53 protein-coding genes and 1 tRNA gene (2 of these 54 only partly in view) are annotated in these 55900 nt (G+C 69.9%); 14 read left to right on the top strand and 40 right to left on the bottom strand.

The features are described from left to right. The 7 genes from BR39_RS0122405 to BR39_RS0122375 form a co-directional block, all read right to left on the bottom strand. Nucleotides 1-753, bottom strand: partial view of a HAMP domain-containing protein gene (locus BR39_RS0122405; protein WP_029916367.1) — the beginning only. The gene continues 4806 nt to the left of window position 1, outside the view; 753 of the gene's 5559 nt are visible here — the first part of the coding sequence; its start codon is at nt 751-753; the stop codon falls past the left edge of the window. A 192-nt stretch (nt 754-945) separates the two neighbouring features. Continuing rightward, complete coding sequence (locus BR39_RS0122400; protein ID WP_029916365.1) at nt 946-1401, bottom strand: hypothetical protein; 456 nt, start codon at nt 1399-1401, stop codon at nt 946-948. Nucleotides 1402-1405: 4 nt separating this feature from the next. Continuing rightward, a complete protein-coding gene (locus BR39_RS0122395; RefSeq protein WP_029916363.1) occupies nt 1406-2170 on the bottom strand; it encodes an ABC transporter ATP-binding protein in 765 nt (254 codons plus the stop codon). Next, on the bottom strand, nt 2167-2973 hold the full coding sequence (locus BR39_RS0122390) for an ABC transporter permease (RefSeq protein WP_029916361.1): 807 nt from the start codon (nt 2971-2973) through the stop codon (nt 2167-2169). The genes BR39_RS0122395 and BR39_RS0122390 overlap by 4 nt, the downstream gene beginning before the upstream one ends. 1 nt (nt 2974) lies before the next feature. Beyond that, complete coding sequence (mlaD, locus tag BR39_RS0122385) at nt 2975-3490, bottom strand: outer membrane lipid asymmetry maintenance protein MlaD (RefSeq protein ID WP_029916359.1); 516 nt, start codon at nt 3488-3490, stop codon at nt 2975-2977. A gap of 18 nt (nt 3491-3508) precedes the next feature. Next, complete coding sequence (locus BR39_RS0122380) at nt 3509-4156, bottom strand: phospholipid-binding protein MlaC (protein WP_029916357.1); 648 nt, start codon at nt 4154-4156, stop codon at nt 3509-3511. Nucleotides 4157-4173: 17 nt separating this feature from the next. Further along, nucleotides 4174-5067 (bottom strand): VacJ family lipoprotein, encoded by an 894-nt coding sequence (locus BR39_RS0122375; protein ID WP_029916355.1) that lies wholly within the window; start codon nt 5065-5067, stop codon nt 4174-4176. A 295-nt stretch (nt 5068-5362) separates the two neighbouring features. On the opposite strand from BR39_RS0122375, the gene BR39_RS0122365 reads away from it, so the two are divergent. Then, nucleotides 5363-6055 carry a hypothetical protein gene (locus tag BR39_RS0122365; protein ID WP_029916353.1) on the top strand — a complete coding sequence of 231 codons (693 nt, stop codon included), beginning with the start codon at nt 5363-5365 and terminating at the stop codon, nt 6053-6055. Nucleotides 6056-6062: 7 nt separating this feature from the next. On the opposite strand, the gene BR39_RS0122360 is transcribed toward BR39_RS0122365, so the two are convergent. The 14 genes from BR39_RS0122360 to BR39_RS0122295 form a co-directional block, all read right to left on the bottom strand. Beyond that, on the bottom strand, nt 6063-6668 hold the full coding sequence (locus tag BR39_RS0122360) for a hypothetical protein (RefSeq protein WP_029916351.1): 606 nt from the start codon (nt 6666-6668) through the stop codon (nt 6063-6065). Nucleotides 6669-6677: 9 nt separating this feature from the next. Then, nucleotides 6678-7655 (bottom strand): hypothetical protein, encoded by a 978-nt coding sequence (locus BR39_RS0122355; RefSeq protein ID WP_029916349.1) that lies wholly within the window; start codon nt 7653-7655, stop codon nt 6678-6680. 87 nt (nt 7656-7742) lie between these two features. After that, the gene (locus BR39_RS0122350) at nt 7743-8807 is read right to left on the bottom strand and encodes a PASTA domain-containing protein (protein WP_029916341.1); all 1065 of its coding nucleotides are present in this window, start codon (nt 8805-8807) and stop codon (nt 7743-7745) included. Between the two features lie 75 nt (nt 8808-8882). Then, nucleotides 8883-10262: a PASTA domain-containing protein gene (locus tag BR39_RS26280; RefSeq protein ID WP_081916956.1), complete on the bottom strand. Its 1380-nt coding sequence runs from the start codon at nt 10260-10262 to the stop codon at nt 8883-8885. A gap of 24 nt (nt 10263-10286) precedes the next feature. Then, complete coding sequence (locus tag BR39_RS0122340; protein WP_029916336.1) at nt 10287-10829, bottom strand: hypothetical protein; 543 nt, start codon at nt 10827-10829, stop codon at nt 10287-10289. Between the two features lie 2 nt (nt 10830-10831). Next, complete coding sequence (locus tag BR39_RS0122335; protein ID WP_029916334.1) at nt 10832-13363, bottom strand: baseplate J/gp47 family protein; 2532 nt, start codon at nt 13361-13363, stop codon at nt 10832-10834. Beyond that, entirely contained in the window at nt 13363-13800 is a 438-nt protein-coding gene (locus BR39_RS0122330) for a GPW/gp25 family protein (RefSeq protein WP_029916332.1), read from the bottom strand. Before BR39_RS0122330 ends, BR39_RS0122335 begins: the two co-directional genes overlap by 1 nt. 2 nt (nt 13801-13802) lie before the next feature. Further along, on the bottom strand, nt 13803-14147 hold the full coding sequence (locus tag BR39_RS0122325) for a hypothetical protein (protein ID WP_029916329.1): 345 nt from the start codon (nt 14145-14147) through the stop codon (nt 13803-13805). A gap of 2 nt (nt 14148-14149) precedes the next feature. Beyond that, nucleotides 14150-15664, bottom strand: coding sequence for a phage baseplate assembly protein V (locus BR39_RS0122320; RefSeq protein WP_029916327.1), 1515 nt, complete (start codon nt 15662-15664; stop codon nt 14150-14152). Beyond that, on the bottom strand, nt 15661-16437 hold the full coding sequence (locus tag BR39_RS0122315) for a hypothetical protein (protein ID WP_029916324.1): 777 nt from the start codon (nt 16435-16437) through the stop codon (nt 15661-15663). The genes BR39_RS0122320 and BR39_RS0122315 overlap by 4 nt, the downstream gene beginning before the upstream one ends. Then, complete coding sequence (locus BR39_RS26635; protein WP_156035869.1) at nt 16425-17888, bottom strand: hypothetical protein; 1464 nt, start codon at nt 17886-17888, stop codon at nt 16425-16427. Before BR39_RS26635 ends, BR39_RS0122315 begins: the two co-directional genes overlap by 13 nt. Nucleotides 17889-18011: 123 nt before the next feature. Next, entirely contained in the window at nt 18012-18479 is a 468-nt protein-coding gene (locus BR39_RS0122305) for a phage tail protein (RefSeq protein WP_029916321.1), read from the bottom strand. A gap of 25 nt (nt 18480-18504) precedes the next feature. Next, on the bottom strand, nt 18505-19722 hold the full coding sequence (locus BR39_RS0122300) for a phage tail sheath C-terminal domain-containing protein (protein ID WP_029916320.1): 1218 nt from the start codon (nt 19720-19722) through the stop codon (nt 18505-18507). Between the two features lies 1 nt (nt 19723). Beyond that, nucleotides 19724-20407 (bottom strand): carboxypeptidase-like regulatory domain-containing protein, encoded by a 684-nt coding sequence (locus BR39_RS0122295; protein ID WP_029916319.1) that lies wholly within the window; start codon nt 20405-20407, stop codon nt 19724-19726. A gap of 562 nt (nt 20408-20969) precedes the next feature. On the opposite strand from BR39_RS0122295, the gene BR39_RS25950 reads away from it, so the two are divergent. From BR39_RS25950 to BR39_RS25945, 3 genes are read left to right on the top strand one after another with little or no spacing between them, the layout of a single operon-like run. Next, nucleotides 20970-22682, top strand: coding sequence for a tetratricopeptide repeat protein (locus BR39_RS25950; RefSeq protein ID WP_051696030.1), 1713 nt, complete (start codon nt 20970-20972; stop codon nt 22680-22682). Further along, the gene (locus BR39_RS0122285) at nt 22682-23416 is read left to right on the top strand and encodes a hypothetical protein (RefSeq protein ID WP_029916317.1); all 735 of its coding nucleotides are present in this window, start codon (nt 22682-22684) and stop codon (nt 23414-23416) included. The genes BR39_RS25950 and BR39_RS0122285 overlap by 1 nt, the downstream gene beginning before the upstream one ends. 10 nt (nt 23417-23426) lie before the next feature. Next, on the top strand, nt 23427-24461 hold the full coding sequence (locus BR39_RS25945; protein WP_051696028.1) for a class I SAM-dependent methyltransferase: 1035 nt from the start codon (nt 23427-23429) through the stop codon (nt 24459-24461). 7 nt (nt 24462-24468) lie between these two features. Here the strand turns inward: BR39_RS25945 and BR39_RS0122275 are convergent, their stop codons facing one another. The 10 genes from BR39_RS0122275 to BR39_RS0122230 form a co-directional block, all read right to left on the bottom strand. Continuing rightward, a complete protein-coding gene (locus BR39_RS0122275) occupies nt 24469-25536 on the bottom strand; it encodes a class I SAM-dependent methyltransferase (protein ID WP_029916312.1) in 1068 nt (355 codons plus the stop codon). After that, the gene (locus BR39_RS0122270) at nt 25533-26465 is read right to left on the bottom strand and encodes a hypothetical protein (RefSeq protein WP_029916311.1); all 933 of its coding nucleotides are present in this window, start codon (nt 26463-26465) and stop codon (nt 25533-25535) included. Before BR39_RS0122270 ends, BR39_RS0122275 begins: the two co-directional genes overlap by 4 nt. A 5-nt stretch (nt 26466-26470) precedes the next feature. Beyond that, a complete protein-coding gene (locus tag BR39_RS0122265; RefSeq protein ID WP_029916309.1) occupies nt 26471-27031 on the bottom strand; it encodes a GNAT family N-acetyltransferase in 561 nt (186 codons plus the stop codon). Beyond that, a complete protein-coding gene (locus tag BR39_RS0122260) occupies nt 27015-27932 on the bottom strand; it encodes a hypothetical protein (protein ID WP_029916308.1) in 918 nt (305 codons plus the stop codon). The genes BR39_RS0122265 and BR39_RS0122260 overlap by 17 nt, the downstream gene beginning before the upstream one ends. Beyond that, nucleotides 27929-28981 carry a hypothetical protein gene (locus BR39_RS0122255; RefSeq protein WP_029916306.1) on the bottom strand — a complete coding sequence of 351 codons (1053 nt, stop codon included), beginning with the start codon at nt 28979-28981 and terminating at the stop codon, nt 27929-27931. The genes BR39_RS0122260 and BR39_RS0122255 overlap by 4 nt, the downstream gene beginning before the upstream one ends. Then, a complete protein-coding gene (locus tag BR39_RS0122250; RefSeq protein WP_029916303.1) occupies nt 28978-29739 on the bottom strand; it encodes an SDR family NAD(P)-dependent oxidoreductase in 762 nt (253 codons plus the stop codon). The genes BR39_RS0122255 and BR39_RS0122250 overlap by 4 nt, the downstream gene beginning before the upstream one ends. After that, nucleotides 29740-30819, bottom strand: a complete 1080-nt coding sequence (locus BR39_RS0122245) for a DegT/DnrJ/EryC1/StrS aminotransferase family protein (RefSeq protein ID WP_051696026.1) — start codon at nt 30817-30819, stop codon at nt 29740-29742. It abuts the gene before it with no gap. Between the two features lie 350 nt (nt 30820-31169). Continuing rightward, nucleotides 31170-32525: a hypothetical protein gene (locus tag BR39_RS0122240; RefSeq protein ID WP_051696024.1), complete on the bottom strand. Its 1356-nt coding sequence runs from the start codon at nt 32523-32525 to the stop codon at nt 31170-31172. Between the two features lie 82 nt (nt 32526-32607). Then, on the bottom strand, nt 32608-35673 hold the full coding sequence (locus tag BR39_RS0122235; RefSeq protein ID WP_051696022.1) for a TonB-dependent receptor domain-containing protein: 3066 nt from the start codon (nt 35671-35673) through the stop codon (nt 32608-32610). 48 nt (nt 35674-35721) lie between these two features. Next, nucleotides 35722-37047, bottom strand: coding sequence for a dicarboxylate/amino acid:cation symporter (locus BR39_RS0122230; RefSeq protein ID WP_029916295.1), 1326 nt, complete (start codon nt 37045-37047; stop codon nt 35722-35724). A 242-nt stretch (nt 37048-37289) separates the two neighbouring features. Between BR39_RS0122230 and BR39_RS0122225 the strand changes: the two genes are divergently transcribed. Then, entirely contained in the window at nt 37290-39125 is a 1836-nt protein-coding gene (locus BR39_RS0122225; RefSeq protein ID WP_029916293.1) for an ATP-binding protein, read from the top strand. Beyond that, nucleotides 39126-40475 (top strand): sigma-54 dependent transcriptional regulator, encoded by a 1350-nt coding sequence (locus BR39_RS0122220; protein WP_029916291.1) that lies wholly within the window; start codon nt 39126-39128, stop codon nt 40473-40475. It begins immediately after the preceding gene. 14 nt (nt 40476-40489) lie between these two features. On the opposite strand, the gene BR39_RS0122215 is transcribed toward BR39_RS0122220, so the two are convergent. Beyond that, nucleotides 40490-40580: transfer RNA gene (locus tag BR39_RS0122215), tRNA-Ser, on the bottom strand. 132 nt (nt 40581-40712) lie between these two features. Between BR39_RS0122215 and BR39_RS0122210 the strand changes: the two genes are divergently transcribed. Genes BR39_RS0122210 through BR39_RS0122195 form a run of 4 tightly spaced genes read left to right on the top strand, consistent with a single transcriptional unit; the run spans nt 40713 to nt 45399 of the window. After that, nucleotides 40713-42233 carry an exopolysaccharide biosynthesis polyprenyl glycosylphosphotransferase gene (locus tag BR39_RS0122210; protein ID WP_029916290.1) on the top strand — a complete coding sequence of 507 codons (1521 nt, stop codon included), beginning with the start codon at nt 40713-40715 and terminating at the stop codon, nt 42231-42233. Between the two features lie 9 nt (nt 42234-42242). Next, nucleotides 42243-43685, top strand: coding sequence for a lipopolysaccharide biosynthesis protein (locus tag BR39_RS0122205; protein ID WP_029916288.1), 1443 nt, complete (start codon nt 42243-42245; stop codon nt 43683-43685). Continuing rightward, nucleotides 43682-44626: a glycosyltransferase gene (locus tag BR39_RS0122200; RefSeq protein ID WP_029916287.1), complete on the top strand. Its 945-nt coding sequence runs from the start codon at nt 43682-43684 to the stop codon at nt 44624-44626. The genes BR39_RS0122205 and BR39_RS0122200 overlap by 4 nt, the downstream gene beginning before the upstream one ends. Further along, nucleotides 44626-45399, top strand: a complete 774-nt coding sequence (locus BR39_RS0122195) for a polysaccharide deacetylase family protein (RefSeq protein WP_029916284.1) — start codon at nt 44626-44628, stop codon at nt 45397-45399. The genes BR39_RS0122200 and BR39_RS0122195 overlap by 1 nt, the downstream gene beginning before the upstream one ends. An 841-nt stretch (nt 45400-46240) precedes the next feature. Here BR39_RS0122195 and BR39_RS0122185 read toward each other — a convergent pair. Continuing rightward, nucleotides 46241-46594, bottom strand: coding sequence for a hypothetical protein (locus BR39_RS0122185; protein ID WP_029916280.1), 354 nt, complete (start codon nt 46592-46594; stop codon nt 46241-46243). Nucleotides 46595-46856: 262 nt separating this feature from the next. On the opposite strand from BR39_RS0122185, the gene BR39_RS25495 reads away from it, so the two are divergent. After that, nucleotides 46857-47306, top strand: a complete 450-nt coding sequence (locus tag BR39_RS25495; protein WP_035018864.1) for a hypothetical protein — start codon at nt 46857-46859, stop codon at nt 47304-47306. Here BR39_RS25495 and BR39_RS0122175 read toward each other — a convergent pair. The 3 genes from BR39_RS0122175 to BR39_RS0122165 form a co-directional block, all read right to left on the bottom strand. Continuing rightward, nucleotides 47303-48559, bottom strand: coding sequence for an O-antigen ligase (locus BR39_RS0122175; protein WP_029916278.1), 1257 nt, complete (start codon nt 48557-48559; stop codon nt 47303-47305). The two genes, BR39_RS25495 and BR39_RS0122175, sit on opposite strands and share 4 nt — an antisense overlap. Nucleotides 48560-48584: 25 nt before the next feature. Further along, nucleotides 48585-49286 (bottom strand): hypothetical protein, encoded by a 702-nt coding sequence (locus BR39_RS0122170; protein ID WP_029916276.1) that lies wholly within the window; start codon nt 49284-49286, stop codon nt 48585-48587. A 90-nt stretch (nt 49287-49376) separates the two neighbouring features. Further along, entirely contained in the window at nt 49377-50876 is a 1500-nt protein-coding gene (locus tag BR39_RS0122165) for a GumC family protein (protein WP_029916274.1), read from the bottom strand. Nucleotides 50877-50960: 84 nt separating this feature from the next. Between BR39_RS0122165 and BR39_RS0122160 the strand changes: the two genes are divergently transcribed. Beyond that, the gene (locus tag BR39_RS0122160; protein WP_029916272.1) at nt 50961-51692 is read left to right on the top strand and encodes a polysaccharide biosynthesis/export family protein; all 732 of its coding nucleotides are present in this window, start codon (nt 50961-50963) and stop codon (nt 51690-51692) included. A gap of 47 nt (nt 51693-51739) precedes the next feature. Here BR39_RS0122160 and BR39_RS0122155 read toward each other — a convergent pair whose 3' ends face one another. Then, a complete protein-coding gene (locus tag BR39_RS0122155; RefSeq protein ID WP_029916271.1) occupies nt 51740-52018 on the bottom strand; it encodes a sel1 repeat family protein in 279 nt (92 codons plus the stop codon). A 194-nt stretch (nt 52019-52212) separates the two neighbouring features. Then, complete coding sequence (locus tag BR39_RS0122150) at nt 52213-52938, bottom strand: glutathione S-transferase N-terminal domain-containing protein (RefSeq protein WP_029916269.1); 726 nt, start codon at nt 52936-52938, stop codon at nt 52213-52215. 203 nt (nt 52939-53141) lie between these two features. Here BR39_RS0122150 and BR39_RS0122145 point away from each other — a divergent pair, with 203 nt between their 5' ends. Beyond that, a complete protein-coding gene (locus BR39_RS0122145; protein WP_029916267.1) occupies nt 53142-53672 on the top strand; it encodes an RcnB family protein in 531 nt (176 codons plus the stop codon). A 179-nt stretch (nt 53673-53851) separates the two neighbouring features. After that, nucleotides 53852-54217 carry a hypothetical protein gene (locus BR39_RS0122140; protein WP_029916258.1) on the top strand — a complete coding sequence of 122 codons (366 nt, stop codon included), beginning with the start codon at nt 53852-53854 and terminating at the stop codon, nt 54215-54217. A 74-nt stretch (nt 54218-54291) separates the two neighbouring features. Here BR39_RS0122140 and gatB read toward each other — a convergent pair whose 3' ends face one another. Continuing rightward, nucleotides 54292-55791 (bottom strand): Asp-tRNA(Asn)/Glu-tRNA(Gln) amidotransferase subunit GatB, encoded by a 1500-nt coding sequence (gene gatB / locus BR39_RS0122135; protein WP_029916256.1) that lies wholly within the window; start codon nt 55789-55791, stop codon nt 54292-54294. Between the two features lie 29 nt (nt 55792-55820). After that, nucleotides 55821-55900, bottom strand: partial view of an endonuclease domain-containing protein gene (locus tag BR39_RS26270; RefSeq protein ID WP_231499541.1) — the end only. Its footprint extends 283 nt past the window's final position; the window shows 80 of its 363 coding nt (coding positions 284-363); its start codon lies off the right edge, out of view — the gene reads right to left on this strand; it ends in the stop codon at nt 55821-55823.

Below are 55900 nucleotides of genomic sequence, written 5' to 3'. Positions count from 1 at the left end.
TTCCGAGGCGAAGCTGTTGAGCTGGTCCACCATGGTGTTGATGGTGTTCTTCAGCTCCAGCACCTCGCCCTTCACGTCCACGGTGATCTTGCGCGAGAGGTCGCCGTTGGCGACGGCGGTGGTCACCTCGGCGATGTTGCGGACCTGGCCGGTCAGGTTGGCGGCCATCAGGTTGACGTTGTCGGTCAGGTCCTTCCAGGTGCCGGCCACGCCTTTCACCTGCGCCTGGCCGCCCAGCTTGCCCTCGGTGCCGACTTCCCGCGCCACGCGGGTCACTTCCGAGGCGAACGAGCCCAGCTGGCCCACCATGGTGTTCACGACCTTGCCGATGCGCAGGAACTCGCCGCGCAGGGGGCGTTCCTCGTTCTCGAGGTCCATGGTCTGGGAAAGATCGCCCTTGGCGGTGGCGCCGATCACGCGGGCCATTTCGGCGGTCGGGTGGACCATGTCGGTGATCAGGTTGTTGACCGCCTCGACGCTGGCCGCCCAAGAGCCCGTGGCGCCCGGCAGACGGGCGCGATGGTTGATCTTGCCCTGCTTGCCGACCACGTCGCCGAGGCGTTCGAACTCTTTGCTGATTTGATCGTTCAGGTTGACGGCGTCGTTGAACGCCTCGGCCAGTTCACCGTCCAGACCGGACAGGTCGGTGGGCAGTCGCACCGAGAAATCGCCGCGCCGGAAGGCGCGCAGGGCGGCCAGGAGCTGGTGGTTGTCGAGCCCGCGCTGCTGCGCTTTGGACTGTGCCGCCGGCATTGAACATACTCCACGTCGAAAACGTTCGATCACGTGGGCGGCGCTAAATGAGACGACGGTCCAGGCTTTTGAAGCGGTTCACGCTCTCGACAACCTAGACCGGTCCTCATGACCCCCCGAACGGGTCCAACGCGGGGGCAAATCTTTGGTTCCGCTTTACGGTGAAGCTTTTTAAGGCGGTGCGCGACCGGCCTAGCGGGCCAGCTTCGCGCGGACCGAGGCTTCGACCTTGTCGACGCCGCGCAGGGCGTCGCCCGAGGCCTCCAGCTGGCTCTTGAAGACGTGGAGATCGCCAGTGTCGATGCGGCGGACCTTCTTGTCGCGGGCCCATTCCAACCCGATCGTCTGGCCCAGCCGGCAGGCCTTGGGCAGCAGCGCGGCCCGCTCGGCCGGCCCGCCGCGGATCAGCAGCTTGCCGACGATGTCGTTCCAGTTGGGGGAGCCGGCAAAGCACATCGGCAGATGATCGCACTCGCCGGTCCAGAACCGCCGGTACCAGCGCTGGTGCAGCGCCGTGTCGAACCGCAGGGCGGCCGGATCGAGCTGGGACCGGCAGTCGGCGCGGACATAGTCCTGGGCGTGGGCGCCGCCGGCCAGGCCCACCGTCAGCGCGGTCAGGAGGGCCGTCGCCGTCCCACGGTGCGCCATCGTCCTAGACCATGCTCGCCATCGGGCCGTCCGCGCGGCCGTCGACGAACTGGCGCACATAGGGATTGTCCGTCCGGTCGAGCTCGGCCGGGGTCCCGCGCCAGATGATCTTGCCGGCGTTCAGCATGGCGATCTCGTCGCCGATCGTGCGGGCCGACGCCAGGTCGTGCGTGATCGACACCGCGGTGCAGCCCAGCCCCCTCACCTGCTCGACGATCAGTTCGTTGATCGCCGACGAGGTGATCGGGTCCAGGCCCGTGGTCGGCTCGTCGAAGAAGATGATCTCGGGATTGGCCACCACCGCCCGGGCCAGGCCGACCCGCTTCTGCATGCCGCCCGACAGTTCCGACGGATAGGAGTCGGCGACATGGGCGGCGAGGTGGACGCGGCCCAGGGCCTCGATCGCCCGCGCCTTGGCCTCCTTGCGGGGCACGCCGTCGGCGTTGATCAGGCGGAAGGCGACGTTCTCCCAGACGCTGAGGCTGTCGAACAGCGCCGCGCCCTGGAACAATACGCCGATGCGCTCGAACAGCTTGCGGCGCGACGCCCCGCCCATACCCAGCAGGTCCTCGCCATCGACCAGCACCTTGCCGGCGTCGGGACGCACCAGGCCCATGGCGACCTTGATGGTCACCGACTTGCCCTGACCGGACCCGCCGATGATCACCAGCGACTTCCCCGCCGCGACGCTCAGGTCCAGCCCGTCCAGGACCGGACCGTCGAAGCGCTTGCGCACGCCCTTCCATTCGAGTTTCGGCGTCTGGGTCATGCGGCGGTGAACAGCGTTGTGAGGAAGTAGTCGGAGGCGAAGATCAGGATCGCCGAGGACACCACCGCGTGGGTGGTCGCCCGGCCTACGCCCCGCGCGCCGCCCTTGGCGTTGTAGCCGTGGTAGCACCCCATCAGGGCGACGATGAACCCGAACACGGCCGCCTTGATCAGGCCCGAACCGACGTCCCAGCCCTGGATGAAATTCATCGTGTTGCGCACGTAGATCGTCGAGTTGAAGTCCAGGATCCGCACCGCCACCAGCCAGCCGCCGGCCACGCCGATGATGTCGGCGACCAGGGTCAGCAGCGGCAGGACCAGGGTCGCGGCCAGCAGGCGCGGCGCGACCAGGTAGCGGAACGGGTCGGTCGACAACGTGCGCATGGCGTCGATCTGCTCGGTGGCCCGCATCGCCCCGATCTCGGCGGCGATGGCGGCCGACACCCGTCCCGCCAGCATCAGGGCCGCCAGCACGGGACCCAGCTCGCGCGTGATGCCCAGGGCGACGATCTGCGGCATCACCTGCTCGGCGTTGAAGCGCCCGCCGCCGGTATAGATGTTCAGCCCCAGGGCCGCGCCGGTGAAGATCGCCGTCAGCCCGACGACCGGCAGGGAGAAGAAGCCGATGGCCGCCAGCTGGCGCACCAGCTGGATCGGGAACCAGGGCGGGGTGAACACCGAGACGACGCCGCGCACGGCGAAGACCCCGACCCCGCCCACCATGCGCAGGGCGCCCAGGGTCGAGCGCCCGATGGTGCGCAGGGGCTTGAAGATGCCCGGGATCGCGGCTTGGACCGCGGCCATCTCAGTAGCTGTCCGGAGCCGTGGCGGCGGACGCGGCGGGCGGCGTCTCACCGGCCGCCGGCGCGGCGCCCCCTTGGGGCCGCATCACCGAGCCGATCAGGCCGAACAGGTCGACCGCGCCCTGGGTGTTGTCGATCTCGCCGCCGGGCTTGATGTCGTCGGGCGCGCCGCCGGGGGCGATCGCCACGTGGACGCCGCCCAGCAGGCTGTCGCTGGTGACCTTGGCGGTGGAGTCCGAGGGCAGCTTGACGTCCGGATCCAGGGTCAGCTTGGTCACCGCCAGATAGGTCTTGGGATCCAGTTTGATTTCCGAAACCGTGCCCACCTTCACGCCCGCGACGCTGACCGCCGCGCCTGGCGCCAGGGAGCCGACCTGGCCGAACTTGGCCGTGACGTCATAGCCGCCCGGCTTGCGGCCCACGCCGCCGACGCTCAGCGAATAGACCAGGAAACCCGCCGCCAGGACGAGCACGAGGAGACCCATCAAGGTCTCGGCCCATTGTTCGCGCAACCCCATGTCCAGAGTCCCCCGCTCTTATCGCGACGCCGGACGCTGGGCGTCGCGCTGCAGTTGGCTGATCAGCACGTCGACGTTGCCGCCGGCGTTGTCGATGGTCGAAACGAAATCCTGCTGCTGGGTGATCGCCAGCCACACGCCCTTGAACTGGACGTCGACGACCTTCCACGCGGTCCCGCCGCCCAGCACCCGCCAGGACACCTGCACCGGCTGGCCCAGCTGGCCGCCCGAGATCGTGGTGTTGACGATCACGTCGCCCGGCTTGCGCACCGTCGAGCCCGTCACCTTCAGGGTCTCGCCGTGATAATCGCTGATGCGGTTCTGGTAGACGCTCTCGGCATAGACGCGGAACGCCGCCGCGAAGCGGGTCCGCTGGTCCGGCGTGATGGTGCGGGCGTACTTGCCCAGCACGAAATTGGTGATCCGCGGCACGTCGGCCAGTTCGTCGATGCCCTGGTGGAAGGTCGCCTTCTTCTGGGCCACGCTCTGGTTCTTGTCGGCCAGGACCGAGATCACCCGCTGGGCCCGCGTCTGGACGAACTGCTCGGCCTGCGGCTCGCGCTGGCCCTGCGCCAGGGCCGGGGCGGCCTGGGTCATGACGCCGAGGCCGACCAGGGCGACCAGGGCCAGTTGGGCGAAGCGGCGTGTGGGATGGGCGTTCGTCATGGGCGTATCCGGGGGATCTATTGTGGTTCGGGAGGGGCCGCGGGGGCGGCCGGCTCGGACGTGGCGGGTTGGGGCGTAGCGGATTCGGCGGGAACGGTCGAAGTCTCGGGCGGCGGGGCGACAGGATCGGTCGCGGCCGGGACGTCGTCGAAGTCGGGCAGTTCCTGCACCGCGCCCGTCGCCTCGCGGATCAGGGCCTCGCGGTGCTGGCCATAGGCCGAGCGCGCGGTGGCGTAGGGATCGACCGCCTGGTCCAGCGCCCGGAACGCCAGGTCGGCGTTGGCGCGGGTGTCGATCGTCTGGGTGACCAGGCGCGTGATGCCGAACGGGCTGGTCCAGCCCTGCCCCGCCAGGCCGATCGGGTCGGTGAAGAAGTCGAACACCCGGCCGACGCCGTCGCGGAAGTTCAGCGGGCCCAGCACCGGCACGTACAGATAGGGGCCGGGCTTGACGCCGTAGCGGCCGAAGGTCTGGCCGAAGTCGGCGTCGTGGGAGCGGATGCCCATGCCGGCGGCGACATCGAACAGGCCCAGCACCCCGACGGTGGAGTTGATCGCGAACCGCGCCGTGGTCCGGCCTGCCCGCTTGGGCTTGCCCTGCAGGACGTCGTTCAGGAACGTGCTCGGTTCGCCCAGATTGTAGACGAAGGCGCTGACCCGGTGCCGGACAGGCGTCGGCGTCACCGCCATGTAGCCGTGCGTGACGGGCCGGAAAACGGCGCGGTCCAGACCCATGCTGAACGCGTAGCTGCCCCGGTTGAAGCCCTCGAGCGGATCGTACTCGATCTGCGCCATGTCCGACGCCGCGTCCGGCGCGGCGACCAGCGGGATGGGCGTTTCGACCGAGGCCCGGGCGTGCGCCGACGATGCCGCCGCCGAGACCCCCCCAGCGGCGATCACGGCCAGAGCCATGGTCGCTGTCCGTACACTCACGCTCAAGCCCTGCATTTTCTTCAGTATCTTCGTGGCCGACCCACCGATCCTCCTGGCGTTTCGCCAGGCGTCGGCAGGAGGCATGTAGGCGCCGCTCGAAGCTAGGCAAGGGCTAAGGGCCCCCAGAACGTCATCCGCGTACGGAAGCTGAACCATGGTGCAAAATCGTGACGCCCGGCCAAGGTTGGCTCAACACAACTTTCGAGACGCATGATCTTTACCTTGTCGCGATGGTGGAGATTGGGCAGACTTCCTCGTCAAAGCGAGGCGAGCCATGGACCGTTTGCGTGCGCCGTTCTTCTGGCTGGCGGGCTTCGTCCTGCTGGTGGCCCTGCTGATCGAATGCGCGTCGGCGTTCATCCTGGACGCCGTGCACCAGGCCGGCTTCGAGGCCTCGACCCCGGGCCTGGGCATCCGCTACCTGCCGGTCCTCGACGGCCTGCTGCTCTACACCGTCGCCCTGATGGGCCTGGGCATCCTGCTGTCCCGCAGCGTGATCGGCCGGATCCAGGGCATCGTCACCCTGGTGATCGCCTTCTTCGGCCTGCTGGGCGCGATCGTCATGGCCCTGGCGGCCCTGGGGCTGCTGATCCTGATGGTCACCCTGCTGGTGGCCATCCCGTTCGGGACCATCGCCTATTTCGCCGCCTTCGCCGACTTCCCGACGGGCGCGGCCACCGCCACCCTGGGCCTGATCCTGATCCTCAAGATCGCCTTCTGCATCCTGCTGATCCTGGCCCACGAGCGCTTCCTGCAGAACAAGGGCATCGTCATCCTGAGCGCGGTCTCGATCGGTGCGACCCTGCTGCTGGCCTTCCTGATCGACTTCCCGCCGGGCTTCCTGGCCAGCATCACCGACGCCATCGGCGCGCTGATCATCGCCATCGTCGGCGCGATCTGGCTGTTGATCCTGCTGATCGGATCGATCCTGGCGACGATCTCGGCGCTGCGGACCGTGCGGGTCTAGACGCGGGTCACCGCACCGTCACCTCCAACGGCTGGTCGCCCAGGGGCTTGATCTCGATCACGCCGCCCGAGCGATAGATCACGGCCGAGACGTCGTCGTCCTTGGCGCGGCAGAGGAACTGGTCGCCGGACCTCCGGACCTTCCGCCAGGCGTCCCCGCAGTCGTCGACCTCGTCCTCGTCCAGGCGGGTGTTCTCGGCGCACAGGCACACGGCCTGGGGGCTGGTCTCCCCCTGCCCGGGCGCCAGGACCGTATAGGTCGCGACCGCGCCTCGCCCCTGGATCAGTCGAAGACGAGCCATTCGCATGTCCTTATTGGCTGCCGGGACGGACACGGTCTGGGACTGGCGGTCCTCGCCGGCCGGGAATTCGACCACCTCGGCCTTCTTGAACAGCTTCGGCGCGAACGGACGCGAGATGCTGCCCATGACGGCGGCCATGGACGGAGGCTCCCAGTCCGCCAGGGCGTCCTCGTCGATATTGCCGTTGCTGTCCGTGGGCGGCCCGTGGGCCGACGGCGGCGCGGGCGGCGTGGTGGCGCGGTAGACGGCCACGCCGATCGCCACGACGAAGCCGAGGACGATGAGGATCAGGATGATGATGACGATCTTCATCGGCGCGGCTCACCCATAACCGGCCATCATGATGGCCACGAACGCGGCGCCCAGTCCCGCCACGCCGATCACCGAGGTGACGATGGCCAGCGGCCAGGGCCAGCAGACCCAGCCCGTCACCGTGCCGCTGCCGTCCAGGAACCGCTGGCCGGTCCGGTCCGTGGGGTTGGCGATGCCGTAGGCCATCACCTCCCAGGGATTGTCGAAATAGGTCCACCAGGTGATCGCGTCCCCGATCCGGCGGCTGGAATCGATCAGGCCGGCGATCAGGGCCGGGATCAGGGTCACCAGCATCCAGCCGACATAGGAGAACCAGAAGAACGGCCCTAGCAGCCGGTTCTGCCAGATGTGGATCGTCTCGTGCTTGAACAGGTCCGTCGTCGGGTCCCAGGCGTCGGTGTTGCTCATCACCGCGCCCTGGGTGAAGGCGAAGCCCGACCGCACCGCGAAGCCCTGCTTGTAGCGGTGGGCGTCGTGGCGGTTCTCGTCGGGACCGTCGCCATGGTCGCCCCAGGCGAAGTTGATCAGGTGCATCAGGACGCCGTTGGTGTTGCCGCCCAGCCCCCATGTGACGTCCAGCAGGAAGGCCGGCGCGCCCAGGCCCGCCCATTTGTGGGTGGCCCACAGGCCGTCGAACAGGCCCACCAGCCCGCCGACCACCAGGGCGATCCACAACAGCGCCTCCACGCCGATCACGGGATGGCCGAAGCCCAGCGAGATCAGGTTCACCACGCCCGGCCAGATGAAGAACAGCAGGCTGGTCACGGTGATCGCCGCGTCCGAGTCCCCGCCGACGCTCAGCATGATGCTGATGAAGGTCCGCGCCAGGAAGGCGCCGAGCGTCGCGGTGAGGAAGGTCTCCAGCACGCGCCACAGCGCCGCGCTCCCGTCGCCCTTGGCCAATCGCACGATCAGGGCCACCAGCGCCCCGGCCACGCCGAAGGCCAGGGATCCGAGGATGGCCTCCAGAGAGAAGATCCGCTCCATGATGCACTCCTTACGGACCCGCCGAAGCGGGTCCCCCTCCTGCACGATCGCCGGACCCGCGCCGGGCGGGTCCGGGGGTTTGGACGCCTAGCCCGCGGGCGACGCGACCTTGGTTCTCGGGATGATCCGCTCGGGCCGGCAGGCGCGATAGCGGGACGGACCCGCCGCGTTCTCCTGGGCCACGACGGTGCGCCGCTCGCCGGTGACGCAGACGTGGTCGCCGTTGTAGCCGTCGCGCCAGACATAGCCCATCAGACAGGTGTCCGGACCGTACGGACCGCCGTTCGGATTGCGGCGCGCGCCGGCCTGGCCGTTCTCCAAACGGGCCAGGTAGCTGGACTCGGGCGGGACGCAGACCCGGTCGTTGGGCCAGGCCCCGCGCCAGACAAAGCCGTCGATGCAGGCGCCGACCGCCGGATCGCAATTGGCCTCGGCCGGTTCGATGATCGGCGGTTCCTCCTTGGGTTCCTCCGGCGGGGGTGTGACGGCCGGCAGGGGGATGGCCACCGTCAGCAGGATCGTCTCGCTCTTCTTGGCCTTGACGTCGGCGGCGGGCGACTGGTCCAGCACGGTGTCCGGGGCCTTGTCGATTTCCTTGTCGGTCCGCTTGACGGACTTGTAGCCGGCCTTGTCCAGCGCTTTGACGGCGTCGGCATAGGGTTGGCCGACCACGTTCGGGACCTTGCCCCCTCCGCCCAACGCCACGACAGCGATGATCACGGCGATCACCAGGACCAGCACCCCGCCGGCCACCGCGATGATCCACCACGGGAACGGCTTCTTGGGCGGCGGCGCGGGGCCGGCGGCCGGCACGGTGACCGTCGCCGCCGTGCTGTCGGTGCTGTCGTTGTCGGGGTCGTTGACGTTGGTGGCCCGCAACTTGATCCGGTGCTGGCCCGGCGGCGCCGCGGCCGGGATCTTGGCGACCACGGTCACGGTCTGGTTCTCGCCCGCCGCGACCGGCCGTTCCGATTCCCCCTGGACCTGGTACCACTCGGGTTTGCCCTCGCCCTGGACCTGGACGCTGAAGCGCGCGGTCAGGCCCTCGCCCGTCTTGTTGGTGACGCCGAAGACGGCGCTGCCCTTGTGGAAGCCGCCCTCGGTCTTCAGGGCGACGGTGGTCGGTCCGTCCGGAATCTCGAAACTCGGCATGTCCTGATCCTTGGGTTCGACGTCCTTGCGGTCGACGCCGCGCCGCGGGCTTCGCGCCCGCGACGCGGCGCGCGATCACTTCGGCAGGGTCCTCAGCGTGGTCGGCGCGACCGTCTTCACCGACCGCATCTGGGTGCTGTAGGTCAGGATGTTCGCGTCCACGATCGCCCGGCAGAACGCGATGTTCGCCTGGGCGCTGGCGACCGTGATGTTCACCCGGGTGCCCAGGGCGACCCTGGTCTTCGGCTCGATGCTCTGGGTCATGATCATGTTGGGCGTCCCCACGCAGGTGGAGCCGATCGACCCGATGTCGGTCCCGGCGTTCTTCAGCGCCTGGATGCCCGCGATCCCGCCGATCTGCGGGCTGAGCAGGTTGGGCACGACCACGCCGGGATCAGTCGTCAAGGCCACGACGCTGCCCTTGGGGGCCTTGGTGTCGCCGGCCGGATTCTGAACCAGGACGGAGTCCGGCTGTTGACCGGAGGCCTTCCCGACCGCCGACGTGACCTTGAAGCCGCGATCCTCGAGCAGCGCCTGCGCGGCCACCAGCGGCTTGCCGGCGACGCTCGGCACGGCCACCGTCTCGCCGACGGCCACGGTCAGCTTGACCTCGGTCGTCGCGGGATCTGCCTGCGCGTCGGCCGCGGGTTCCTGCTTGAACACCTGACCCAGGGTCTTGTCGCTGGAGACCTCCTCGATCGCCGGCCCGACCTTGAAGCCGGCCTTCTCGAGCACGGCGGCGGCGTCGGGATAGTCCAGCCCGGTCACGCCGGGCACGGCGACCGTCGGCACGCCCGCGACGGTCAGCTTGACCCGGGTCGTCTTGGGATCGGCCTTCGTGCCGGCCGCGGGGTCCTGCAGGAACACCTTGTCCAGGGGCTCCTTGCCGGGCGGCGCCTGTCTGATCTCCGGTTCGGCCCCGTAGCCCTTGTCCTTCAGGGCCGAGACGGCGGAGGCGTAGTCCATCCCGATCACCTTCGGGACCTTGGAGCCGCCGCTCATGACCACGACGGCGATGATCACGCCGATCACCAGCACCAGCACGCCGCCGGCCACCGCGATGATCCACCACGGGAACGGCTTCTTCTTGACCTGCGGCTTGACGACCGCCGGGATCGTGATGGCCGCGGCGGTGCTGTCGGTGCTGTCGTTGTCCGGGTCGTTGACGTTGGTGGCCCGCAGCTTGATCCGATGCTGGCCGGCCGGCGTCGCGGCGGGGATCTTCGCCAGCACCGTGACCGTCTGGGTCTCGCCGGCGGCAACGGGCCGCTCGGGTTCGCCCTGGATCTGATACCATTCGGCCTTGCCGGCGCCCTGGATCTGCACGCTGAACCGGGCGGTCAGCCCCTCCCCGGTCTTGTTGGTGACGTTGAACACGGCGTTGCCCTTGTGGAAGCCGGCCTCCGTCTTCAGGGCTACGGTCGTGGGGCCGTCCGGAATCTCGAAACTCGGCATGGGCGTTCGTCCTCGTGCTCGCGATCAGGCTGCAGAAAATTCGATTTCGTAGGTCGTGTAGGCGGGACGCTCTTCGTCGACGATCCGACGCACTAGATCGGCCAAAGGCCGTGCGGCTGCCGGGGCGACGACGCGCAGGTGGAAGCACCGTGCGACGCCTTTGGGCCCGGGCGGGTTCTCCTCCACGGCGTAGCCGGAGACCCCGGTCGCCACGGTCAGGATGCGTTCGAGGGTCCGGCGAGTGCCGCGCCAGCGCGCCAGCTCGGCCGCCTCCAGGCACAGCAGCCGCAGGCGGCCCATCCCGGCGGCGTAGCGCGGCGCGCCCTCGCCTGGGCGTCCGCCGGTCCAGTCCAGATAGCGGTCCAGGTCCAGCCAGCGGGCCAGCATCAGGGCGAAGTTCGGCGGCGCGCGCATCGGGTCGACGTGGGCGTCGAGGGTCGCCAGGGCGTTCTCGGCCGGCGCCTGCAGCATCTCCATCACCTCCAGCGTCGCCGCCAGCGGCTTCTTCGGCGCGATGGCGGACTGGTAGGTCTCGGGCAGCAGGCGGGCGATGCGGGCGCGGTCCATCGTCAGCCCCCCGTATCGTCGTCGATCACCACCGAAAGGTGGTGTTGGTCGGCGCAATAGAGCCAGTTGGGCGGCAGCGGGATGCGGTCGGTGAACACCGTGGCCGAGGCGGTGGCGAAGTGCTGGGCCCCGTCCAGGCTGCGGTAGACGCCCATGGGGCCGCCCGCGAACACCATCGGCGCCGCGCCGGCGACAGGCGTCGCCGCCACGCTGGACACCACGTGCAGCAGCCGTTCGGTGTCGCGGATGGGCAGGCCGGCGTCCAGCGGCGCGGCCCGCCAGGACGGAGCGGCCGCCGTGGTGTCCAGGGCCAGCACGCCGCCGCGGTTCGACCCGGCGAACACCCACTGGTCGGCGAAAGCCAGCCCTTCGCACGAGCCGCCCTGCCAGCCGATGTTGAACGGCTTAAAGCCCTCGGGATCGTCGGCGCCGCCCGACCGCAGCTCCACCCGGAAGGCGCCCGAGCCCTGCTGACCGGCCTCGGCCGCCGCCGCCGCCCACAGGAAATCGCGAGCGTTGAAGCGCTGCACCGTCAGGCTGCGGATGTCCTGGTTGACCAGGCCGATGGGATGGAAGCTCTCGGACACCCCGCCCAGCGCTGACAGATAGACCCCGCCCTTGACCCGGGCGGCCACCGCGACCTGCACCACCCCGGCCGACGAGACCGAGGTCGTCACGGCGTAAAAGCCCTTGGTGTCGCGGGTCTTGTCCACCACCACGGGGGCGGGACCGGCGTCGCCGAACGGCTTGAGCTGGCGAAGGCCCTCGCCCGTGGCGATCAGCAGCAGGGGCGAGCCTTCGCGGTCGAGCCAGTCGGCGTCGGACACGTCGCTGTTGAACACCGCCGCCTCGGTCTTCCAGGTCTCGCCGCAGTCGCGCGACACGTGGATGGCCCCGCCGGCCTTGCGGACGACGCCCAGCGCCATCAGGCCCGGCCGGTCGCGGTGGCGGCGCACGAACAGCGGCCGGTCGCCGTCGGCCTTGAACACCACCGACCAGGTGTTGCCGTCGTCGAGGCTGCGGTGCAGGCCCTGGTTGGTGGCGGCGAACCAGGTGCGGGGCTGGTGCGGGTCGCGCAGCAGGTCGGCCACGTCCCGGTCAGGCGCTTCGCCAATGGTCAGCCGAAGCTGGTCGGCGTAGCGCACGCTGGGATCGGCCAGCATGGCCTCGTAGACGTCGGAGGCGCGCAGCACCTGGCCGAAGGGCTCGTCGCGCAACGGCGAGAACAGCTTGTTGAGCCGGACGCGCAGCCGGGCCTCGACCGCCGGGGCGTCCTCCTCGCGGCTGACCACCACGCGCGCGGCCACCGACACGGGGCGGACCCTGGCCCAGCCCACCGAGGTCTGCACGCCCAGCGGCCGGCGCTGGTCGACGGCCTTCTGGACGCGGGCCCGCAGGTCCTCGCTCCGGCGATCGACCACCGCCTGGGCGGTCACGCCCGCATCGGGCAGCGTCTCGGGATCGACGGCCGGCACCAGCAGGATCTCGACCACCCCGGGGGCGGCGTGGGCCCAGACCTGTGACTGGGCGTAGGCCTTGGCGCGAGCCACGGCCCCGACGCTGAGCGCCACCCGCTCGAAGTCGCGGGCGGTGACCGCGCAGCGCATGGAGGTCAGTTCCAGTGGCCCGCGCCGCACCGCCGCCTGGACGGTCTCGGCCTCGGCCCCGCCGGCGGCGCGCGCCGCGTTGGTCACCGCCAGACCCGCGATCGGGGTCTTGAACACCGTGAGGACGCCGGGCGCCACATTGCCGGCCCGCCCGCCGCCGACGCGATACCAGACCCGGATGTCGCGCCCCAGGGCCGGCACGGCCGACAGCGGGGTGGAGCCCTCTCCGGCCATGGCCGGCGCGAACTGGATGCGGCCCGTAGCGCGGTCGACCTTGTAGACGCAGTCGGTGGGCGCGGCGTCGGCGAAGCTGAAGACCTCGCGCCAGATGCGATAGCTCTTGTCGCCCAGCGTGCGCGACACCGCCCCGTCGGCCAGCTCGGCGCTGTCGGCCTCGACGCCGACGATCAGGTCCAGCCCGTCGCCGGAGGGGGCGATGATCGGCGGACGCCGCACCTGCACGCTGAGGCCGGGCGCGCCTGTGCCGGCGCCGACCGACTCGGCCTCGACCGTCTCGCAATGGAGGGCCGGCGCGTCGACGCTCTTCTGGTCGGGCGGCAGGATCGCGGCCTGGGTGACCACGAACGTCACCGAGCCGTCGCTGGTGGCGATCCGCGCCCCGGCGGGGATCGTGATCCGCCCATTGCCCTCGGTGCGGGTGAAGGTCAGGGTCGCGGCGGCCGCGGCCGGCGGCCGGATCTGGGCGCCGACTAAGTTCAGCAGGCTGACATACAGCTTCTCCGGCACGCGATTGAGCCGGTACAGCATGGTGTCGGTCAGGTAGGCGAAGGTCTCCAGCAGGGTGATGCCGGGATCGCTGGGATTGCGGTCGGTCCATTCCGGGCACGAGCGGTCGATCACCTTGACGGCGTCGGCCATCAGCTCGGTGAAGGTGCGGTCATCCAGCTTGGGGGTGGGCAAGGGCATCAGGCGGCCTCCCCTTGCAGGTCGAGGCCGAACTGCAGCTGACCCGGCTGGTTGCTGCTGCGCACCCGGTAGTCCAGGGAGACGTTCAGCTGGCTGGGCGCGGCGGGATCGACGCCCGCGTCCAACCGCACGATCTCGATCCGGGGCTCCCAGCGCTTGAGCGACTGGCGCACGTAGTGGATGGCCAGGCCGGCGGTCGTGGCGTCGTTGGGCGCGAACATCAGCCGATGCAGCGGACAGCCGTAGCTGGGCCGCATCACGCGCTCGCCGGGTATGGTGGTCAGCAGCAGGATGATCGCCTGGCGCACGGCGTCGGCGCCGCTCACCTCGGCCAGCCGCCCCGCCGGCGACAGGACCAGCCCCGCCGGCCGCCGCAGCTCGGACGTGGCTCCGCCCAGCTCCGCGCCCTCGAACCGGATGCCCCGAACGCTCTTCATGCTCAACTCCCGGCCGCCACGAGGCGCTGGCCAGGATCGACCACGCGATAATTGACCGTGCCCGGCGGCGACCCGTCGGTAAGCCCCGTCACCGTGTCCAGGCACACCGCCCGGCCGCCGATGGTGACGAAGGTCGAATAGCCCTGCTTGACCGCGAGCGTGGTCAGGCAGGGGCGCAGGCCGATGACCGGATTGGCGTTCGGACAGGCCGAGATGGGCCGCGACTGCGGGTTGGGATTGACCAGCGCCAGCCGGCTCTTGATGCGCACCAGGGTCTGGGTGGGGGCTATGCCCACCCGGCCGCCATGGTCGCAGACCAGCGTCGCGTCCTGGGTCAACCATAGCATGCTCAACCCTCCTCGAACGCGACGGCGGCGGCGCGGATCGTCAGCCGGCGGCCCGGGGCCTCGATGACCAGGTCGCCGCTGGCCCTCAGGCGCGAACCGTTGGGGCCGAACTCGAACAGGCCGCCGGCGCGGGTCTCCAGCCGCGCCAGGGCGTCGACGCTGTCCAGGGTCAGCACCTGGCCGCCCGGCGTCCGCACGGTGAAGGCGCGCGCCCCGGCCGTCCCCGCGCCGCGCGGTCCCGGCGCGGTGCGTTCGCCATAGAGGCCGCCCAGGACCACGCCGCGCGCGGGATCGCCGTCCGGGAACAGCACCAGCACGTCGTCCTCCGGCTCCGGCAGGATGGCGACGCCCTTCTCGGCGCCCGCGCCCAGCAGCAGCACCGACATCCAGCCGGTCTCGACATCGCCCAGCACCGGCAGCTTGACCCGGACCCGCGCCAAGCCGTCGGGATCGTCGGCGTCGGTCACCTTGCCCAGGGTGAAGGCCGGCGTGCGCGGCCGGTCGGGCCGGGCCGGCGGTTCGGTCGAGATCTCGACCACGTAGCCGCGGGCTTCCTCGAAGCGATGCAGGGCCCGCGTCACCACGCAGCGGCCGTCGACCAGGTCGCCCAGGCCTTCCACATTCACCGGCCGCCCCGGGCGCAGATGGGTGTCGCCCTCGACCACCGCGTCCAGCAGCACGGCGCGCGCCACCGCCCGGTCGAGATCGGCCTGGGCCAGGCTCTCGGCCTCGGCGGCGTCGGCCGCCAGGCGATTGAACAGGGTCCGTCCGCCCAGGTCCGGGAAGGCCGTCAGCCCGCCGTCGCGCAGTTCCTCGGCGTCCTGCCGCGCCAGGCCCGCCCGGGCGTTGGCCGCGACCGCCCGCGACGGGTCCCACGACTGGGCGCTGGTCCAGGGGCGCAGCGAGTCCGCCCCCGCCGAGGCCCGCGCCTCGATGATCTCGCGCCGCATCCGCAGCGGAATCGGCTCGCCCTCGCCCGCCAGGCTGATCAGCCGCAGGTCGGTCCCCTCCACCACCAGATAGAGGCCCGCGTCCCGCGCCAGGTCGACCACCAGGTCGAAGTCGTTCTGGTCGTGCTGGACGATCAGGGCGCGGGTCGGCGGATGCTCGGCGCACTGGAACCCCAGGCCCAGGTCGCCCGCCATCTGGCCCGCGACGTCGGCCACCGTCTGGTCGGTCAGCGCCCGGGCGCGCTGGCGCAGCCGGGCCCGGTGCAGCTTGTCCAGCGCCCGCAGCCGCACGATCCGGCCCTGGTCGGCGTCGTTCTGGTACTCGACGGCGGTGATCTCGCCGTCGAACAGATCGCCCGAGCCGTCGACCGAAAAGGCCAGGCCCGCGCCCAGCCGCAACCCTCTCAGGGCGTCGGCGGGCGGCTCGGCGAAGACCAGTTCGGCCATGGCCGGCGCATTGAGCGCCTGGCGCACGAAGGCCGAGACCGCGTAACGGCCCAGGGCCGGGTCCAGGGGCGATCCGTCCAGGCGCGCCCGCAACGGGCGGTTGGCGAAGATCGAGGTCATGCCCGCGCCTCCAGAAGGATCGCCAGCGAAGGCAGCACGATCGTCGTGCCTTCCGGGATGTTCAGGGGGTCGTCAACGCCGTTGTAGGTGGCGATCTCGGGCCACAGGCCCGGATCGCCGTAGCCGTCGTCGGCCATCTGATCGAGCCGCTTCAGGGGCAGGCCTTCGCTATCGACCGGCATATCGACGGCCGGGTATTGATCGATGGACCCGCTTTCCAGGTCGAACGGCGACTCGAACTGCGGCGTCACCGGGCGGGCGGGCGCCGGGCGCGGCTCGGAATCCTCGACGCGGCGCAGGCGCAGGCTGAGCCACGACCGGCGCGGCGCCCCGTCGGCGTTGAACCGCTCAAGCCGTTCGGCCACGTGCAGCACGACGCTGGGGATATTCCAGGACTTGCCCCAGATGAACCGCACCGTGGGCGGGGCCGAGAAGCCGTCGGCGGCGATGGCGTTCTCCGTCAGGTCCCAGAGCGGACGGGTCAGGGCGCGGACATCGTCGTCCGCGGCCGGACCCTGGCCGTCTTCCGGCGCGGTCGACGGCCGGCCTTCCCGGGCGATCTCGACGTCGAACAGCAGGTTCAGGTCGTATTCGGTGACACCGCCGCCGGTGGCGATCAACGGGTCCTCGGACCGCGCCACGCCGGTCAGGAAGCCGCCGCCGGCCACCCGCGTCCGCACGCCGGCGGTGCGCCGGGCTTCCAGGCTCTCGGGATTGAGCAGGCACGAAAGCCGCTCGCCCGACCGCTCCAGCAGGAAGGCTACACGCTCCATCGCCCTTCCTCCTGTTCACGAGCCAGTTGGTCCCACCGGGGCTGCGGAGCCTCGACGCCGGTCGGCGCGGCGAAGGTCGGCGGCGGAAGCGCGGGCCAGCGATCGTCGGACGGCGGGTCGGCGAACGGGCGCGAGGCGGCGCGCGAGCTGGACGGACGAGGCCCCGCATAGACCGGCCGCCTGTCGTGGGGCGGACCGGCCGGCGTGGCGTTAGAGACCTGACGGGTCGCCCGGGCGACGGCGCGATGGACGTCCCGGTCCTCGCCACGGCTCGGCGGCGCATCCCGCTCTACAGTTGGATCGCGAAGTGGAAAGTCCGGCCCGGCCCGGCCCTGGGGCTCGATCGCGGACGACTTGAAGGATGGCGCCGGAGGCCTGGGCCTGGGCGTCGACGACGGAGGATCGATCGGCGGCGTCGTCGGCGCGACGGCGGGTTCGGAGGCGGCCGGATGCTCGGCGCGCGGATGCGGCTTGGCCCGCAGCGCCGTCAGCGCCCGAAAGACCGCGTGTCGCGCGGGCGGCGACGGCCGGGCGCGCCAGACCCGTTTCGGCGCGACGGTTCGACGATCCGAGGCCAGGAATGGAAAGGCCGGGCGAGGCTTGGGCGCGGCGTCGACGACCACCGGTTCAGGGGCTTCCGACGGGTCTTCGACGGGCGGTCCCGGAACCGTCGAAAGCGCGAGGGGGCGTCCCAGCGAGGCGGAGGCCGATTTCGCGAAGAACCAGGATTTCCGATGCGGGACGCCACGTCGCGCGGCGACGTCTTCCGTGAAGGTCTCCGGCCGGTCCTGCTGGCGGCCTTCCGAACCCGGCGGGGCGGCGATGCGGTCGACCGACGGCCGTTGGGTCGGACGTCCAGGCTCGGCCTTCACCGGCTCCCACGTCGGCTCATGGGTCGCCAGTCGCGACACCGGCGCCTGGGACAAGGCGGTCGCGTGCGAAGAGATGCCTGACCGGGTCGCGGACACTTCCGGATCGGCTGTCGCGACCGGGGCTGGCCCTTCCGGCGTCGCTCGGGACAGCTCGGCGACCAGGCTCAATGGCGACCGGGGCCGGCGCGTCGGCCCAGGTGTCGCCGTGGGACGAACGATCCGCTCGGACGCCGGCGCGACGTTCGCCGCCGCGAACACCGGTCGCGGCCGGCGCCGGCGCTCCGGCTCCGACCGACGCCAGACCTCGCCCGAGCGATCCCGCAGATCGGCCAAGCTGGGGACGCCAGGGTCCCTCGCGATCGGTTCGCGCGCCTTCGGGACCGGCGACGCCTCGGGCGTCAGCGGCCGCAGCGGCGGGCCGTCCGCCCCCACAGGCGCCCCCGCGGGCGGCCAGGCCGTCGGGTCGCTGTTCAGCGACAGCGGCGCCTGACCCGTTTCGGCCAGCTGGGACGTCCGCTCGGCCACGTGCGCCAGCCAATGGGCCGGCGCGCCCGGATAGCGTTCGGCCAGGGCGGCCATCACCGGGTCCGGCGCCGGCGCGGATCGATCCTCGGAGGCGCGCTCCAGGGCCTGGGCCACCGAGCGGGCCAAGGCCGCCATGGCGATCAGCCAACCCGAAAACAGGCGGCGAAGGGCCATGGCTTACGCTCGGGTCAGGGTGTCGAAGGACAGCTTGAGTTCCTCGATCGCGACTTCGCGGCCGAGGGCGTCGAACGACACGCCGCTCCATTCACAGGGCCAGGCGTTGTCGAGGTTCCAACGCAGGACCTCGGCCGTGCCCTTCACGTCCATCATCGCGATCGAGATGTTGCGACGGGGCGTGCCGCCGGCCAGGACCTCCTTGAGCCAGTCCCACAGGGCCGGGGTCTTGGTCAGGCCGTAGCGCAGGGTGACCTCGGCGTACTCGATCGGCCCGGGCAGGGTCCGGACGATCTGGCCGCTGCCGGACTCGCGATAGCGGATGGGATGGATCCGCACGCCCAGGCCGAAGCACTCGGTGAACCGGACATCGCCCATCTCGCGGGACGACAGCATAAAGTTGTAGTTGCGGTAGACGTCGGGCAGAGCGCCAACCTTGGGCGCCGCCGCTGCTTCTTCAGGCTTAGCCATGACGGATCCTCTCTAGGGTTGGGGGTCAGGCGGTCTCGACGGTGGTTCCGACCGCCGTCTGGCCGATGCGGAAGATGACGAATTCGGCCGGCTTCACGGGCGCGATGCCGATGACCACCACCACCTGGCCGGCGTCGACCACCTCGGGCGGGTTGGTCTCGGCGTCGCACTTCACGAAGAAGGCGTCCTCGGGCCGGGCGCCGGCCAGGGCGCCCTGGCGCCACAGCAGGGTCAGGAAAGCGCCGATGTCGCGCTGGATGTCCTTCCACAGCGGGCCGGCGTTGGGTTCGAACACCACCCAGCGGGTGCTGATGGCGATCGACTCCTCGATCATGTTGAACAGCCGCCGGACGTTCAGGTAGCGCCAGTTGCTGGCGCTGGGCGCCAGGGTGCGCGCGCCCCAGACCCGCACGCCCTCGCGGCTGAAGAAGCGGATGCAGTTGATCCCGACCGGATTGAGCACGTCCTGGTCGGCGCGGGACACCATCTGGGTCAGCCCCTGGGCGCCGCGGATCGTGACGTTGGCGGGCGCCTTGTGCACGCCGCGCTCGCTGTCGGTGCGGGCGTAGATGCCGGCCATGTGGCCCGACGGCGGGATCTCCACCGGGTTCTTCGGATCGGGGTCGACCGCATCAAGGCCCGTCAGCCAGGGGAAGTAGCAGGCGCCATAGCCGCTGTCGGAATCCCGGGGGCGCTGGCCGGGCTTCTGGCCCTTGGGCTTGGCCGGCGCGCCCGCATCGCCGGCGGGCGCCGCGGGCGGCGCGGGCCCCTCGGCGGCGCGGGTCAGGACCTCGACGTCATCGACGCGAGCCGGAGCGTCCAGGATCGCCACGCGGTCCTTGAGCAGCTCGGCGGCGTCCAGCAGCGCGCCGTGCGACGCCGGATCGGTCCGCCCCGGAGCGGCGATGATGGCGATCTCGTCGATCGCCGCCAGGGCGTCGAGCCCTCGCCCCTTGCCGGAGATGGCCCCGTCGGCCTTGGTGTTGACCACGTAGCAGCGCGAGCCGCCATTGAGGAAGAAGCCGTAGACGGCGTTGGACAGGTGGGTGCCCTTGTCGCCGTCCCGTATGTAGGTTCTCTGGAATTCGCTCCAGTTGTTGATCGCCTTCGCCTCGTCGACGAGGACGTCGGGGTTCGGCGCGGTTCCCACGAACCCGGCGGTCGATGTTCCCACCGCCTCGATCGGGCGTGTTCCAGAGTCGATCTCCTCGACGTAAACGCCGGGGCTCAAATAGGACAGCATGTCAAATCTCCAGCGGTAAACGAAGGATCACGGGACTGTCGGTCTCGACCTCGCTGTCGATCTCGACGCCGCGGGCGCGGACGTTGAGGCGGACGGGCTTGTTCTTGGCGCCCACGGGGCCGCGTAGGCGGAAGCGGCCGAACGCATCGGTCCGGGCGGTGCGGTCCACGCCCTCGACGCGCACCACGGCGTCGGCGACCGGCATGTCGCCCGGCCCCAGGACCGAGCCCTGCAGGACGCCGAGCTCGCCGGCGTCGACCGTGAGCGGGAAGCGGACGAGCGCCGCCGCGGCGGCCGCGCGACGCCGGGCGACCGAGACCATGGACCGCAGCACGAAGCCCGGGCCCGGCGGCAGGCTCAGGTCGAGGCACAGTTTCAGCGCGTCGCGATCCAGCACCACCTCGGACTCGTCGCGCTCCATCGCCGCGAACAGCAGCCCCATGGCGCCGGTCTGCTCGACGATCGGATCGGCGGCGCGCACGGTGACCAGGTAGTCCGCGGCCAAGGTCAGCGGCGGCGAGGCCGCCCGGGGCGTCGCCTGCGGCGCCAGGCCAACAAGACGAAGATCGACCCCTTCCCCGCAGTCGCGATCGCCCAGGGACCGGGCGACGACGGCGCGACCCGGCAGGACCTCTTGGGTCCAGCCGATTAATTCGCGCGTCGTTTCCTCCAGCCCCTCAGGCATGTTTCAGCTCGCTCCCCCGGGTACAACCAATAGGCGTCCACTCATACTAAGACCGAACTTTAACAAATGAAAAGCTCAGATTTCACCGTTTTCTGAATGCGATTTTCACCAGTTCTTCAAAATCGACCCAGATAATTTGCCGAACCATCTATTGCCGAAATTATAGTAATAGCATCCGAAAGAAGACGCATATGCGCGCCTTGACTTGGCACTTTTTGCCATAGACAACTATTTTTCGACTTATCCTATGAAGGAGATTTGGTGAATTTCGCCGCACAGGCGTATTTTAAGCTTGGTGAAATTAAAAAGTTCCACGAAAACGAGCACCGAATAATTCAAACCACCGAAACTAGAAATGAACGTAATAGTTGCAGTTTGGGGAAGGTTCCGGGCTCGACGGCGACGCCACGGAGGCGCCGCGGATCACTCGTCCACCATCTCGCCCCACCGGGCGCCGACGGCGCGGCCGGCGCGCCCGCGCCAAAGGCGCAAAGCGCCGTAAGAGCGCGTTAACGCGCGCGCTATCTACTCGGCGTTAACTATGATTCGAGAGGACCATCGGATGCTGGCCGAGCCTATCGCGCCCGTCGGCGCGGACCCCATCGCCGCCGGACGGGCGGCGCTGGAAGCGGGCGACGCCGCCGAGGCGGCGCGGCTCTTCCTGACCATCGCCCGGGCCAAGCCGGCCGACCACGAAAGCCGGTACTGGCTCTACAGCGCCCTGATGGCGGACGGCCAGCCGGACTCGGCGCGGCCGTTCCTGGACGAGGCCCGCGACCTGCATGCGACCTCGCTCTTCCGCGGGATGGGCGTCGACGTCCAGCGCTTCCGGGCGGACAAGGCCTATTGCGGCGATGTGGGGCTGGCGCTCTACAGCCACCAGCAGATGGCCGCGGCCAGCCTGGCCCTGGGGCGCAGCCTCGACTTCGACCAGCTCAGCCTGCAGCACATCGCGTCCTACGGACTGTCCCTGCTGCACCAGGGCCGCACCGATGAAGCCATCAACGTCTTCCAGGTGGCCGCCGATACGTTCCAGAACTCGGTGGTCCACGAGTTCCTGCTCTACGCCCTGTTCCACGCCCCCGATCGCATGCAGCGGGTGGCGGACGAGGCGCGCCGCTGGAGCGACCTCTACGCCGCCCATCTGACCCCGGCCGAGCCGCGCTTCGACAACGACCGCACCGCCGGTCGGCGGCTGCGGATCGGCTATGTGGGCCCCAGCTTCACCCGCAACCAGGTGGCCCAGTTCCTGCTGCCGGTGCTGGACGCCCACGACCCGGCCGTCGTGGAGGTCTTCCTCTACTGCGCTGAACCGGCCGAGGAAGGCCCGCTGCCCCAGGGCTGCAAGGTACGCGGTCTCGACGGCATGAGCGACGCCGACGTCGCCGCCCTGATCCGCAAGGACGAGGTCGACATCCTGGTCGACGTCTGGGGCCACACTGCAGGTAGCCGCCTGGGCGTCTTCGCCTATCGTCCGGCGCCGATCCAGGTCGCCTGGATCAACTTCGTCCAGACCACCGGCCTGGCCTGCATGGACTACATCCTCCACGCCGACAGCATGGCGGTCGAGGGTTCGGAGCAATACTACACCGAGGAGATCTGGCGGATCGGCCCGATCGTGGCGCCCAGCCGGCCGTCGCCCGATCGGCTGGACCCGGTCCCCACCCCGGCCCTGAAGAACGGCTACGTCACCTTCGGTTCGTTCAACAATCCGGCCAAGCTGAGCGAGATCACCATCGCCGCCTGGGCGATCATCCTCGGCCAGCGGCCCAACGATCGCCTGGTGCTGAAGTACGCCACCTTCGCCGACCCGGTCCTGCAGCGCGTGACCCAGGCCCGCTTCGCCGCCTACGGCGCGCGGCCCGAACAGCTGGAGTTCCGTGGCCGCACCACCGGCGTCGACTACCTGCGCGAGTTCCAGGACATCGACCTGGCCCTGGACCCCTCGCCCTGCCCCGGCGGCACCACCTCGTGCGACGCCCTGGCCAACGGCGTGCCCCTGCTGACCCAGCTGGGCGAGGACCTCTACGGCCGCATCGGCGTGCCCGTGGTCGAGCCCTGCGGCCTGTCCGAACTGATCGCCGACGGCTGGGACGACTACGTGGCCAAGGCCCTGGCCGTCACCGAGGACTACGAGGCCCTTGACGCCCTGCGCGCCAAGGTGCGCCCGGGCTTCGACGCCTCGCCCTACTGCGACGACGTCGGCTTCACCCGCAATCTGGAAACGACGTTCCGCCAGATGTTCGATCGCTGGCTGGCGGCGGAGCGAGCGTGATGTCGGAACGGGTGATCGAGGTCGGATGCGACCTGCGCGACGGGACGATCGTCCCCCGGATGGAGCACGCCGAGATCGTCGACCGGGTGATGGGCCAGGGCCAGTTGCTCGTGCTCAAGGGGGTCTTCCCCTACGACCAGGTTTCCGACCTGCGCGCGGCCGTCGCCGCCTGGGGACGCGAGACGCCGCCGGCCGAGATCGACGACTTCGCCGGCAACTATCACCGCCGCCGCTGCATGATCTCGCGCCTGCAGCAGGCGCCGCACGTCTTCCACGACTACAATTTCAACGACCTGTCCGCGGCGCCGCCGGCGCTCGAGCTTCGGCTGCGCAACCTCTTCGAACCCCTGCGCGGGCTCTACAACGCCCTGACCGGCGCCGGCGTCGAGTTCGAGATCCCCGCGTCGGGTCCCTACGTCCATCCGCAGCTGATCCAGTATCCGGCCGGCGGCGGCTTCTTCGCCCGCCACTGGCACAACCTGCTGCCCCAGCAGCTGGGCTTCATCGTCTCGCTGTCGCAGCGCGGGCGCGATTTCCGCAACGGCGGCACGTGCTTCGAGATCGAGGGCGAGGTGATCGACATGGAGACCCGCCAGGACGCCGGCGACATCCTGATCTGGCGCTACGACCACCATCACTGGGTCAGCCAGTCCGACCTTCGCGACAAGTTCGACTGGGACAGCGAAGCCGGACGTTGGGTGGCGACCTTCGCCTATTTCGATCCACGCGGGTGAGACGGCTGAAATGACCATCGACTTGAAGGCCAGCAAGTACCGTTGCCCCACCTGCGGCGGCGCGGATTTCGTGACCAGCGTCACCCAATGGCGCTGCACGGGCTGCGGCCAGACCTACGCCTGCGTCTACGGCATGCCCAAGCTGTTCAACGAAGAACGGCTGGGCGCCCAGGACCGCAAGCTGCGCGACACCTTCTACGACGGCCTGTTCGGCCGCCTGTACCAGGTGACGATGCCGGCGATCGTGATGCCGGTCCGCCCCCTCTCCCTATCCGGTCCCTATTGGATCGCCTACGCCGCCGCCTGGATCGCCCTGCTGGGTCTGGTGATCGGGCTGGTGGCCGCCCTGGCGTCCGGCGCGCTGGTGGCGGCGCTGGTCCTGGCCGTTCCGCTGGTCCTGGCCGGCCTGGTGCTCAATCGGCAGCGCTACCTGCTGCACCTGCTGTGGACCGCCGCGCCGGTCTGGCTGTCGCTGTCGCGCCGTCCCTACACCCCGCCCGAGACCTTCGCCGCCGTCCACGAGCGCGTGCTGGCGCCGCTGCGGACGGCCGGTCGCCGCCTGCAGGTGCTCGACGTCTCCACCGGCTCGTGCAACTCGCTCTACAAGCACGGCTGGATGTCGCTGGACGCCGACTACACCGCCATCGACCTGTCCGAGACCATGCTCAAGCAGGGCAGCGAGATGATGAGCAAGGCCGGCGTGGCGGTCGATCTGGTGCTGGGCGACGCGATGGCGCTGCCGTTCCAGGACGACCGCTTCGACGTGGTGCTGAGCTACGGCGCGGTGAACGGCCTGACCGATCCGGTCAAGGCCATCGCCGAGATGGCCCGCGTGGCCAAGCCCGGCGGCGTGCTGCTGTTCCTGGACGAGCAGATGTACGACGCGGCGACGCCCCTGGACCGGGCCTATTTCCACAAGGTGCTGTCCAGCCACAACATCATCCACCGCTGTCCGGTGGAGAGCCTGCCGGCCAGCCTGACCGACGTGCGGGTCTCGCAGATCTATCAGTTCTACTACATCTGCACGGCCCGTAAGGCGGGGTGATCCCGCCCTACGGCTTCAGGTGGACGAACATCGCGCCGCCGGCCACGAAGTGGCGCTGGACGCGCGAGCCGTAGGCGGCGATGGCCCGGTCGGCGACCTTGCGCGGCCCGTCGCCGTGCGGCCAGTGGTAGTCGTCGAAGATCACCCAGCCGTCGGGCGCCACCAGGGGGCTCCACAGCGCGAAGTCCTCGGCCACGGCCGCCTCGTCGTGGTTGCCGTCCAGGTGCAGCACGGCGATCGACCCGGCCAGGGTCGTCGATCCGAACTCGGGCGAGGTCACCGCGCGATCCTCGACATAGCGCCGATGGGCGTCGGCCGAGGTCATGGGCAGGTAGTTGAAGTCGCCCGCCGAGCAGCCCAGCATAGCCAGCAGGAAGCCCGTGCGGACGAGGTTCCAGTCCCAGCCGCCGGAGGCCTCCTGGATCAGCACCGGGGCGTCGGTCTGGACCGACAGGCCCAGGTCCCACGGATCGACGCACAGGGTCGCGCCCACGCCGCAATAGGTGCCCACGCGGTTGAAGACGTAGCTGCTCTTGCCGAACAGGGCGCCGATCTCGACGATGTCGCCCTTGGGCGCCAGGGGCACGACGCCGCAGATCGCCAGGATCTTCTCGCGCGAGCATTCGCCGTGGATGGTCTCGGCCTGGGCCAGGATCCCGCCCACCAGTTCGGCCGGCAGCGACGAGGGGGCGCCGGCGATGGCCGCGATGGTCTCCAGGCCCGCCCGACCGTCGGCCAGGGCGGCGCTCACGCGGTCCATCTGGCGCTTGAAGGGACCCGGCCCCATCAGCCGCACGCCCGGCAGGCGCTCCGGCAGGGCCTGTTCGAACAGGTGGAAGGTGGCGGCGTGCGGCGTGAAGACGTCGGTGACCCCTTCGCGGGCGACCAGGGCCGCCAGGGCGTCGAAGAAGTCGGGCGCGCCGATGAACGGCAGCCGCCCCCAGGCGTCGAAGGCGCCGGCGTTGGGGTCCTGCTCCAGCGACGAGGCCCCGACGACGCGGCGACCCCACTGGTGGGCTTCGCGGGCGAACTTGGCGGCCGCCTCGAGGGCCGAGGGGAAGACGAGGATGGTCATGCGTCCTCCAGGACGGAACAGCCGACGCCGGTCTGGCCGAAGCCGTCGCCGTTGTGGAACATGATCTTGCGGCCGTCGGCGACGACCACGCTGGGATACGACATCGTGGCGCTGTTCCAGCCTTCGCCGGTCGGCTTCAGCCCCTCCGGATCCGGCTGGCGGGCCCACTCCACGCCGTCGGTCGAGGTGGCGTGGCCGATGCGGTAAGAGCCCGTCCCGTCGCGATAGCCGATGCTGTTGCGGTACGAGAACCACATCTCGTAGCCGTCGCCCGTGCGCAGGACCGAGGGCCGGGTGTTGGCTTCCAGCGGATCGAGCTTGGGGATGCAGGCGTGGTTCAGCTGTCGCCAGGTCAGGCCGTCGTCCGAGCGGGCCAGCTTGATCTGGTAGGTCGGCTCGAACTTGCCGTCGATCTCGACCCAGCCGGTGCCCGAGCCGTACCACATGGTCCAGGCCCCGTTCTCGATCAGGATGTTGGGGGCCATGGTCATGTAGGGCTCATGGGGCGTGCGGTCGACGACCGGCCCCTCGAAGGCGCGCTCGAAGGTCAGGCCCCCGTCGCGGCTGCGCGCCAGGCCCACCGACATGCGATACGGCACATTGCCGCCGCGGCTGACGCCGCCGTAGTAGAGCCACATCTCGTCGCCGACCATCATCGCCTGGCTGCCGATGGCCCCGTCCTCGTCATGGGTCCCCGGCTTGCCCAGGCCCAGAACGGGCTGGTCGTGGACGTACAGCACACGGGTGGGATCGGCGCGGTCGCACTCGAAGAAGCTGGTGCGGCTGCGGTTGTCGGCGTCGCGGGCGCCGTAATAGACGCGGATGCGGTCGCCCATCAGCAGGGCCGCCGGGGCCTGGGCGTGGGTCTTGGACCAGTCGAGCTCGCCGTTGGGGACGAAGATCGCGCCGAGTTGTTTCCAGTCCGCCACGCGACCTACCCCTGCCAATAGTCTTTGGCGGCCAGCAGGGCCCGGTAGTCGTCGCTGGTCACGCCCACCATGATCCGGTCCCAGAAGCGGCCGCCCCGGAAGTACCAGTCACGCTGACGGCCCTCTTCCTTCCAGCCGCACTTGCCGCAATAGACCCCGGTCGAGGCCTCGTTGTAGGCGATCATCGACCCGTCCAGCCGGCGCAGGCCCAGCTCGTCGAAGGCGTAACGCATGGTGGCCATGATCACGTCCACCCCGACGCCCCGGCCGCGCATGTTCGGATCGCCGATCATCATGCCGTGGAAGGCGTTCTTGTTCTTCCAGTCGATGTCCACGAGGTTGGCCGTCCCGACCAGCCCGTCGCCGGGGACCTCGATCGCGAAGCGCTGGTTCAGGGGATCGCCGGCCAGCCGCTCGAACCATTGCTGGGTCTGGCGCAGCGAGGTGGGGAAGTGCCACCCGCCCAGCATCGACCACAGGTCGGGATCGTTGCCCCACCGATGCAGGGTCGGCAGGTCCGCCTCCTCGATGGCGCGCAACGTGACGATCTTACCCTTGATGTTCATTGACCTGCTCCACCTTGCGATGTCCCCGGTAGGCAGGGAAGAAGCCGCTGTCCACCCTGTCGGCGCTCAAGGCCCGATAAGCGTCCGCGTCGAGCACCGCGCCGCACAGGCGTGCGGGCGCGACCGTGTTCGCGAACCCCCTCTTGAACCGGACCAATCCGTCGTCGGGATTGTCGTTCACCCCCGCCCCGCCGGCGAAATTGATCACCCGGCAGTCGTCCAGGCTCCGCGACGCCATGTCGTTGACGGCGTAGGCCGCGCCGGCGGCGTAGCCCTCGGGCGTGGACGCGGCGAGGTGGCTGATGGCGTGCCCCTCATGGGTGACGAACACATGGGCCGAGACCATCCGGTCCTCGATGAAGGCCGCGAAGGTCCGCACCCCGGGCAGGGCGGCCAGCAGGGCGTAGTGTTCGGGCGGGAAGACATGCGTGCCGGAAAGGCCGTGCCGGGCGACCAGCTCGCCATAGAGCGCCCGCCACGCCGGCAGGTGGTCGCCCAGGGCGATCTCCTTCGCCGTCACCCGCCCGTGGGCGCGCTTGATCTCGTAGCGATGATGCTTGGCGTAGGCGAACGGCCCCAGGTCGCGGTCGAGGATCTGATGCGACTTGAACGGGCGGGCGAAGTCGAAGGCGGCCTCCAGCACCGAAGTCGGCGGCCCCAGACGGCCCTCCACCACCAGCACCGCCGAGACCAGGCCTTCCGCCTTCAGCCGCGCCAGGCCGCCGGCGAGATCGGCCTGGTCCGCCAGGATGGTGAGCGGATAGGGCCCGATCGCGTCCTCGCGTGTCCCGCAGGGCGTGGCCCGCGCCAGCACCCATGTGTCCCACTCGGGCACGGCGACGGGTCGCCCGATGTGGCCGAGCGTGGCGGCGTAGTCCTCGCGGGCGTAGGGATGGGTCATCGCAGCAGATCGTTCGCCAGTTCGGCGATTCGTTCCATCGTCGCCGCGTCGTAGCGATGATCGCACGGCAGGGTGACCAGTTCGCGCGTCCAGGCCGCCTCGCGGGGGAAGGCCTCGGCCGGCGCGGCGATCCGCGGCCAATGCACGGCGGCGAACACACGACGGGCGTGCAGGCCGGCCAGCAGCCGGTCGCGCTGTTCCGGCTCGAGGCGCAGGACGTAGCCCAGCGGCGGCGCGCCCGGATCGGCGGGCAGCGCCGACCAGGCGCGCAGTCCGCGATCGAGGACGGCCCAGTTGGCGCGGCGCGGCGCCGCCAGGCTTTCCAGCGAAACCTCGCCCAGGATCGCCAGGCTCTCGGCGGTCATGGCCTGGTCGCCGACGGTCATGGCCGCTTCCTTGGCCTGGTTGGCGAGATGCCAGGCGGCGTTGTTCCGCCCCTCCGGATCGGCGGCGCGCAGCCGCGGCGCGCGCCACAGGGCCTCCGCGTCCGCGGCCGTCGTCGGCTGGGGCGGGCTCCGGGCCGCGTCGGGCGCCGCCAGCAGGCCGCCATCGGCCACGCCCAGCAGCTTGCGGGGACTGAACAGCAGCCAAGCGCCGGGGATCGGCGCTCCCGCGTCCAGGGCCTGGGCGCGGTCCTCGGCGATCCGCAGGTCCGGACGCCGGGCGGCGAAGGCGCGCGCCTCCGGCCCGATCGGCAGGCCGAAAGAGGCGACGAACACGACGAGGTCGCCGGGCCGGGCTCCGGCCTCGATCACCGCCACGTCGGGGGTGAAGCCCTCCAACACGGGATAGAAACGCGTCCGGGCCGCCAGGGCGGGGTCCAGGAGATCGCCGCAGACGAAGGCGGGCAGCCAGATCGAGGCCGTGGGCCAGGTCCGCGCCAGGGCCGAGAAGGCGGAGCGGGAATTGACGAAAGCGCCGTGGGGACGCCCTCCGGTCCACGCGGCGAGCAGGCTCGGCGCCCCGACATCCCCGTCGGCGCGATGGCGCTCGAAGAACCCGCCGATCGGCCGGGAGGACGGCTCGACCGGGGCGCCGGCGGCGGTCACCGGGCGGTGTATCCGCCGTCGACGAGGTAGGTTCCCCCGTGACAGGACCCCGACTCGTCGCCGCACAGGAAGGCGGCCATCTGGGCCACCTCCTCGACCGAGACGTACTTCTGCAGCGGCAGCGACTTGGAGGCGTCCGGCCGCCCCGCGGCGCGGGTCGGGTCGCGGGCGGAGAGCGCCTCGTCGAGACGCCGCATCATGTTCGAGGCGATGGGACCGGGGCACACCGCGTTGATCCGCACGCCGTGGGGACCGGCTTCGAGGGCGGCCGAGCGGACCAGGCCGATCACCGCGTGCTTGCTGGCCGTGTAGGCTGCCAGGTTTGGGCCGCCGACCACGCCGGAGATGGAGGACAGGGCCACGATGCTGCCCGCGCCCTGGGGCTTCATCACCCGCAGGCAGGCCTGCATCCCGTGGAGACAGCCCTTCACATTGACCGCCATGACCTGGTCGAAGGCGTCGCCGTCGATCTCCTCGATCGGCGCGACCGGCCCCTCGATCCCGGCGGCCAGGACCGCCGCGTCGAGACGGCCGAAGCGCTCCACGGCGACCCGCACCGTCGCGTCCACGGCGGCGCGGTCCGTGACGTCGGCGGCCTGGAAGGCGACCTCCGGCCGGGCCAGGAAACGCTCCGGCGGAGGCGTGCGGTCGCTCATGACGACCCGCGCCCCACGGTGCAGGAACAGGTCGGCGCAGGCCTGACCCACGTCGCCGGCGGCGCCGGTGACCAGGACGACGCGGCCCTCCAGGCTCGACATCTAGGCCTCGGCCAGGGCGCGGCCCAGGGCGGCGGCGATGCGGCGGATCTCCGGCACGCTGAGGTCGATGGCGAAGGGCAGGCCCACGACCGACGCGCCGAGGCGATCGGTGTGGCGAAGGTCGCCGCGGCCGCAGTCGGCGAAGGCCGGGCTGATGTGGCACCCACGGCCCCACCACTGGCGGGTCTCCACGCCCTCGGCCTGGAGCGCCGCCGCGACGGCGGGCGCGGAGCCGTCCGGGACGCGGACGTTGCAGACGCTGGTCACCCATTCCGAGCCCCAGCCGGGCTGGAACCGAACCTTCGGCTGGTCGATGAGGCTTATGCGCAGGTGCTGGGCGGCGCGGGCGAACTGCAGGCGGTCCGCTTCCCAGGAATCGAGGGCGGCGAGGCCCACGGCCGCGGCGTATTCGGAAAGCTTGGCGTTGGTGGCCGGGACCTGGCTCTCGCGGCTGCCTTGGAAGCCGAAGGTCGACAGCTGGCGCACGCTCAGGGCCAGGTCGTGGTCGTCGGTGACCAGGAAACCGCCCTCGCCCAGGCCCAGCGCCTTGGTGGCGTGCAGGCTGACCACCGCCGGCAGGTCGGCGTCGCGTAGGGCGTCGAAGGCGGCCGCCGCGTCCAGCAGGACCGGGACGCCGGTCTCGTCGCGGAACCGGCGCCAGGCGCCGAGGTCGCCGAGGGCGCCGAAGGCGCAGACCGGGATCACCGCGGCCAGATCGTCGCGCACGGCCGCCGGCAGGCTCTCGATCGCGTCGGGGGCCATCATCCAGGTGTCGGGATCGACATCGACGAACCAGGGGCGCAGGCCCGCCTGGATCACGGCGTGGGCGGTGGCCACGAACGTCCAGGCCGGGATGGCGACATACCCGCCCGCCGGCAACTCCATGGCCTTCAGCGTCAGGATCAGGACCTGCGTGGCGTTGGCGACCGTCACCACCTCGGCGCCCGCCGGGAATCGTGCGGCCAGGCGCGCTTCGAACTCCGACAGCAGCGGCCCGAAGTTCGAATACCAGCGCGCGGTGTCGATCCGCTGCAGGTACGGAAAAATCGCTTCGGCTGAAGGCAGGCGGGGACGGGCCACCGGCACGGTCGCCAGGACGGCCGGCCCAGCATGGGTCGTTGCTTTATGGACGAGCAAAAGAATTCCTCCGACGTCCGGCGATGCCAACACCAACATGGTTAACGGCGCGTTAGGGGGCGGTGTCGTTTCCGGAGCTCGGGGGCGGGCGCGGGCCGGCGAGGTCGGCCAATCCGTACGGAGGGGGTGACCGGTTTCCGGCTAGGAAGACTGCGTAACATCCTGAATTGACGGGAATATCGCCCGGAGACCATCGTCGCCGGGGCGTTCACCCGTCCCGCATCGTCCGTCCGAATGGGACAAATGGCCGCGATGACGGTCGCGCCGCACTCCCGTTGGCGCAGGTCGAAGGTTCAGCGGGGATAGCTGCGCTCGGCGAGCGGTCGAACCTGGTAGTCGATGCGGAAGTGGCAGGCCTCACCGTAGATCGCCACGGCCTGCTGACAGCTTGCCGCCAGCGAAGCCGGCGAAGGTTTTTCGCCCTGCTCGATCCAGGCGCTCATCGCCCTCAGCAGCGCGGCGTATTCGGGCGTGGCCAGCTTGCTGTGCTCGTGCTCGTCGGTGAACGACTGGACCAGCAGGTCGCCGGCGCCGGCCTTGGCGACGGTGTCGTGGAACACCTGCTCCAGCTCGACGAAGGCGGTGGGGTCGTCGATGGCGTGCATCGTCAGGGTCGGGACCGTCAGCTTGCCGCTGAGATCGGCGTCGAAGGCCAGGCGGCGCACGCCTTCCGGATCGGCCGCGAACCGCGCCACGCCCTTGTTGAGCGCGGCGTCGTCGTCGGAGCCCGCATAGACGACGCCGACATTGCCGAACGGGTTGTGGCCGTCCAGGCGCTTGTTGACCATGTCGGCGAAGGTGAAGGTCGCCCAACCCAGGTGGCTGTCCAGCGTCCGTTCCGGAATGCGGACCACCGCCAGGATGTTGTCGAGATTGCGCTGCTGGACCGCCGTGCGCTGGGCCTTGGGCAGGTTGACGCCGGTGCAGGCCTCGAGGCGTTCGTCCAGCTGCTTGTTGGTCAGGGTCGAGCCGACCGGCTGGCCCTGCCAGAGCGGATAGGCCGGCTCGTCGGGCCGGGGATGGTTCTGGCAATAGTACTGGTAGACGGCCCGCAGGTCGGCGCGGAAGTCGTATGATCGCGTGCCGCCGCCCAGCACGCCGCTGGTCAGGATGACGCCGTCATAGACCGGCTTGCCGTCGGCCCGCTGCCCGTACAGCTCGGCCGTCTTGGCCGCGACATTGCCGCCCCAGGACTGGCCGTGCAGGATCGTGCGCTTGGGACGCCCGAACTGGTCCCAGAAGATCTGGCGCAGGGTGTCGCTGTCCTCGGCCGCGCTGCGCACGCCGTAGCCCGCGCGGCGATAGTTCGACCCGGCCCAGGCGAAGCCCTCTTTCACGGTCACCGAGAACCGCTCCAGGTCCTCCAGGGCGTCGTCGGGCTTGGGCGCCTTCAGCCGCGGCCCGCCGTGGGTGTGCACCACCAGCGCGCCGTTCCAGGCCTTCGGGATGACGATCCAATAGTAGGCGCCGTTGGCGTCCTGGCCGGCGAAGCAGCGGGTCTGCGCCGGCAGGAAGTCGGGGCAATCCTTGGCCGCCTGGGTTCCCGCGGGGACCTTGGCGGCCGGGGCCTGGGCATGCGCGCAGCCTCCGGACGCCATCAGCCCCAGGGCCGCGAAACCCATCCAAACACGGCGAAGCGGCGAACCCATGGCGGTGTCTCTTTGAAGCGTATCGAACAAGGAAGCGGCCCCGGCGCCCAGGGGGGGAGGAAGCGCCGGGGCCCGGCCGACATCAGAACGACTTGCTGACGTTGACGTACCAGTAGCGGGCATAGGGGTTGTAGAGCGAGCCGATGTAGCCGCTCGACGACAGGGGCGGATCCTTGTCGAAGATGTTGCGGGCGCCGACGCGCAGGCGCGTATCGTCCAGCGGGCTCTTCTTGTCCTCGATCCGATACTGGACATAGAGGTTGGCCGTGGTCAGCGACTTGACGGTGTAGGGCGTGCCGTCGGCGGCCAGGAAGTCGGTGTCCAGCACCGAGCCGGTGTAGATCACCGAGGCGCCGATCTGGACGTTGTCCTTGCGCCAGGTCAGCGTGCCCGTGCCCTTCCATTCCGGCTTGCCGTTCTTGCGCAGCAGGTCGCCGGGATCGGTCAGCGGCGTGGCCGGGTTGATCGTGCCGGCCGCGCGGGCGTCGAACAACTCCTGGATGGGCGGGGCGAGGTCCTGCGAGAACTTGTCCATGTAGGTCGCGTCGATATTGACCGTGAAGCGACCGTAGTCCTCGGTGCGCAGCGCCCAGTTCACGCCGATGTCGACGCCGCTGACCGTCTGCGGCTGCAGGTTCTTGAACTGGTCGCGGATCTCGGTGATCTGGCCCACCGGCGCCAGGCCGGTGCCGGCGAAGAACGCCACGTCGTCGGCGTTGGGCGCGGCGCGGATCACGTTCGGATTGCTCGAGCCGGTCATGCGCTCCAGGTAGTCCTGGACGGCGATGTTGGTCGAACCCAGCGTGCCGACGATGCCGTCCTGCTCGATCTGCCAGCGGTCGACGGTGATCGTGAAGTCGCCGAACTGCTCGGGGATGAACCGGGGCTGCAGGACCAGGCCGACCGAATAGCTTTCGCTCTCCTCGGCCTTCAGGTCCGGATTGCCCGCGGTCGTGAAGCGGATCCCGACGCCGCGGCTGCAAGCCCCGAAGGTGGCGATGCGGCCGGCGCGAAGGTCGGCTTCGCAGCGGTAGTAGTCGGTGACGCTGTTGGTCCGCGAATAGCTGAACGGGTTGGTGGTCTCCAGGTTCGGAGCCCGGAAGCCCTGCTGCCACGAACCCCGCACCCGCACGCCGTCGACCAGGTCCCAGGCGAAGGCGATCTTGGGTTTCGCCACCGATCCGAAGTCGCTGTAGTTCTCGAAACGGCCGGCCAGCTGGACGTCGATGGCGCGCACCAGGGGCACGTTCATCTCCGGCGAGACCAGCGGCAGGGCGAACTCGATGAAGGCCGAGCCGACGTCGCGCGAGCCCTTGGTGCTGGGCGTGTCGTTGACACCCGTGACGTTGCTGTTGCTGGTCGCGCCGGTCACCGGGTCGGTGAAGGGCGTGCGGCCGTCAAGCTGCGGGTCGCGGCGGTCCTGCTGAGTCTCGTGCCGGAACTCGACGCCGGCGGCGACGCCCACCGGGCCGGACCAGATGGTCAGCAGGTCGGGCTTAGAGACCTTGAAGTCGGCCAGGGTCAGGGTGGTGGTCGAGTGGCGCTTCAGGCGGAAGCGGATGGCGTCGGTCGCCGCCTTGGAGCTGGGCGTGCAGTCGCGGCCGCCCTCCCCGTCCAGGCACCCGCCGTTGAAGGGGTTGTAGGCGTCGGGGGTCGAAAGGGCCAGTTGGGCGGCCAGCTTGGCGCTGTCGATGCCGTCGGATTCGTCCTTGGCGTCGGCCTTGGAATACAGCAGCGCCGAGTCCCAATTCCAGCCGAACGCCTCGCCCTTCAACCCGCCCAGGAAGCGGGTCTGGTAGTTCTCGACCTCGACCTTGTTCGGGCCCAGGTCGTTGAAGCGGTAGTTGGTGAAGGTCACCGCGCGGCCGGCGGCCGGCACGTTGGTCAGGTTGGGCAGGCGGTTGGGATTGACCGTGCCGTTGGCGAACACGGCCATGCCGAAGGGGTTGTAGTAGTTGCTGGCCGGCACCCCGATCGCCACCAGGCTGGTGCCCTGGGTGGTCAGGCCCTCGGACTCGGCGTGATAGAGGCCCACCTCGCCATAGGCGGTCAGGGTGTCGGTGATGTCGTAGTGGCCGTTGAGGAAGACGTTCTGGCGGCTGATCTTCGGCGCGATCGTCGTGGCGTCGTTCTGGGGCGCGTTGTAGCGCAGGAAGTTGGCCGTGCTGCCGGTGGCCAGGTTGCCCGTGCCCAGGCACAGCCCGTTGCCCAGCTGGGCGGCGCAGCCGGCGATGGTGTTGGGCTGGACGTGGGTGGCCCCCGCCGCCGTGGTCAGGGCCGTCGTGCCCTGGCGGACGACGCCGCCGGCGTTCAGCACGGTGATGTTGGAGAACGAGTTCTGGTTGCCGCGGTTGTCGGGCGTGGCGCTGTCGGTGTAGCGCGGATCGTTGTCGAACAGCGGCCGCAGGTCCTGGGTCGCGGTGTAGGGTCGGTCGCTGGGCCGCTGGGCCGTACGCTCGGTGAAGTTGGCGTTGATCGAGACGTTGCCGCGTCCGTCCGCGAAGTTGCGGCCGGCGAAAATGTTGCTGGTGTATTCCTTGCGGTGCGTGCCTTCGGCCCAGCCGTACTGGGCGTCCATGGTCAGGCCGTCGAAGTCGGTCTGCAGCACGGTGTTGACCACGCCGGCCACGGCGTCGGCGCCGTAGATCGCGGCCGCGCCGTCGCGCAGCACTTCCAGCCGCTCCAGGTTCGAGGTCGGGATGGCGTTGGCGTTGTAGCCCAGCAGCGGCACGGTGCCCGACGACTGGCTGGTCGGGTGGTTGACCAGACGGCGGCCGTTCAACAGCACCAGGGTGTTGCCCACGCCCAGGCTGCGCAGGTTGATCGAGTTGACGTCGCCGCGCGTGGAGTTGCTGGTTTGCGGGCTGTTGCTGGGATTGATGAAGACGTCGCCCATCTGCGGGATCGAGCGGAACAGGTCGTCGCCCGAAACCGCGCCGGTGGCGGCGATCTGGTTGTTGTCCATCACCGTGACCGGCAGGGCCGCCGTGGTCTTGGCGCCCTTGATCTGGCTGCCGACCACGACGACTTCCTCGACCTTGGTGACGTCGTCGGCGGGCGCCTGCTGGGCGTGGGCGGTGCCGGCCAGCAGCAGGCCGGCGAAGGCGGTCCCGCAGATGAGCCTTTGGCGGATGTTGGCGGTGGTCATGAGAGCTCCCCGATTTTCTTGTTTTGATGGTTCTGGTTGAAAGTCGGCCTAGGGCCGGGCCTCGCTGGCCGCCAGGATTTCCGGGGCGGCCGGGTCGGGATTGAGGGCCGCCTCCAGTTGGGCGGCGTCGAGCCCCTTCTCCCAGCGTGAGACGACGATGGTGGCGACGGCGTTGCCGGTGAAGTTGGTCAGGGCCCGGCATTCGGACATGAAGCGGTCCACGCCCAGGATCAGGGCCATGCCGGCGACCGGCACCGAGGGCACCACAGACAGGGTGGCGGCCAGGGTGATGAAGCCCGCGCCGGTCACGCCCGCCGCGCCCTTGGAGCTCAGCATGGCCACGCCCAGCAGCAGCGCCTGGTCGCCCAGCGACAGGTGCACGCCGGTGGCCTGGGCGATGAACAGCGCCGCCAGGGTCATGTAGATGTTGGTGCCGTCCAGATTGAACGAATAGCCCAGTGGCACGACCAACCCGACGACGGACTTCGGGCAACCGGCCTTCTCCAGCTTCTCGATCAGGCTGGGCAGCGCCGCCTCGGACGAGCTGGTGCCCAGCACCAGCAGCAGCTCGGCCTTCAGATAGCGGATCAGCTTGAAGATCGAGAAGCCGTTGACCTTGGCCACGAGGCCCAGGATCACAACCACGAAGAACAGCGAGGTCAGGTAGAAGGTCGCGACCAGCGCGGCCAGGTTGGCGATCGAGCCGATGCCGTACTTGCCGATCGTGAAGGCGAAGGCTCCGAACGCCCCGATCGGCGCGGCCTTCATCAGCACGTGGACCAGGCGGAAGAAGGCGTCGGCGGTGGATTCCAGGACGGTCAGCACCGGCTGGCCGCGATCACCGACCATGGCCAGGGACAGGCCGAACAGAATCGAGAAGAACAGCACCTGCAGGATCTCGCCCTCGGCGAAGGCGCTGACCACGGTGTCCGGGATGATGTGCAGCAGGAAGCCGACGATCGTCTGGTCGTGGGCCTTGGCCTCGTAGGTCGCGATCTTGGACGTGTTGAGCGTGGCCGGATCGATGTTCATGCCCGCGCCCGGATGGACGACGTTGGCGACGACCATGCCGACGATCAGGGCCAGGGTCGAGAACACCAGGAAATAGATGAAGGCCTTCAGGGCCACGCGGCCGACCTTGTCCAGGTCGCGCATGCCCGCGATGCCGGTCACCACGGTCAGGAAGATCACCGGCGCGATGATCATCTTCACCAGCTTGATGAAGCCGTCGCCCAGCGGCTTGAGGCTTTCGCCCAACCCAGGCCAGAAATGGCCGATGGTCGCGCCCGCCACGATCGCCACCAGCACCTGGAAGTACAGGTGCCGGTAAAACGGCTTGGGCCGCGCGGGGGCGGTCGGGGTGATCGTCTTCACTGGCGCCTCTTGGCCGGCCGTGCGGCCGTGTTTCCATCCCGCGTCCCTTTGCGAAGACGCTTGGTTAGACGATCCTTGTTGCGGAGAAGCGGCGCAAGCACGCCAAGCTGAAGCTTCTATCGGTTGTTTTTATTGATGTTTCCTGGAAGCACCCTGGTCGCGGCGGCCCCTCGGGCGGCGAATTTTCGCTCAGGATTTGGCGATTTGTGCGAAAATCCGCACATTCTGCCGAAACGCCGCCGATGAACAGACCCGCCATGCCGAATCCGGCCGACCCGATCGTCCGTCGCTGGGCCGTTTTCTTCGGTGTCTGCGCCGTCGTGCTCGGCGCGGCCCTGTGGATCGCCGGCGAGGTCGCCGAGCGTCGCGCGACCGCCGAGCTGGCCCGCCAGGCCCAGGCCTCGGCCGCCCTGCACGCGGCGGTGCTGCGCAGCGAGCTGGCCAAGCACCGGTCCCTGCCCTTCGTCCTGGCCCAGGACCCGGACGTCGCCCAAGTCCTGCGGGCGGCGGATGCGCGAGGGATCGACGCCCTGAACCGCAAACTGGAAACCCTCAGCGGCGGCACCCGCGCCGCCGTGATCTATGTCCTGAACGCCAAGGGCATGACCATCGCCGCCAGCAACTGGCGCGAACCCACCAGCTTCGTCGGCTCAGACTACAGCTTCCGGCCCTATTTCCGCGACGCGCGGTCGGCCGGCGTCGCCGAGCTGTTCGCCCTGGGCACGGTCAGCCGTCGGCCGGGCCTGTTCATGTCGCGGCGGATCGACGGCCCGGACGGCATGCTCGGCGTGGTCGTGGTCAAGGTCGAGTTCGAGGCGCTGGAGGCCGACTGGTCCTCGGCGGAGCCGGCCTTCGCCGCCGACCCGCGGGGCGTGATCCTGGTCACCTCGATCCCCGCCTGGCGCTTCTCGACCCTGACGCCCCTGCCCCGCTCCGAACAGCAGCGCCTGCGGGCCGAGCACCGGTTCGGCGAAGCGCCCTTCACCCTGCTGGACGTGCGCCCCGCCGTGGTCGCCGCGCGGCCGCCGCGCCTGACGACGACCGCCCTGCCGGGCCAGCCCGCCGCCCACTACATGGCGGCCAGCGCCGACCTGGGCGCGTCGGGCTGGACGGTCTTCACCCTTACGCCGACCGGTTCGATCCTCAGCGGCGCGGTGGCCGGCGCGCGCGCCGTGGCCCTGCTGGTCGGCCTGGCGATCTGCGGCGTGGCCGGCGCCGTGCTGCGGTGGCGTGGCCAGGCCAGCCTGCGCGCCGCGCGCCAGGAGGCCGCCCGCGCCGAGCTGGAGGCCCGGGTCGAGGAGCGCACCGCCGAGCTGCGGCGGTCCAACCGTCGCCTGACCGTCGAGATGGAAGAGCGGCGGCGGGCCGAGGCCCACGTCCACCTGATGCGTGACGAACTGGTGCAGTCCAACAAGCTGGCGACGCTGGGCCAGATCGCCGCCGGGGTGGCGCACGAGATCAACCAGCCCGTCGCCGCGATCCGCGCCTATGCCGACAACGCGTCGATCTTCCTGGACCGCGCCGACTCCGACACCGCCAAGAACAATCTGGGCCTGATCGCGGGCCTGACCGATCGCATCGGCCTGATCACCGACGAACTGCGCGCCTTCGCCCGCAAGACCAGCGCCCCGGCCGCGCCCGTCGCCGTGCGCGAGGCGGTCGACGGCGCCCTGCTGCTGGTCGGCCCCCGGCTGCGCCAGACCGGCGTCCGCGTCGTCCGCCGCGAGGCCGACGAGGAGGCCCTGGTCATGGCCGAGCGGTTCCGGCTGGAGCAGGTGCTGGTCAACCTGCTGCAGAACGCCCTGGAGGCCTTGGAAGGGACCGCCGATCCGGAGATCGCCGTCCAGGTGACGTCGCGCCGCTCGCAGATCCGGATCGCCATCGCCGACAACGGTCCGGGCCTGGCGCCGCAAGCCGCCAAGACCCTGTTCACACCCTTCGCCACCACCAAGCCGCGAGGCCTGGGCCTGGGCCTGGTCATCAGCCGCGACATCGTCGCCGAGTTCGGCGGCGAATTGGCCCTGGAGCCGGCCCCGACCGGAGCGCGGTTCGTCATCTCCTTGTCCAAGGCGCGTTAGATGCAGATTTCCGTCAACCAGGTCGCCTTCATCGACGACGACGACGCCCTGCGCGGCGCCAATGTCCAGACCTTGCAGTTGGCGGGGCTGGACGTGCTGGCCTTCGGCTCGGCCGAAGACGCCCTGGCCGCCCTGCCCGACGGCTTCCCCGGCGTGGTGATCAGCGACATCCGCATGCCCAACATGGACGGCCGCCAACTGTTCCGGCGGCTGAAGGACCAGGACGCCGACCTGCCGGTGATCCTGATCACCGGCCACGCCGACGTCGCCGAGGCGGTGGAGGCCATGCACGACGGCGTCTACGACTTCCTGCCCAAGCCCTACGCCCCTGAACGCCTGGTCAGCAGCGTGCGCCGCGCGCTCGAGAAACGCCGCCTGGTGCTGGAGAACCGCCATCTGCGGACCCAGGCCGAGGCGGCGCAATCGGACTGGCCGCTGATCGGCCAGACCCAGGTGATGGAGCGGCTGCGGTCGACCTTGCGCCAACTGGCCAGCGCCGATGTCGACGTCCTGCTGGAGGGCGAGACCGGGGTCGGCAAGGAACTGGCGGCCCGCGCCCTGCACAACTGGGGCCGGCGGCGCGACCGCGAATTCGTCGCCGTCGACTGCGCGGCCCTGCCGGCCTCGACCCTGGAAAGCGAGCTGTTCGGCCACGAGCTAGGCGCCTTCAACGGCGCGATGCGCCAGAGGGTCGGCCGCATCCAGCAGGCCGATCGCGGCACCCTGTTCCTCGACGAGATCGAAACCCTGACGCCCGACGCCCAGGGCAAGTTCCTGCGCGTGCTGGAGGAGCGCGAGATCGTGCCGCTGGGCTCCAACCGCGTCCACACCCTGGACATCCGGGTGGTGGCCGCCGCCAAGCCGGCCTTGATCGAGGCGGCGGCCAGCGGCGCGTTCCGGCAGGACCTGTTCCATCGCCTGGACGTCGTGCGGATACGCATCCCGCCGCTTCGAGAGCGCCGCGAGGATGCCCCGCTGTTGTTCGCCCATTTCCTGGCCCGCGCCTGCGAGCGGCTGGGCCGCCCGCCGCCCGCCATGAACGACGTCGTCCGCTGGCGGCTGCTGAACCACGACTGGCCGGGCAACGTGCGTGAGCTGAGCCACTACGCCCAGCGGGTCGCCCTCGGCATGGCCGACGCCGGCGACGCCATTCCGCGGGCCTTGCAGCCCCTACCCGAGCGCATCGCGGCCTACGAGGCGCATCTGATCGAGGAAACGCTCGCCGCCTGCGGAGGCGACGTCCGCACGGCCCTCGAGCTCCTCAAGGTTCCGCGCAAGACCTTCTACGACAAGGTCGAGCGGCACGGCGTGAACCTGGCCCGGTTCCGAAAGAAGGGCGTGGCCCAGTGATCGATTTGTAGGGATGGCGGAGACGGAGGGATTCGAACCCTCGATACCCTTTTGAGGTATGCCGCTTTAGCAAAGCGGTGCCTTCAGCCTCTCGGCCACGTCTCCTCCTGAGAGGGAGCGGTTCGATAGCCTGTTCGCGGCGGCATGACAACGCGCCGTCGCGAAAAATCCGCGTTAACGTGAAGCTCAGACCGCGCGGCTAGTGTGAACCCTGTTCTACAAAGGGCTCGGGGCTTCATGTCGACCGCTATCGCTCATCCGCCGGAAGGTGAAGACGTCGTCCTGCGCGACGTTCAGCCCGACACGTCGCGACTCGTCATAGAGGACGAAGCGGCCGAAGGCGTCGGTCGCCGGGGTCCCTTCCGGCCCGGACGCCTGGTCCCGGCCCGGGCCCGGATGCAGGTGCGCGGCCTGTCGCGGATGTTCCGTGTGGTCGACGGCCTGGTCTTCGCGGGCGTCACCGCCGCCGCCGTCTCGATCGCGCGCCCCTCGCCCGATGTCTTCGCCCCGCTGGTGCTGGGCGCCCTGGCCCTGCTGCCCGCCCTCTACCTGCTGGAGGCCTACACCTTCCATCGCCGCGAGACCCTGGGCCGCCAGGCCCTGCGGGTGTCGGCCGCGTTCGGCGTGGTCGGCCTGGTGGTGCTGCTGGGCGTCCTGATCTTCGGACACGGCCGGATCGACGCCGCCCTGCTGGCCGGCTGGGGCGGCGCCCTGGCCCTGGCCACCGCCGTCCTGCACGTCGCCTGGTGGCGCGCGGTCGACCACGGCCGCCGCGACGGCCGCCTGACCCCGAACGTCGTGGTGGTGGGCGCGACGGTCAACGCCGAACGCTTCATCCGCGGCGCCCTGGCGACCGGCGACGTCAACGTGCTGGGCGTCTTCGACGACCGCGCCGACCGTGCCCCGCCCCAGGTGCTGGGCGTGCCGGTGCTGGGCGACACCAACGCCCTGATCGGCCACCGCATCATGCCCTATGTCGATCGGGTGATCATCGCGGTGACCTCCACCGCCCAGGCCCGCGTCGGCCAGCTGGTCGAGCGGCTGGAAGTCCTGCCCAATCCGGTCAGCCTGTTCGTCGACCTCAACCGCGAGGAGCGGCGCAACGCCTCCCTGGCCCACTTCGTCGACCTGTCGGGCGCCACCACCGACGCGCGCCGCGCCCTGGTCAAGCGCATGCAGGACCTGGTGATCGGATCGCTGGGCCTGCTGGCCGCCGCGCCGGTCATGCTGCTGGTCGCCCTGGCCATCAAGCTGGACAGCCCCGGCCCCGTCTTCTTCCGCCAGCGCCGCCACGGCTTCAACAACGAGGCGATCCTGGTCTGGAAGTTCCGCTCGATGCGCCACGAGGCCGCCGACGCCAAGGCCGCCCGCCAGGTCACCGTCGACGACGACCGCGTCACCAAGGTCGGCAAGTTCATCCGCAAGACCAGCCTCGACGAGCTGCCCCAGCTGTTCAACGTGCTGCGCGGCGAGATGTCGATGGTCGGCCCCCGCCCCCACGCCATCGGCATGAAGAGCGGCGACGTGGAGTCCGAGAAGCTGGTCGCCCGCTACGCCCACCGCCACCGCATGAAGCCCGGCGTCACCGGCTGGGCGGCCATCAACGGCTCGCGCGGCCCGGTCGATACGGCCGAGCTGGTGCAGGAGCGCGTCGCCCTGGACGTCGAATACATCGAGCGCCAGTCGTTCTGGCTGGACCTCTACATCATCGCCATGACCATCCCCTGCCTGCTGGGGGACCGGTCGGCGGTGCGCTGAGGACGAAACATGTTCTGGCGTGGCGTACTCGGATATCTGCCGGTCAACATCGCCCAGGGCGTGGTGGGTCTGCTCACCATCGTCCTGTTCACGCGCGTCCTGACCCCCGAGCAGTACGGCGTCTACGCCCTGGCCTTCTCGGCGCTGAGCCTGACCCAGACGATCCTGCTCACTTGGACCGAGGCCGCCATGGCCCGCTTCCACGCCCGCCAGGACGCCGACGGCCGGCTGCCCGACCACTTCGCGACGCTCTACCGCCTGTGGTTCGGCTTGGCCCTGGTCGTGCCGATCGCCGCCGTGGCGGTCCTCAAGTTCGCCCCCCTGGCCGCGCCGCTGAAGGTCGCGGTCGCCGCGTCCATGGCCGCCGTGGTGGTCAAGAGCCTGACCAAGCTGTCGCAGGAGCGCCGCCGCGCGGCCGGCGAGGTGTCCGGCGCGGCCCTTCTCGACATCGTCCAGACCGTCGGCGGCTTCGCCCTGGGCCTGGTGCTGGCCCTGGTCGGCCTGGGCGGCGCCGCGCCGATCCTGGGCATGGGCGCGATCTCGCTGCTGTGCCTGGTGTTCGTGCTGCCCGCCGACCTGAACCGCGCCAGAGGCGGGCGCTATGACCCGGCCATGGCCAGGGCCTACGCCGCCTACGGCCTGCCGGTGGCCCTGTCGCTGATCCTGGCCCTGGTGCTGTCGACCACCGACCGCTTCCTGCTGGCCGCCTTCCTCAACGAACAGGCCGTGGGCGTCTACCACGCCGGCTATTCCCTGGGCTCGCGCACCCTGGACGTCGTCTTCATCTGGCTGGGCATGGCGGGCGGCCCCGCCCTGGTCGCGGCGCTGGAGCGCGGCGGCCACGCCTCGCTGAAGGACGCCGCCCACGAGCAGGCGGGCTTCATGGTGCTGCTGACCCTGCCCGCCGCCGTCGGCCTGGCCCTGGTCGGCCGGTCCCTGGCCCAGGTGATGGTCGGGCCCGAGCTGAGCGTCGGAGCCGGTCGGGTCGTGCCGTGGATCGCCGTGGCCGGCTGGCTGTCGGGCGTGACCACCTACTACCTGCTGCAGGCCTTCACCCTGGCCAAGCGCACGATGATGCTGATCGCCTGCATGGCCGTCCCGGCCGGCGCCAACGTGATCCTGAACCTGCTGCTGATCCCGCGCTTCGGCCTGGACGGGGCCCTGTGGTCGACCGCCGCCAGCTACGGCGTCGGGGCCGTGGCCGCCGCGATCCTGGGTCGCCGCGCCTGTCCCCTGCCCGTGCCGTGGACCACCCTGGCCAAGTCCGGCCTGGCCTGCGCCCTGATGGCGCTCGCCGTCCTGGCCGTGCCGGCCTTCGGCGGCGTGGTCGAACTGATCCTCAAGGCGTCCGTCGGCGCCGTCGTCTATGGCGTGGTCGTCCTGGCCCTCGACGCGGGCGGCCTGCGCGGCCGGATCGCGGACATCCTCCAGCGCCGTTTGAAGGCCGCATGACCCAGCCCGCCACCGAGACCCTGACCGACAACGCCGCCTGGGCATCTCGGGACCAGAAGGGGGCGGCCCCGCGCCTGTCGGTGCTGATCCCCACCTATCGCGACGACCCCAGCGCCCTGCTGACGGCGCTGGACGAGCGTGGGGCCGACGCCGAGATCGTGCTGCTGGACGACGGCGGCGGCGACGCGGCCCTGACCAAGCGCATGGCCGGCCGGATCGAGAAGCTGAAGCTGCCCGCCCGCCTGGTCGTGCTGTCGCGCAACGAGGGCCGCGCCAAGGGCCGCAACCGCCTGGCCGACCACGCCCGGGGCCGTCACCTGCTGTTCCTGGACAGCGACATGCTGCCCGACCCCAAGGACTTCCTGACCCGCTGGGCGGCCGTGGCGGCCGACGACGCGCCCGTGGCGTTCGGCGGCTTCACCCTGGACCAGACCCCGCGCCGTCCCGAGCACGAGCTGCACCGGGCCATGGCGCTGAAGAGCGACTGCACGCCGGCGCCGGAACGGGCCCGCGAGCCGGCCAAGCACGTCTTCACGTCCAACCTGCTGGTCCGCCGCGACGTGTTCGAGATCGTGGCCTTCGACGAGCGCTTCGCCGGCTGGGGCTGGGAGGACGTCGAATGGGCCCTGCGCGTGGCCCGCTTCTATCCGATCCTGCACATCGACAACTCCGCCACCCATCTGGGCCTCGACACCGCCGCGACGCTGGCGGCCAAGTACGAGCAGTCGGCCGCCAACTTCGCCCGGGTGGTCGCCGCCCATCGCGAGGCGGTCAGCGCCTATCCCAGCTACAAGGCGGCCAAGGCCCTGAAGGCCGCGCCGCTGCGCCGGGCCTGGCGGCCGCTGATCAAGGCCGTCGCCCTCAACGAGGCGGCCCCCGTCCCGCTCCGCGCCTTCGCCCTGCGGCTCTATCGCGCCGCCCTTTATTCGGACGCCGTCTGATGCAGACTTCTTTTGAAAAGGTCGACGCCTACGAGCCGGACCGCAGCCTGAAGGGCAAGGTCCGCCGCCGGCTGATCCGCCTGGCCCATCGCCGCCCGGCCCGGGTGAAGCTGGAGCGGCCGATGGTGTCGTTCAGCTTCGACGACGCGCCGGCCACCGCCTGCGAGGCCGGAGCCCGGATCCTGGAGGCGCGCGGCCTGCGCGGCACCTACTATTTCGCCGCCGGCCTGACCGGGCGCGAGGGGCCGATGGGCCGTTTCGCGACGGGCGAAGACGCCGCCCGCCTGCACGCCGCCGGCCACGAGATCGCCTGCCACACCTTCTCGCACCTGGACTGCGGCCAGGCCTCGCAAGCCGAGACCCTGGCCGATGTCGACCTCAACGCCCGGCATCTGGCCGAATGGGGTGCGGGCGAGCCCAGCAACTTCGCCTATCCCTACGGCGACGTGGCCGCCCCGGCCAAGACGGCCCTGGCCGGCCGGTTCAGGACCTTGCGGGCCCTGCACCACGGCCTGATCGCGACTGGCGCAGACCTCAACCAGGCCCCGGCCGTCGGCATCGAAGGCGCGGACGGCGAACAGGTCGCCCTCGACTGGCTGGACAAGGCCCATCGCCGCAAGGCCTGGCTGATCCTCTACACCCACGACGTCTCGCCCGAGCCCTCGCAGTGGGGCTGCACGACGGCGGCCCTGGAGCGGCTGGTCGACGGGGCGCTGACGGCGGGGTTCGACGTGGTGACGGTGGCCGAGGGCGCGCGGCGGATCGGCGCTTGAGGTCCTTTCTTCCGGCCTGATGCGGCGAACACTTGCCCCCTACGGACCGCTTCGCGGTCGTCTTCCCCCGGAGGGGGAAGAGCTCGGCGCGCAAGGCTCCGCCCCCTACGGGGGCGGACAGACCGCGTAGCGGTCAGGTGGGGGCAAGGGGGTGTAATCTCACGCCAAATGGCAGTGAGCGGGTGGGAAGGGTGCGAAGCGCCCGGGCCTCGCCCGGATGATTTGCAGTTTTGAATACCGTTTCGACGAAGTCCGAGCGCTTCGCGTGGAGCCGTTATCCGGAAGCCTTCGGGTCGCGGATTTTTAACCGGCTCCGATGGAGGCCCCCGACGGGCGGGGTGCTGGCCGCACCCCGGACCGCCTGGGCGATTTCAGCCCGGGCCTGTTGCGTCCGCCGATCCCCCGCCGCCTGGGCTTCGTCTTCACAGAAGAACCTGCCCAGGACCGCCGCGAAGGCGTCACTCAAGACCACCGGCGAGCGCTTCCCGCTCGTCCACCCCTGAGAGCCGTTCGGTCGCCGGCCGGACGCCCTTCCCGTGCTTTCAGGTGGGATCAGGATACGGGCGCCTGGAAGGGTGAGGATAAGTTCGGTCGAAAAAGTTCAGGGCGTTGAAAACGCTGAAGTCTGTTCGCTATCCGCCGAGGATAGACGGCCCTTCCCTCCCCCTTGTGGGGAGGGTGGCCCTGGCGGAGCCAGGGTCGGGTGGGGTTTGCTGACCCTGCAAACAAGCCCCGGCCGACACCCTGCACCGATCCCCCACCCGACCCGCTACGCGGGCCACCCTCCCCGCAAGGGGGAGGGAAAGGCCGAAACAGGGACACGCCCAAGGGCAGTCCCCACCTAACGCGACGAGGTGCCTGTCGACAGCGCCGCCAGGTCGGCCTGGACCTTGGCCAGGTCCTTGTCCGAGATCGCCCCGCCGAACTTCGGCGCCAAGGCCCGCAGGCTGTCGCTCTTGAACTTGTCGTACAGCGGATGGTCGGTCAGGCCGGGGATGTCGGCGTCCAGCACCGCCTTGCCCTTGGGGGTGGCCGTGACCACCTCGAGCGGCGTGTCGATGGTCAGGGCCGGGCCGGCGGCGGACGCCTCGGCGGGCGGCGGCGCCGGCGGCGCCGACTGGGCCAGGGTCGCGCCCGCGCCGCCGACCACGAAGGTCACGGTCGCGACGGCGGCGAGATGACGAATGGAACGCATGACTACCTCTTCCAAGATCGGGGCGGCGGCGTCCGATGCCCGTACGAGGCATGCGACGCGCACGATCGTTCGATGAATCCCCCGCCTTTGGGGTTCGCCAAGCCTTGGGCGCCGTACGGCGAGCGACCGTCGCCCAACCTGTTCGATTTCCAGGCGCCGCGTGATGAGCTCGTCGACATCGTAGGCGACCCGCTCATGCGCGGTTCATCTGGCGTCGCCTTAAACAAGCGGGACCGTTGAAAGCCCTCCGGAAGTTCGCCCCATGACCCGCCTGCCGCTCGCCCTCGCCGCCGTCCTGCTGTTCGACGCCGGCGGCGCCCAGGCCGCGCCCGGCGCGTGGGTGCGCGACGTGAGCCTCAACACCGGCTGGCGCTGGGGCAAGCCGCCGACCGAGGACTTCGTGGCGACGCTGCGCGGGTCGGTGGACGAACGCCTCGCCGCCTGCGCGGCGGGCAAGGACCTGCGGCTCGACATCAGGATCGAGCGCCTCAACATCCGCCAGCCGGGCGATCTGCGCGCCAACACGACCAACTTCCTCGACGCCCAGGTCAAGGTCCGGCTCGGACGCGACAAGAGCGTCGTCGATCTGACGCGCCTGCACGTGGAGGCCGCCGACGACGGCGTGCTGGCCGCGGTGCGCGATCCGGAAATGGTGTTGTCGGACGCCCTGGGCGACGCGATCTGCCGCGAACTGTTTCCGGCGGGCGCCTAGGCCCTGATCTCGCGGTCCGGGAAGGCCAGCTTGGCCGCGAAGGCGACGAACAGCACCCAGCGGAAGTCGTTGTAGATCAGGGCGATGCTCTCGGTCAGGGCCACCAGGCTGTAGACGACCAGGAACGGGAAGGCGAGCAGCGCGCCCCGGTCGCGGAAGACGGCGATCACCGCCAGGGTCATGGCCTGCAGGTAGAACAGACCCCAGGCGACCAGGCCCAGCAGGCCCAGGCCCAGCCATTGCTCCAGCCAGCTGTTGTGGGCGTGCTGGGCCTGGAAGCCGGCGTTCTTGCTGATCCAGGCGAACGGCCCCCAGCCGGACTTGTCGCCCCACACCGCCTGGTAGCCGTAGCCCAGCCACGGCCGGTCCTCGATCTCGCGCATCACCGCCGCCCAGATCTTGGTGCGGCCGGTCAGGGTGGCGTCCTTGCCCAGGATGGCGAAGAAGACGTCCGAGGCGAACAGGATGAAGGCCCCCAGCAGCACCACGCCCGTGACGCTCGTCCAGGTGGCCGCCGCGCCCAGGGCCGGTCCCCGCTGGGCGATCCAGACGAAGCCGATCGCCGCCACGCCCAGCATCAGCGACACCAGCGAGGTCTTGGAGGTGGACATCAGCACCAGCACCAGGGCCAGCCCGGCGAAGGTCCACCACAGGCGAGCGCGCTGCGGGTTCAGCAGGGCCGCGGCCGACAGGATGCAGAAGCCGAAGGCCATGTTGCCGCCCAGGCCGTTCTTCTCGCGCCACAGGCCGCGCCAGGCGCCGGGGAAGAGCTCGGTCATGATCCCGATGCGCGGGACCGCCAGGCAGACCACGAAACAGGCGACGATCAGCACCGCGAAGGCCGCCCCCACCACCTCGGCCAGTTGCGGCCAGCGGAACCGGGCCGCCAGGGCGATCCCGCCCAGGGTGGTGCAGACCAGGGCGAAGCCGCGGCGGGCCGTCTGGTCCGGGTTCACCGACCAGAACACCGAGGCGGCCACCACCAGCAGCAGGACGATCAGGAACGGCTGGCGGATCAGGGTCCGGAAGGTCGAGCCGGGCCGCAGGGCGATCAGGGCGAAGCCGGCGGCATAGGCCGGCAGGTAGCCCACCCGCAGCAGGGCCGAACCGGCCGCGTCGGCGCTCTCGCCCACCAGGGGCAGCTCCCACCCGCCGCTGTAGATCAGCAGGGCCAGGACGGGCAGCGCCCACAGCGCCATCTGGACGAAGGTCAGCCGGGTCGGCGCGGCGCTGGCCGCTCCGTACGAGGTCAAGCCCCTCTCCCGGAGGGAGAAAACCTCAAGGCAGGATGGCCTTCAGGAACTTCGGCGGCTGGACCGAGGCCTGGTTGAAGAACACGCCGGCCGTGCGGCCGCCCGACGAGGCCAGGGCGTCGCGCAGCAGGCCCGGCGGCCGCACGTCGGGCTGCTGGGCGCTGACCACCAGCACCGTCTGGTCCATGTGCTGGGCCAGGGTCAGGGCGGCCTGGGAGCGGTCGGCCGACGGGCTGTCGACGACGATGATCTCGGCGTGGCGGCGCAGCGCGGCCCAGTACTCGACGCCGGGCAGGATGTGCACCTTCTGGCGGCCGCGCAGGGCCTCGCGGTTGAAGCGGGTCACCCAGAAGCGCGGCCCGCCGACGCTGTGGGCGGTCAGGTACTTGGCGTCGGGCCACACCCCGCCGCCCGGCTTGGGGGCCGGCGGCTGGACGGTGAAGAAGGCCGAGCCGTCGGGCGAGGCCGGCGCGCCCCCGCCCAGCTGGCCGTAGCGTTCGGGATCGGCGGCGATGGCCTGGTATTGCGGCGAGGTGACCAGGTCCAGGTCGATCAGCCAGGTCTTGCGGCCGGCCCGCTTGGCGGCGAAGCGGGCGAATTCGCGGGCGGCCGTGGAGGTCCCCTCCCCGCGTCGGGCGGCGACGAACTGGATGACGTGCGCGCGGCCGGGCGCGGGGGCGCCAAGGCTCCCCCACAGCTCCGCCATCTCGACGTTCAAATCCACCATTCGCCGAATCGCCGCGCGTTGAAGTCCGTTTACCTTAACGACCAAACGCGCTCGCGCGAAAGGCGACGAAAGCGCCCAGGCCTTTCGGGATCAGCGCTTGTAGTGGGCCGTCGCCAGGACCGGCAGACCCAGGGTGCGCGAGGCCGAGGCCGGGGTCTGCAGGCCGGGACGCAGCAGCATCCGCACCAGGCCCGCACAGGCGGCGGTGAAGGCCGCGAACAGGAAGGCCAGCACGATGATCGGCTTCTTCAGGCTCTTGCCCGTCGAGGGGGCCACGGCGCGCTGGACGATGCGGATGTTGTCGCTGCCCTGGGCCGACATCTGGCGCTGGGCCTGGTCCTGCTGTTCCTTGACCGTGAAGTCCTTGACGTTCGTCGACAGCACGTCGCGGTCGCGCGACAGCTGGTTGAAGGTCGGCTCCAGCTCTGCCAGGCGCAGCAGGCGCTGGTTCACGTCCTGGGTCTGCTGGGTGTAGGCGGCCAGCGACTGCTGCAGGGCGGCGACCTCGGCGGTGAGGTCGTTGCGGGTGGACTGCAGGGTCTGCCAGATCGGGTTGGGCCCGCTGCGGCGCGCGCCGTCGCCGCTGGTCCGGCCCGAGGCCACGCCCTGCTCCAACTGGGCGATCTGCGCCTCGATGTCGCGGACCGGCTGGGCGTCGGGGCGGTAGCGGGCCAGCAGGCCTTCGCGGTCCAGCTTCAGCTGGGCCAGCTTGGCCGGAGCCGACATGTCGCTGTCGCGATAGAGCACGGTGTCCTGCGGCGTCCGGGCCAGCTCGGCCTGGACGGCGGCCAGACGGCCCATGCGGTCCTGCAGCTGGGCCTCGGTGGCGTACTTCTGGGACTCGGCCTGGGCCTGCAGCTGGGTCAGGGCGGTCTTCTGGGCGGTGAAGTCGCCGATGTCGTTGCCCGACAGGAAGGCCTGATAGGCCGCGTCGGTCTGGGCCAGCTTCTGGGTGAACAGCTCGCGCTGGCGCTCCAGCCCGTTGTCGCCGCCGCCGATCAGCAGGCTGCGGCGGTAGATCAGATATTCCTCGAGCAGGGTGTTGAGCACCTTCTCGGCGATCTCGGGGTCCTCGTTGGAATAGGCCAGGCGGATGATCGAGTTGTCCGGGGCGGTCTCGATCTTCAGGTTGCGGGCCAGGCTGTCGCGGCCCTCGGCCATCAGCTTGCGCTTACCCTCCGGCGAGGCGACGGCGTACTTGGTCGCGCTGCCCGGGAACACCTTGCCGAAGCCGACCTTGCGGATCACCCGCTCGCGCAGCTCGCCGCTGCCCAGGATCTCGGATTCCGACTGGATGACCTGGTCGACGTCGGGCACCGCGCCGCGCGCGGCGTCCCCGGCCCGGGGCTCGTAGACATATTCCTGGCCCAGCCGGACGAACAGGCTGGACTGGGCGGTATAGGTCTTCTTCAAGGTGGTGGCGAAGGCCAGGCCCAGCAGGAAAATGGCCAGGAACACGCCCAGCATCAGCCAGCGCTCGCGCCACAGCAGGGTCACGAAATCCGTCGGCGCATAGCGCGCACGCGCCGTCCAGTCGCTACGCGACGGCGGGTCGTGCGGCACGCTGCTCCAGGCGCTCGTGGTTGACATAGGAATCCGACTGACTGTCCCCAGCCGCACCCTGGCCGCCCGCGCCTTAAGGCTTCGTTACCTATATCTGTTAAGACTTGCCGCATGCACAGGCGCACCATCCTTTCGGCGGCTTTCGCCCTGCCCTTCGCGGTTTCGGCCTGCGGTCACGTGGATCGCGAACCGATCACGCCCACGGCCCGTCCGACGGCCACTTTCTCCAATATCGGCTATGCCGACTGGTCGGATCAGGAGCCTGACTACCGGTTCTATCCGGGCGACGAGATCGAAATCACCGTGCCCTCGGCGACCGAATTGAACAAGTCCGTCGTGGTCCAACCGGACGGCCGCGTCGCTTTGCCGCTGATCCAGCCGGTGATGGCCGCCGACCGCACGATCGCGGAATTGCAGGCCTCGCTCACCCAGGCCTATTCGACCCAGCTGCTGCGTCCGCAGGTGCAGGTGTCGATCAAGTCGACGGCGCCGCTGAAGGTGTTCGTGGGCGGTGAAGTGGGAAATCCGGGCGTCTACGACATGGCCGGCGACGGCGACGCCCTGCGCGCCGTCATCCAGGCCGGCGGGTTCAAGACCTCGGCCAAGCGGACGTCTGTCGTAATCATTCGTCGCGGCCCCAACGGTCGGGCCATGCTGCGCACGGCGGACCTGCTGACGGGGATGACCAACGGGCGCGCGGACCTGGTGCCGCTTCGCCGGTTCGACGTGGTCTATGTGCCGCGCAGCGGGGTCTCCGAAGCGGGCCTGTTCATGCAGCAGTACTTCCGCGACCTGCTGCCGATCAGCTTCAGCTACGCGGTCAACGGCTTCAGCGGAAACTAGAAGCCTTTCACGCGCTCAAGAGAAAACGCGACTGAGCTCTTTCAAGCTCAGCCGTGGGCCAGCCATTCGCGCGCCTGGCGTTGGGCTTCGGCGACGTCCTCGCTGGCCATCTCCTGCGAGATTTCCTTGCGATAGACCTTGGCCTCGACCGAACCGCGCATGGCGGCCAGGTTGAACAGCATGTGGGCCGACACGTAGTCCAGCGGCGCGCCGCCTTGGCCGGTCGAATAGAGCAGGCCCATGCGGAACAGCTCGTCGCCCGAGGTGTCGACGGTCGGCAGCGGGATCCCGTGGATGGCGGCCGGCGGCTCGATACTCATCATCATGGCTTCAATTCCCATCTCAGCCCCCGTCGCCGTTCTGGCTCCGCTTGGCTGTGAGAACAGAAAAGTCCATCGGCGCTGAACATATAGTTAAAGCCGCCGACATCATGAATCTAGGCCACGAATACATAAACCATTCACGGACATTACGTCGCAGTTACAGGTGTTACTGCGCGTAAACCGCCGTATACACCAGGTTAACGGGCGCGCTGGCCAAAGAGCACTTTTCGGGCCTCTTCCTGGGCTTTTCCGGGGGCTTGCAGGCCCTGGCGGCGCAGTTCAGCCCCCAGCTTGAAGCCGCGATCGACGGCCTCGCGGGCCGCCATGCGCTCGAACCAGGCCTTCAGATGCGGGAATTCTTCCAGATTGATGCCCTGGTTTTTCCACGGCACGACCCAGCCCCAGCAGGCGAAGTCGGCGATGGACACTTCGCCGCAGATGAAATCCTTCCCCGCCAGCTGCTTGTTCAGCACGCCGTACAGCCGGTGGGTCTCGTTCGTGTAGCGGATGGCCCCGTAGGCGATCTGCCGCTGGTCGCTGACAATGGCGGCGGCGTACTGGCGGAAATGGTGGGTCTGGCCGGCCATGGGCCCCAGGCCGCCCATCTGCCACATCACCCACTGGTCGATCTCGACCCGCTCGCGCTCGTTCGCTCCATAGAACTGGCCCGTCTTGCGGCCCAGGTACTGCAGGATGGCCCCGGACTCGAACACCGAGATCGGCTGGCCGTCGGGACCGTCGGGATCGACGATGGCCGGCATGCGGTTGTTGGGGCTGATGGCCAGGAAGTCCGGCTTGAACTGTTCGCCCGCCCCGATGTTCACCGGGATCATCTCGTAGGGCAGGCCCATCTCCTCCAGGGCGATGGAGATCTTCCAGCCGTTCGGCGTGGGCCAGTAGTACAGCGCGATCGGACGGCTCATCGGCGTTTTTCCCAAGACCGGTTTCAGGGATGGTTTCGTTTGACCACCAACATGGTCGCGCGTCGCGCTCCCGCCAAGGCCGTTCATGCTCCAGCCTGACGGCGCCGTTCAGATCAGGTTCAGCCAAGGCGGCGGAAACTGGATTCAAGGTCGAGGGATTAGGCGGTTGTCGGACCGCTGACCGAAGTAAGGAGACGTCGGATATGAAGCGCCTGTTGCTCACCCTCGCCGCCGTGGCCGCCGTTGCTGGACCGATGGCTGTCACCGCGAGCGACGCGTCCGCCCAGGATCGCGGCCGCTGGGGCCACGACGGCGGCGGCCGAGGCGATCGCCATGGCGGCGGTCGCGGCGACTACGGCCGCCATGACGACCGCGGTGGTCGCGACCGAGGCGGTTGGGATCGCCACGACAACGGCCGCCACAACGGCTGGGATCGCCACGACAACCGCTGGGACGGCGGCCGTCACAACGGCTACTACTACAACAACCGCTGGAGCTACGGCGCGCCGCCGGCCTATTACTACGGCCGGCCGGGCTATCGCCCCGGCTACACCGCCTGGCGCCGCGGCGGTTACCTGCCGCCCTACTATCGCGGCAACACCTATATCGTCCACGACTACGGATACTACCACCTGCGTCCGCCGCCCCGTGGCTACTACTGGTACCGGGCCGGTAACGACTACGTCCTGGCGGCGATCGCCACCGGACTGATCTTCGACATCATCAACAACTAGACGATGTCCACCTGACGGCCTTGGCGGCGCTTTCCGAAACTCTCGGTAAGCGTCGCCATTCGCCGCATCCTCGCCGCGCATGCGGCGAGATCGCCCGATTGGCGGGCCATTCCCACCGCATTCGCGGGTCAGCGTCCCGGCCGTGTCACTTTCCGACGCGACTGTAACGAGACGCTTCCATGACCAAGCTCCGCATCCCCGCCGCCGCCGTCGCCGCCATGACCCTCGCCGGCTTCGCCGGGGCGGCCCTGGCCCAGCAGGCGCCGGCCACCGATCCGACGGCCCAGACCACGCAAAGCGCCCCCGCCTCGTCCACCACGTCGCCGTCGTCCTACGGCACGGACCCGGCCGCCGCGCCGCCGTCGTCCAGCGCCGACAGCGCCGCCGCCAGCGGCTCGCCCAGCTCGGCCACTGCTCCCGACAGCTCGACCGACGCGGCCCCGTCCGCTGACGCCAAGCCCGAGAAGAAGGCCAAGAAACACCACAAGCCGGCCGGCGCCGAAGCCCCGGCCAACGCCCCGGCCTCCGACACGCCCAAGCCGTAGGGTCGGCGAACCAACCATGAAAAAGGGCCCGTCGCGCGAGCGGCGGGCCCTTTCTTTTGTTCGGGCGCGGCGCGCTACAGCCCCAGCTTGCTCCGCAGCAGTTCGTTGACGGTGGCCGGATTGGCCTTGCCGCCGGTCTCCTTCATCACCTGGCCGACGAACCAGCCGATGGCCTGCGGCTTTTCCTTCACCGCCTCGGCCTTGTCGGGATTGGCCGCGATCAGCTTATCGATCGCCGCTTCGATGGCGCCGGTGTCGTTGATCTGGACCAGGCCGCGCTTCTCGACGATCTCGGCGGGACGGCCCTCGCCGGCCCACATATGCTCGAAGACCTCCTTGGCGATCTTGGAGCTGATGGTGCCGTTCTCGATCAGCTCGACCAGTTGGGCGATGTCCGACGACGGCAACGGCGAGGCGGCGATCTCGTGTTCGCCGGCCGACAGCTTGGACAGCAGCTCGTTGGTCACCCAGTTGGACACCAGCTTGGCGTCGCGGCCCTTGGCGGCGGCTTCGAAGTAATCCGCGCGGTCGCTCTCGATGATCAGCACGCCGGCGTCGTAGGCCGACAGGCCGTACTGGCTCTGCAGGCGCGCCTTCTTGGCGTCCGGCAGTTCCGGCAGGGTCTCTTCGATCGACTTCACCCAGGCCGGGTCCAGCACCAGCGGCAGCAGGTCGGGATCCGGGAAGTAGCGGTAGTCGTGCGCCTCTTCCTTGCTCCGCATCGAGCGGGTCTCGCCCTTGTTCGGGTCGAACAGGCGGGTCTCCTGGTCGATCTTGCCGCCGTCCTCCAGGATCTCGATCTGGCGACGGGCCTCGTATTCGATGGCCTGTTGGATGTAGCGGTACGAATTGACGTTCTTGATCTCGCAGCGCGTGCCCAGGTGGCTGAAGCTGCCGGTCGCCCGATACTTCTCGTAGTCGCCGGGGCGGCAAACCGAGACGTTGACGTCGGCGCGCAGGTTGCCCTTCTCCATGTCGCCGTCGCAGGTGCCCAGATAGACGAGGATCGTGCGCAGCTTCTTGACGTAGGCGGCGGCCTCTTCGGGCGTGCGCATGTCGGGCCGCGAGACGATCTCCATCAGGGCCGTGCCCGCGCGGTTCAGGTCGACATAGGTGGCGTTCGGGTCCTGGTCGTGCAGCGACTTGCCGGCGTCCTGCTCCAGGTGCAGCCGCTCGATGCGCACGTCGAAGGTCGTGCCGTCGTCACGCTCGACGGTCACCACGCCCTCGCCGACGATCGGCTGGTCGAACTGGCTGATCTGATAGCCCTGCGGCAGGTCGGGATAGAAGTAGTTCTTGCGGTCGAAGCGGCTCTTCAGATTGATCTGCGCCTTCAGGCCCAGGCCCGTCTTCACCGCCTGCTCGACGCAGAAGCGGTTCAGCACGGGCAGCATGCCGGGCATGGCCGCGTCCACCAGGCTGACCTGCTGGTTCGGCCCCGCGCCGAAGCCGACGGCGGCGCCGGAGAACAGCTTGGACACGCTGGCCACCTGGGCGTGGACCTCGAGGCCCAGCACGATTTCCCAGTCGCCGGTGCGACCCTTGATCACTTTGGAAGAGGCGGTTTCGGTCATGTCTCAATTCCTGGCCGCGTGGGCGGCCACTAACTTAGTTCCCTTCCCTCCCCCTTGTGGGGAGGGTGGCCCCGAAGGGGTCGGGTGGGGCTCGCTGCGTTCAAAGCGC

The sequence above is a fragment of the Caulobacter sp. UNC358MFTsu5.1 genome (assembly GCF_000712075.1).
Taxonomy (GTDB): Bacteria; Pseudomonadota; Alphaproteobacteria; order Caulobacterales; family Caulobacteraceae; genus Caulobacter.
The sequence above is the reverse complement of the archived record's forward strand: the minus strand, read 5'-3'. Positions and strand labels throughout refer to the sequence as shown.

What these genes read in the sequence shown, in the direction of transcription:
- BR39_RS26280 (WP_081916956.1), bottom strand. Translation starts at nt 10,262, where the DNA reads ATGCCGAGTTTCGAGATTCCGGACGGCCCCACGACCGTAGCCCTGAAG.
- BR39_RS0122160 (WP_029916272.1), top strand. Translation starts at nt 50,961, where the DNA reads ATGCACAGGCGCACCATCCTTTCGGCGGCTTTCGCCCTGCCCTTCGCG.
- BR39_RS0122145 (WP_029916267.1), top strand. Translation starts at nt 53,142, where the DNA reads ATGAAGCGCCTGTTGCTCACCCTCGCCGCCGTGGCCGCCGTTGCTGGA.
- BR39_RS0122235 (WP_051696022.1), bottom strand. Translation starts at nt 35,673, where the DNA reads ATGACCACCGCCAACATCCGCCAAAGGCTCATCTGCGGGACCGCCTTC.
- BR39_RS0122305 (WP_029916321.1), bottom strand. Translation starts at nt 18,479, where the DNA reads ATGGCTAAGCCTGAAGAAGCAGCGGCGGCGCCCAAGGTTGGCGCTCTG.
- BR39_RS0122195 (WP_029916284.1), top strand. Translation starts at nt 44,626, where the DNA reads ATGCAGACTTCTTTTGAAAAGGTCGACGCCTACGAGCCGGACCGCAGC.
- BR39_RS0122250 (WP_029916303.1), bottom strand. Translation starts at nt 29,739, where the DNA reads ATGTCGAGCCTGGAGGGCCGCGTCGTCCTGGTCACCGGCGCCGCCGGC.
- BR39_RS0122225 (WP_029916293.1), top strand. Translation starts at nt 37,290, where the DNA reads ATGAACAGACCCGCCATGCCGAATCCGGCCGACCCGATCGTCCGTCGC.
- BR39_RS0122210 (WP_029916290.1), top strand. Translation starts at nt 40,713, where the DNA reads ATGTCGACCGCTATCGCTCATCCGCCGGAAGGTGAAGACGTCGTCCTG.
- BR39_RS0122315 (WP_029916324.1), bottom strand. Translation starts at nt 16,437, where the DNA reads ATGGAGCGTGTAGCCTTCCTGCTGGAGCGGTCGGGCGAGCGGCTTTCG.
- BR39_RS0122365 (WP_029916353.1), top strand. Translation starts at nt 5,363, where the DNA reads ATGGACCGTTTGCGTGCGCCGTTCTTCTGGCTGGCGGGCTTCGTCCTG.
- BR39_RS0122170 (WP_029916276.1), bottom strand. Translation starts at nt 49,286, where the DNA reads ATGGTGGATTTGAACGTCGAGATGGCGGAGCTGTGGGGGAGCCTTGGC.
- BR39_RS0122335 (WP_029916334.1), bottom strand. Translation starts at nt 13,363, where the DNA reads ATGCCCTTGCCCACCCCCAAGCTGGATGACCGCACCTTCACCGAGCTG.
- gatB (WP_029916256.1), bottom strand. Translation starts at nt 55,791, where the DNA reads ATGACCGAAACCGCCTCTTCCAAAGTGATCAAGGGTCGCACCGGCGAC.
- BR39_RS0122375 (WP_029916355.1), bottom strand. Translation starts at nt 5,067, where the DNA reads ATGGCTCTGGCCGTGATCGCCGCTGGGGGGGTCTCGGCGGCGGCATCG.
- BR39_RS0122285 (WP_029916317.1), top strand. Translation starts at nt 22,682, where the DNA reads ATGTCGGAACGGGTGATCGAGGTCGGATGCGACCTGCGCGACGGGACG.
- BR39_RS0122140 (WP_029916258.1), top strand. Translation starts at nt 53,852, where the DNA reads ATGACCAAGCTCCGCATCCCCGCCGCCGCCGTCGCCGCCATGACCCTC.
- BR39_RS0122185 (WP_029916280.1), bottom strand. Translation starts at nt 46,594, where the DNA reads ATGCGTTCCATTCGTCATCTCGCCGCCGTCGCGACCGTGACCTTCGTG.
- mlaD (WP_029916359.1), bottom strand. Translation starts at nt 3,490, where the DNA reads ATGGGGTTGCGCGAACAATGGGCCGAGACCTTGATGGGTCTCCTCGTG.
- BR39_RS0122330 (WP_029916332.1), bottom strand. Translation starts at nt 13,800, where the DNA reads ATGAAGAGCGTTCGGGGCATCCGGTTCGAGGGCGCGGAGCTGGGCGGA.
- BR39_RS26635 (WP_156035869.1), bottom strand. Translation starts at nt 17,888, where the DNA reads ATGGCCGCCCTGGCCGAACGCTATCCGGGCGCGCCGGCCCATTGGCTG.
- BR39_RS0122155 (WP_029916271.1), bottom strand. Translation starts at nt 52,018, where the DNA reads ATGATGATGAGTATCGAGCCGCCGGCCGCCATCCACGGGATCCCGCTG.
- BR39_RS0122200 (WP_029916287.1), top strand. Translation starts at nt 43,682, where the DNA reads ATGACCCAGCCCGCCACCGAGACCCTGACCGACAACGCCGCCTGGGCA.
- BR39_RS25945 (WP_051696028.1), top strand. Translation starts at nt 23,427, where the DNA reads ATGACCATCGACTTGAAGGCCAGCAAGTACCGTTGCCCCACCTGCGGC.
- BR39_RS0122165 (WP_029916274.1), bottom strand. Translation starts at nt 50,876, where the DNA reads ATGTCAACCACGAGCGCCTGGAGCAGCGTGCCGCACGACCCGCCGTCG.
- BR39_RS0122220 (WP_029916291.1), top strand. Translation starts at nt 39,126, where the DNA reads ATGCAGATTTCCGTCAACCAGGTCGCCTTCATCGACGACGACGACGCC.
- BR39_RS0122325 (WP_029916329.1), bottom strand. Translation starts at nt 14,147, where the DNA reads ATGCTATGGTTGACCCAGGACGCGACGCTGGTCTGCGACCATGGCGGC.
- BR39_RS0122240 (WP_051696024.1), bottom strand. Translation starts at nt 32,525, where the DNA reads ATGGGTTCGCCGCTTCGCCGTGTTTGGATGGGTTTCGCGGCCCTGGGG.
- BR39_RS0122260 (WP_029916308.1), bottom strand. Translation starts at nt 27,932, where the DNA reads ATGACCCATCCCTACGCCCGCGAGGACTACGCCGCCACGCTCGGCCAC.
- BR39_RS0122380 (WP_029916357.1), bottom strand. Translation starts at nt 4,156, where the DNA reads ATGACGAACGCCCATCCCACACGCCGCTTCGCCCAACTGGCCCTGGTC.
- BR39_RS0122360 (WP_029916351.1), bottom strand. Translation starts at nt 6,668, where the DNA reads ATGAAGATCGTCATCATCATCCTGATCCTCATCGTCCTCGGCTTCGTC.
- BR39_RS25950 (WP_051696030.1), top strand. Translation starts at nt 20,970, where the DNA reads ATGCTGGCCGAGCCTATCGCGCCCGTCGGCGCGGACCCCATCGCCGCC.
- BR39_RS0122395 (WP_029916363.1), bottom strand. Translation starts at nt 2,170, where the DNA reads ATGACCCAGACGCCGAAACTCGAATGGAAGGGCGTGCGCAAGCGCTTC.
- BR39_RS0122340 (WP_029916336.1), bottom strand. Translation starts at nt 10,829, where the DNA reads ATGGACCGCGCCCGCATCGCCCGCCTGCTGCCCGAGACCTACCAGTCC.
- BR39_RS0122205 (WP_029916288.1), top strand. Translation starts at nt 42,243, where the DNA reads ATGTTCTGGCGTGGCGTACTCGGATATCTGCCGGTCAACATCGCCCAG.
- BR39_RS0122295 (WP_029916319.1), bottom strand. Translation starts at nt 20,407, where the DNA reads ATGCCTGAGGGGCTGGAGGAAACGACGCGCGAATTAATCGGCTGGACC.
- BR39_RS25495 (WP_035018864.1), top strand. Translation starts at nt 46,857, where the DNA reads ATGACCCGCCTGCCGCTCGCCCTCGCCGCCGTCCTGCTGTTCGACGCC.
- BR39_RS0122265 (WP_029916309.1), bottom strand. Translation starts at nt 27,031, where the DNA reads ATGAACATCAAGGGTAAGATCGTCACGTTGCGCGCCATCGAGGAGGCG.
- BR39_RS0122390 (WP_029916361.1), bottom strand. Translation starts at nt 2,973, where the DNA reads ATGGCCGCGGTCCAAGCCGCGATCCCGGGCATCTTCAAGCCCCTGCGC.
- BR39_RS0122355 (WP_029916349.1), bottom strand. Translation starts at nt 7,655, where the DNA reads ATGGAGCGGATCTTCTCTCTGGAGGCCATCCTCGGATCCCTGGCCTTC.
- BR39_RS0122350 (WP_029916341.1), bottom strand. Translation starts at nt 8,807, where the DNA reads ATGCCGAGTTTCGAGATTCCGGACGGACCGACCACCGTCGCCCTGAAG.
- BR39_RS0122275 (WP_029916312.1), bottom strand. Translation starts at nt 25,536, where the DNA reads ATGACCATCCTCGTCTTCCCCTCGGCCCTCGAGGCGGCCGCCAAGTTC.
- BR39_RS0122300 (WP_029916320.1), bottom strand. Translation starts at nt 19,722, where the DNA reads ATGCTGTCCTATTTGAGCCCCGGCGTTTACGTCGAGGAGATCGACTCT.
- BR39_RS0122400 (WP_029916365.1), bottom strand. Translation starts at nt 1,401, where the DNA reads ATGGCGCACCGTGGGACGGCGACGGCCCTCCTGACCGCGCTGACGGTG.
- BR39_RS0122150 (WP_029916269.1), bottom strand. Translation starts at nt 52,938, where the DNA reads ATGAGCCGTCCGATCGCGCTGTACTACTGGCCCACGCCGAACGGCTGG.
- BR39_RS0122320 (WP_029916327.1), bottom strand. Translation starts at nt 15,664, where the DNA reads ATGACCTCGATCTTCGCCAACCGCCCGTTGCGGGCGCGCCTGGACGGA.